The 57671-nt window shown below is 52.2% G+C and carries 54 protein-coding genes, 3 tRNA genes and 1 pseudogene (2 of these 58 only partly in view); 18 read left to right on the top strand and 40 right to left on the bottom strand.

From position 1 onward, the window contains the following. Nucleotides 1-414, bottom strand: partial view of an adenosylcobalamin-dependent ribonucleoside-diphosphate reductase gene (locus NSQ80_RS07915; RefSeq protein WP_036643702.1) — the 5' end (the start) only. The gene continues 2172 nt to the left of window position 1, outside the view; 414 of the gene's 2586 nt are visible here — the first part of the coding sequence; its start codon is at nt 412-414; its stop codon lies off the left edge, out of view. Between the two features lie 482 nt (nt 415-896). Between NSQ80_RS07915 and NSQ80_RS07910 the strand changes: the two genes are divergently transcribed. The 5 genes from NSQ80_RS07910 (at nt 897) to NSQ80_RS07890 (ending at nt 7679) form a co-directional block, all read left to right on the top strand. Then, nucleotides 897-1943 (top strand): 2,3-butanediol dehydrogenase, encoded by a 1047-nt coding sequence (locus NSQ80_RS07910; protein WP_323076302.1) that lies wholly within the window; start codon nt 897-899, stop codon nt 1941-1943. 215 nt (nt 1944-2158) lie between these two features. Beyond that, nucleotides 2159-3937, top strand: coding sequence for an SNF2-related protein (locus NSQ80_RS07905; RefSeq protein WP_339302005.1), 1779 nt, complete (start codon nt 2159-2161; stop codon nt 3935-3937). 9 nt (nt 3938-3946) lie between these two features. After that, the gene (locus NSQ80_RS07900) at nt 3947-4906 is read left to right on the top strand and encodes a YqhG family protein (RefSeq protein ID WP_009222858.1); all 960 of its coding nucleotides are present in this window, start codon (nt 3947-3949) and stop codon (nt 4904-4906) included. Between the two features lie 165 nt (nt 4907-5071). Beyond that, nucleotides 5072-6145, top strand: a complete 1074-nt coding sequence (locus NSQ80_RS07895; protein ID WP_339302004.1) for a hypothetical protein — start codon at nt 5072-5074, stop codon at nt 6143-6145. 334 nt (nt 6146-6479) lie between these two features. Then, nucleotides 6480-7679 carry an IS4 family transposase gene (locus NSQ80_RS07890; RefSeq protein WP_339299006.1) on the top strand — a complete coding sequence of 400 codons (1200 nt, stop codon included), beginning with the start codon at nt 6480-6482 and terminating at the stop codon, nt 7677-7679. 293 nt (nt 7680-7972) lie between these two features. On the opposite strand, the gene NSQ80_RS07885 is transcribed toward NSQ80_RS07890, so the two are convergent. Then, nucleotides 7973-8929, bottom strand: a complete 957-nt coding sequence (locus NSQ80_RS07885; protein WP_009222855.1) for an EamA family transporter — start codon at nt 8927-8929, stop codon at nt 7973-7975. Nucleotides 8930-9062: 133 nt separating this feature from the next. Here NSQ80_RS07885 and NSQ80_RS07880 point away from each other — a divergent pair, with 133 nt between their 5' ends. Then, nucleotides 9063-10559: a PLP-dependent aminotransferase family protein gene (locus NSQ80_RS07880; protein WP_339302003.1), complete on the top strand. Its 1497-nt coding sequence runs from the start codon at nt 9063-9065 to the stop codon at nt 10557-10559. 156 nt (nt 10560-10715) lie between these two features. On the opposite strand, the gene NSQ80_RS07875 is transcribed toward NSQ80_RS07880, so the two are convergent. Continuing rightward, nucleotides 10716-10943 (bottom strand): YqzE family protein, encoded by a 228-nt coding sequence (locus NSQ80_RS07875; RefSeq protein WP_009222853.1) that lies wholly within the window; start codon nt 10941-10943, stop codon nt 10716-10718. 170 nt (nt 10944-11113) lie between these two features. On the opposite strand from NSQ80_RS07875, the gene NSQ80_RS07870 reads away from it, so the two are divergent. After that, nucleotides 11114-11815 (top strand): N-acetylmuramoyl-L-alanine amidase, encoded by a 702-nt coding sequence (locus NSQ80_RS07870; protein ID WP_036643698.1) that lies wholly within the window; start codon nt 11114-11116, stop codon nt 11813-11815. Here the strand turns inward: NSQ80_RS07870 and NSQ80_RS07865 are convergent. The 3 genes and pseudogenes from NSQ80_RS07865 to NSQ80_RS07855 form a co-directional block, all read right to left on the bottom strand. Beyond that, a complete protein-coding gene (locus NSQ80_RS07865; protein ID WP_009222851.1) occupies nt 11802-12725 on the bottom strand; it encodes a divergent polysaccharide deacetylase family protein in 924 nt (307 codons plus the stop codon). The genes NSQ80_RS07870 and NSQ80_RS07865 overlap by 14 nt on opposite strands. A 33-nt stretch (nt 12726-12758) precedes the next feature. Beyond that, a complete protein-coding gene (locus NSQ80_RS07860; protein ID WP_339302002.1) occupies nt 12759-13283 on the bottom strand; it encodes a putative ABC transporter permease in 525 nt (174 codons plus the stop codon). 156 nt (nt 13284-13439) lie between these two features. Then, nucleotides 13440-13919 (bottom strand): annotated as a pseudogene (locus NSQ80_RS07855) (LysR family transcriptional regulator substrate-binding protein); the annotation flags it as partial. 239 nt (nt 13920-14158) lie between these two features. Between NSQ80_RS07855 and NSQ80_RS07850 the strand changes: the two are divergent. Further along, on the top strand, nt 14159-14653 hold the full coding sequence (locus tag NSQ80_RS07850) for a hypothetical protein (RefSeq protein ID WP_036643696.1): 495 nt from the start codon (nt 14159-14161) through the stop codon (nt 14651-14653). Nucleotides 14654-14770: 117 nt separating this feature from the next. Continuing rightward, nucleotides 14771-15439: an NAD(P)-dependent oxidoreductase gene (locus NSQ80_RS07845; RefSeq protein ID WP_339302001.1), complete on the top strand. Its 669-nt coding sequence runs from the start codon at nt 14771-14773 to the stop codon at nt 15437-15439. A 315-nt stretch (nt 15440-15754) separates the two neighbouring features. Here the strand turns inward: NSQ80_RS07845 and NSQ80_RS07840 are convergent, their stop codons facing one another. From NSQ80_RS07840 to NSQ80_RS07800, 9 genes are all read right to left on the bottom strand, one after another. Beyond that, nucleotides 15755-16156, bottom strand: a complete 402-nt coding sequence (locus NSQ80_RS07840; protein WP_036623450.1) for an RrF2 family transcriptional regulator — start codon at nt 16154-16156, stop codon at nt 15755-15757. A 122-nt stretch (nt 16157-16278) separates the two neighbouring features. Then, complete coding sequence (locus tag NSQ80_RS07835; RefSeq protein WP_137669811.1) at nt 16279-17664, bottom strand: DHA2 family efflux MFS transporter permease subunit; 1386 nt, start codon at nt 17662-17664, stop codon at nt 16279-16281. A gap of 78 nt (nt 17665-17742) precedes the next feature. Further along, on the bottom strand, nt 17743-18651 hold the full coding sequence (locus tag NSQ80_RS07830; protein WP_028537997.1) for a class I SAM-dependent methyltransferase: 909 nt from the start codon (nt 18649-18651) through the stop codon (nt 17743-17745). Nucleotides 18652-18762: 111 nt separating this feature from the next. Continuing rightward, nucleotides 18763-19665: an NAD(P)/FAD-dependent oxidoreductase gene (locus tag NSQ80_RS07825; protein WP_085278353.1), complete on the bottom strand. Its 903-nt coding sequence runs from the start codon at nt 19663-19665 to the stop codon at nt 18763-18765. Nucleotides 19666-19689: 24 nt separating this feature from the next. Then, complete coding sequence (trxA, locus tag NSQ80_RS07820; RefSeq protein ID WP_339302000.1) at nt 19690-20004, bottom strand: thioredoxin; 315 nt, start codon at nt 20002-20004, stop codon at nt 19690-19692. A 346-nt stretch (nt 20005-20350) separates the two neighbouring features. Then, nucleotides 20351-21121 (bottom strand): DJ-1/PfpI family protein, encoded by a 771-nt coding sequence (locus NSQ80_RS07815; protein ID WP_068786880.1) that lies wholly within the window; start codon nt 21119-21121, stop codon nt 20351-20353. Between the two features lies 1 nt (nt 21122). Further along, nucleotides 21123-21761: a DUF2306 domain-containing protein gene (locus tag NSQ80_RS07810; protein WP_339301999.1), complete on the bottom strand. Its 639-nt coding sequence runs from the start codon at nt 21759-21761 to the stop codon at nt 21123-21125. Between the two features lie 16 nt (nt 21762-21777). Beyond that, a complete protein-coding gene (locus NSQ80_RS07805) occupies nt 21778-22812 on the bottom strand; it encodes a DJ-1/PfpI family protein (RefSeq protein ID WP_339301998.1) in 1035 nt (344 codons plus the stop codon). Between the two features lie 68 nt (nt 22813-22880). Continuing rightward, entirely contained in the window at nt 22881-23096 is a 216-nt protein-coding gene (locus NSQ80_RS07800; RefSeq protein WP_339301997.1) for a hypothetical protein, read from the bottom strand. A gap of 213 nt (nt 23097-23309) precedes the next feature. On the opposite strand from NSQ80_RS07800, the gene NSQ80_RS07795 reads away from it, so the two are divergent. Next, complete coding sequence (locus tag NSQ80_RS07795; protein WP_339301996.1) at nt 23310-23996, top strand: response regulator transcription factor; 687 nt, start codon at nt 23310-23312, stop codon at nt 23994-23996. A gap of 1 nt (nt 23997) precedes the next feature. Then, nucleotides 23998-25332: a HAMP domain-containing sensor histidine kinase gene (locus tag NSQ80_RS07790; protein ID WP_339301995.1), complete on the top strand. Its 1335-nt coding sequence runs from the start codon at nt 23998-24000 to the stop codon at nt 25330-25332. A 72-nt stretch (nt 25333-25404) separates the two neighbouring features. Here NSQ80_RS07790 and NSQ80_RS07785 read toward each other — a convergent pair. Beyond that, a tRNA-Leu gene (locus NSQ80_RS07785) sits at nt 25405-25489 on the bottom strand. A gap of 200 nt (nt 25490-25689) precedes the next feature. Here NSQ80_RS07785 and NSQ80_RS07780 point away from each other — a divergent pair. Further along, nucleotides 25690-26880, top strand: coding sequence for an ROK family protein (locus tag NSQ80_RS07780; RefSeq protein WP_339301994.1), 1191 nt, complete (start codon nt 25690-25692; stop codon nt 26878-26880). Between the two features lie 52 nt (nt 26881-26932). Here the strand turns inward: NSQ80_RS07780 and NSQ80_RS07775 are convergent, their stop codons facing one another. Beyond that, a complete protein-coding gene (locus tag NSQ80_RS07775; RefSeq protein ID WP_339301993.1) occupies nt 26933-27802 on the bottom strand; it encodes an AraC family transcriptional regulator in 870 nt (289 codons plus the stop codon). A 155-nt stretch (nt 27803-27957) separates the two neighbouring features. Here NSQ80_RS07775 and NSQ80_RS07770 point away from each other — a divergent pair, with 155 nt between their 5' ends. Continuing rightward, on the top strand, nt 27958-29256 hold the full coding sequence (locus tag NSQ80_RS07770) for an alpha-glucosidase/alpha-galactosidase (RefSeq protein WP_323076288.1): 1299 nt from the start codon (nt 27958-27960) through the stop codon (nt 29254-29256). A 14-nt stretch (nt 29257-29270) separates the two neighbouring features. Here NSQ80_RS07770 and NSQ80_RS07765 read toward each other — a convergent pair whose 3' ends face one another. The 6 genes from NSQ80_RS07765 to NSQ80_RS07740 all read right to left on the bottom strand — a co-directional run bounded on the left by NSQ80_RS07765 (nt 29271) and on the right by NSQ80_RS07740 (nt 36353). Next, nucleotides 29271-30098: a carbohydrate ABC transporter permease gene (locus NSQ80_RS07765; RefSeq protein ID WP_009222843.1), complete on the bottom strand. Its 828-nt coding sequence runs from the start codon at nt 30096-30098 to the stop codon at nt 29271-29273. Further along, complete coding sequence (locus tag NSQ80_RS07760; protein ID WP_339301992.1) at nt 30091-30987, bottom strand: sugar ABC transporter permease; 897 nt, start codon at nt 30985-30987, stop codon at nt 30091-30093. The genes NSQ80_RS07765 and NSQ80_RS07760 overlap by 8 nt, the downstream gene beginning before the upstream one ends. A gap of 103 nt (nt 30988-31090) precedes the next feature. Continuing rightward, on the bottom strand, nt 31091-32443 hold the full coding sequence (locus NSQ80_RS07755) for an extracellular solute-binding protein (protein ID WP_339301991.1): 1353 nt from the start codon (nt 32441-32443) through the stop codon (nt 31091-31093). A 199-nt stretch (nt 32444-32642) separates the two neighbouring features. Then, the gene (locus NSQ80_RS07750) at nt 32643-34463 is read right to left on the bottom strand and encodes a sensor histidine kinase (RefSeq protein WP_339301990.1); all 1821 of its coding nucleotides are present in this window, start codon (nt 34461-34463) and stop codon (nt 32643-32645) included. A gap of 3 nt (nt 34464-34466) precedes the next feature. Further along, a complete protein-coding gene (locus NSQ80_RS07745; RefSeq protein ID WP_339301989.1) occupies nt 34467-36026 on the bottom strand; it encodes a response regulator transcription factor in 1560 nt (519 codons plus the stop codon). Nucleotides 36027-36155: 129 nt separating this feature from the next. Further along, nucleotides 36156-36353 carry a hypothetical protein gene (locus NSQ80_RS07740; RefSeq protein ID WP_009222837.1) on the bottom strand — a complete coding sequence of 66 codons (198 nt, stop codon included), beginning with the start codon at nt 36351-36353 and terminating at the stop codon, nt 36156-36158. Nucleotides 36354-36483: 130 nt separating this feature from the next. On the opposite strand from NSQ80_RS07740, the gene NSQ80_RS07735 reads away from it, so the two are divergent. Next, complete coding sequence (locus NSQ80_RS07735; RefSeq protein ID WP_009222836.1) at nt 36484-37269, top strand: lipase family protein; 786 nt, start codon at nt 36484-36486, stop codon at nt 37267-37269. Between the two features lie 63 nt (nt 37270-37332). Here the strand turns inward: NSQ80_RS07735 and NSQ80_RS07730 are convergent, their stop codons facing one another. The 4 genes from NSQ80_RS07730 to NSQ80_RS07715 all read right to left on the bottom strand — a co-directional run bounded on the left by NSQ80_RS07730 (nt 37333) and on the right by NSQ80_RS07715 (nt 39653). Further along, the gene (locus NSQ80_RS07730) at nt 37333-37536 is read right to left on the bottom strand and encodes a hypothetical protein (protein WP_009222835.1); all 204 of its coding nucleotides are present in this window, start codon (nt 37534-37536) and stop codon (nt 37333-37335) included. Next, on the bottom strand, nt 37481-37630 hold the full coding sequence (locus NSQ80_RS07725) for a hypothetical protein (RefSeq protein WP_339301988.1): 150 nt from the start codon (nt 37628-37630) through the stop codon (nt 37481-37483). The genes NSQ80_RS07730 and NSQ80_RS07725 overlap by 56 nt, the downstream gene beginning before the upstream one ends. A 223-nt stretch (nt 37631-37853) precedes the next feature. Continuing rightward, nucleotides 37854-37938, bottom strand: a tRNA-Leu gene (locus NSQ80_RS07720). Nucleotides 37939-38036: 98 nt separating this feature from the next. Continuing rightward, entirely contained in the window at nt 38037-39653 is a 1617-nt protein-coding gene (locus NSQ80_RS07715) for a cellulase family glycosylhydrolase (protein ID WP_339301987.1), read from the bottom strand. Nucleotides 39654-39856: 203 nt separating this feature from the next. Between NSQ80_RS07715 and NSQ80_RS07710 the strand changes: the two genes are divergently transcribed. Next, nucleotides 39857-40639, top strand: coding sequence for a glycosyltransferase (locus tag NSQ80_RS07710; RefSeq protein ID WP_339301986.1), 783 nt, complete (start codon nt 39857-39859; stop codon nt 40637-40639). On the opposite strand, the gene NSQ80_RS07705 is transcribed toward NSQ80_RS07710, so the two are convergent. The 6 genes from NSQ80_RS07705 to NSQ80_RS07680 form a co-directional block, all read right to left on the bottom strand. Then, nucleotides 40636-41964 carry a glycoside hydrolase family 28 protein gene (locus tag NSQ80_RS07705; protein WP_339301985.1) on the bottom strand — a complete coding sequence of 443 codons (1329 nt, stop codon included), beginning with the start codon at nt 41962-41964 and terminating at the stop codon, nt 40636-40638. The two genes, NSQ80_RS07710 and NSQ80_RS07705, sit on opposite strands and share 4 nt — an antisense overlap. Further along, nucleotides 41951-43075 (bottom strand): glycoside hydrolase family 88 protein, encoded by a 1125-nt coding sequence (locus NSQ80_RS07700; RefSeq protein ID WP_339301984.1) that lies wholly within the window; start codon nt 43073-43075, stop codon nt 41951-41953. The genes NSQ80_RS07705 and NSQ80_RS07700 overlap by 14 nt, the downstream gene beginning before the upstream one ends. Before the next feature lie 45 nt (nt 43076-43120). Beyond that, nucleotides 43121-43996, bottom strand: coding sequence for a carbohydrate ABC transporter permease (locus NSQ80_RS07695; RefSeq protein ID WP_260071342.1), 876 nt, complete (start codon nt 43994-43996; stop codon nt 43121-43123). Continuing rightward, the gene (locus NSQ80_RS07690; protein WP_009222828.1) at nt 43996-44967 is read right to left on the bottom strand and encodes a sugar ABC transporter permease; all 972 of its coding nucleotides are present in this window, start codon (nt 44965-44967) and stop codon (nt 43996-43998) included. Before NSQ80_RS07690 ends, NSQ80_RS07695 begins: the two co-directional genes overlap by 1 nt. Before the next feature lie 15 nt (nt 44968-44982). Beyond that, entirely contained in the window at nt 44983-46536 is a 1554-nt protein-coding gene (locus NSQ80_RS07685; RefSeq protein WP_260071341.1) for an extracellular solute-binding protein, read from the bottom strand. Nucleotides 46537-46656: 120 nt separating this feature from the next. After that, nucleotides 46657-48177, bottom strand: a complete 1521-nt coding sequence (locus NSQ80_RS07680) for an extracellular solute-binding protein (protein ID WP_339301983.1) — start codon at nt 48175-48177, stop codon at nt 46657-46659. A 134-nt stretch (nt 48178-48311) separates the two neighbouring features. Between NSQ80_RS07680 and NSQ80_RS07675 the strand changes: the two genes are divergently transcribed. Continuing rightward, nucleotides 48312-50657 carry a helix-turn-helix domain-containing protein gene (locus NSQ80_RS07675; protein WP_339301982.1) on the top strand — a complete coding sequence of 782 codons (2346 nt, stop codon included), beginning with the start codon at nt 48312-48314 and terminating at the stop codon, nt 50655-50657. Nucleotides 50658-50743: 86 nt separating this feature from the next. Here NSQ80_RS07675 and NSQ80_RS07670 read toward each other — a convergent pair whose 3' ends face one another. The 3 genes from NSQ80_RS07670 to NSQ80_RS07660 form a co-directional block, all read right to left on the bottom strand. Then, a complete protein-coding gene (locus NSQ80_RS07670) occupies nt 50744-51712 on the bottom strand; it encodes a LacI family DNA-binding transcriptional regulator (protein ID WP_339301981.1) in 969 nt (322 codons plus the stop codon). Between the two features lie 87 nt (nt 51713-51799). After that, complete coding sequence (locus NSQ80_RS07665; protein WP_339301980.1) at nt 51800-53143, bottom strand: alpha/beta hydrolase-fold protein; 1344 nt, start codon at nt 53141-53143, stop codon at nt 51800-51802. Nucleotides 53144-53330: 187 nt separating this feature from the next. Continuing rightward, nucleotides 53331-53415 (bottom strand) — tRNA-Leu (locus NSQ80_RS07660). Nucleotides 53416-53577: 162 nt separating this feature from the next. On the opposite strand from NSQ80_RS07660, the gene NSQ80_RS07655 reads away from it, so the two are divergent. Then, nucleotides 53578-54009, top strand: a complete 432-nt coding sequence (locus NSQ80_RS07655; RefSeq protein ID WP_009222822.1) for a hypothetical protein — start codon at nt 53578-53580, stop codon at nt 54007-54009. Between the two features lie 21 nt (nt 54010-54030). Here NSQ80_RS07655 and NSQ80_RS07650 read toward each other — a convergent pair whose 3' ends face one another. The 3 genes from NSQ80_RS07650 to NSQ80_RS07640 all read right to left on the bottom strand — a co-directional run bounded on the left by NSQ80_RS07650 (nt 54031) and on the right by NSQ80_RS07640 (nt 55436). Beyond that, nucleotides 54031-54246, bottom strand: a complete 216-nt coding sequence (locus tag NSQ80_RS07650; RefSeq protein ID WP_009222821.1) for a hypothetical protein — start codon at nt 54244-54246, stop codon at nt 54031-54033. Between the two features lie 182 nt (nt 54247-54428). After that, the gene (locus NSQ80_RS07645; protein ID WP_009222820.1) at nt 54429-54761 is read right to left on the bottom strand and encodes a hypothetical protein; all 333 of its coding nucleotides are present in this window, start codon (nt 54759-54761) and stop codon (nt 54429-54431) included. 102 nt (nt 54762-54863) lie between these two features. Then, the gene (locus tag NSQ80_RS07640) at nt 54864-55436 is read right to left on the bottom strand and encodes a xanthine phosphoribosyltransferase (protein WP_009222819.1); all 573 of its coding nucleotides are present in this window, start codon (nt 55434-55436) and stop codon (nt 54864-54866) included. Nucleotides 55437-55833: 397 nt separating this feature from the next. Between NSQ80_RS07640 and NSQ80_RS07635 the strand changes: the two genes are divergently transcribed. Then, on the top strand, nt 55834-56880 hold the full coding sequence (locus NSQ80_RS07635; RefSeq protein ID WP_339301979.1) for a hypothetical protein: 1047 nt from the start codon (nt 55834-55836) through the stop codon (nt 56878-56880). 47 nt (nt 56881-56927) lie between these two features. On the opposite strand, the gene NSQ80_RS07630 is transcribed toward NSQ80_RS07635, so the two are convergent. Then, a protein-coding gene (locus NSQ80_RS07630; RefSeq protein WP_339302204.1) for a hypothetical protein crosses the window boundary here: on the bottom strand, nt 56928-57671 show its 3' end. It continues 1479 nt past the right edge of the window; 744 of the gene's 2223 nt are visible here — the last part of the coding sequence; the start codon falls outside the window, past its right edge; its stop codon occupies nt 56928-56930.

The raw sequence follows: 57671 nt of genomic DNA, 5'->3' as shown, positions 1-57671 counted from the left end.
ACTGGCACCGGCACCAGCCGCAATCCGTCCGCCCGGAACAAGCTTCCAATCATCCAGAATATAACGGAATTTCTCTTCCCATTCCTTCTGCTTCTCCGGCGTTTCCTCAACCGAAGCCATCGCTTTGGCCAGACGGTCCCACATTTCTTCAGGCGTTTTCTCGATATTGAGGGTCAGCTTCTCGACGTCGGTCTCCACCAGATCGCCCCGGCGGGTCTTCACCGTAACCTTACGGCCGTCACGGGCAACAACCTCCCCTACTTCCTTCGTCGGGAATTTTGGGTCGTCCTTCGTCAGAACGAGTACGACATCGCCCACTTTGGCGTGGCTAGGATCCGCGTCCTTCCAGGCGTACCGGTCCAAGAAGATTTTCTCACTTAGCCCCTCAAGGCGCTGTTTTTGCACAGTTTTCAAAGAAAACACCCTCCTAAAAATTGATTCAGAGTATCCTTTAATTAATCAGTCATTCGCCTCGATTCCTAAAGTCGAAATTAGGCAAAAAAACGAAAAAAACGCTGTATCAAGCCGGAAATCGCCCGCTTGATCACCGCGGCACACACCCTGTAAACGGTAATATCATATGTATGAATCACAATATATTGTGTGCGAATACCATTATACTATACAATATCTCGTTGTCATAGCAGTTCAGGGTGAAATTTTAGGCTTTAATCCGAATACATCTCGCCCAACCCCCTGTTTCCTTCAATTCTCTCTATTTTTCAGACTCAAAACTATAAAACCGCTTTGTAACCATTTCCAAGAAACCAGGGAAGCATCTCCTAAGTTTTATTAGATTTGAATTAACACAATTTTAACAAATCAATGGGAATCCTGCCCCCAAAAAGGAGTAAACTAGAAATTGAGGTTCATAACTTACGAGGAGATGAGTTCAAGTGAAAGCTTTAAGATGGCATGGCGTCAAGGACCTAAGACTGGAGAACATCGAGGAGCCAAAAGCGGAACCGGGCAAAGCGAAAATCAAGGTGGAATGGTGCGGGATTTGCGGCAGTGATCTGCACGAATATGTAGCCGGCCCGATTTTTATCCCTCTGGAAACCCACCCGTTAAGCGGAGATAAAGCGCCGATCGTCATGGGACATGAATTTTCCGGACAAGTGGTTGAAGTTGGCGAAGGCGTCACCCGCGTGGCCGTCGGCGATCGCGTCGTGGTTGAACCGATCTATGCCTGCGGAACCTGCGAGGCTTGTAAGCAAGGGAAATACAATCTTTGCGATAAAATGGGCTTCTTCGGCCTGGCGGGCGGAGGCGGCGGATTCTCCGAATATGCCAACGTACCGGAACAAATGCTACATAAAATCCCGGATTCGGTATCCTTCGAGCAAGGCGCCCTGGTTGAGCCATCCGCTGTAGCACTTCATGCAGTCCGCTCCAGTAAATTTAAAGTGGGCGACAAAGCAGCTGTCTTTGGAACCGGACCGATCGGTCTGCTGGTGATCGAAGCACTGAAGGCTTCAGGGGCTTCGGAAATCTATGCGGTCGAGCTGTCTGAGGAACGGAAGCAGAAGGCTGCCGAGCTCGGCGCCATCGTCATCGATCCGAAAGAATACGATGCCGTCGAAGAAATTCACAAGCGCACGCAAGGCGGTGTGGACGTAGCCTATGAAGTGACAGGGGTTTCTCCCGTGCTAACCCAGGCGATCCTATCCACCAAAATCGGCGGTGAAACGATGATCGTCAGCATTTTCGAGAAGGAAGCCTCCCTCCATCCGCAAAACATCGTCATGAAGGAACGTACCGTAAGCGGCATTATCGGCTACCGCGACGTCTTCCCGGCGGTGATCAGCTTGATGGCTCAAGGCTACTTCTCGGCGGACAAGCTGGTGACGAAGCGCATTAAGCTGGATCAAGCCATCGATGAAGGCTTTGAAGGACTCCTCAAAGAGCGGAATCAAATCAAAATCTTGGTGAAAGCGGAGTAAAATAGATCAAGCAATCGCCGGTCAGGGAGATGATCCCCGGCCGGCTTTTTTTTAATGAGATAAACCACCCTCTTGCTCTTACAAGGTTATGAACTCCTTCCTTTTCGTCCATACTACACCTACGTCTGCAATTTAAGCACAAGATCTGCCAGATTCGGATCTTTTCTCTCCGTAATCGAGCCGACAAATACGTACCGAAAGGGAGGTTTTACACTATGAATCCACATCCCTCCGGCCCTTCCCCCCACCCGGCCGCGTCGCCAGACTTGCTCGCCCCGATTCCCATCGACTTCGACCGGAGCTGGTTCAACGAACTGGAGACCCGGCATCAAAAGGGCGGTCCCTGGGACGATTGGAAGCTGTTTAACCTTGCCCTTGAGGCCGAATCCGCTTCGCTTGTCACAAGCTTTGAGGAGATGCAGTGCCTAAAGCATCTCAATAACGTCACCCCGCTGCCCCATCAAACCGAAACCGCTCGCAAAGTCCTGTTCGAGATGCGCGGACGGGCTATTTTAGCCGACGAGGTGGGGCTTGGGAAGACGATCGAAGCGGGCTTAATTTTAAAGGAATATATCGTGCGCGGATTAGTGAAAAAAGCGTTGATCTTGGTGCCGGCCTCCTTGGTGCTGCAATGGGTACGGGAGCTGAACCAAAAGTTCGGCATTCCGGCCGTAGCCCAGAAGAAGGAGCATTCTTGGCACAACGACGTGGTGGTTGCATCCATGGACACGGCAAAGCGCGACCCGCATAAGAACATTTTGCTGAACAACGAATATGACCTGGTGATCGTGGACGAAGCCCATAAGCTGAAGAATAAGAAAACGTCGAATTATCAGTTCATGCTGCAGCTGCGGAAAAAATATTGCCTGCTCCTCACCGCCACCCCGGTGCAAAACGACCTCGGCGAGCTGTTTAACCTGATCACGCTGCTGAAGCCGGGTCAACTGGGCGGGCAAAGCGAGTTTGCTGCGAATTTCGTCGTCGATAAGCGGCTGCCGAAGAATGAGGAGCAGCTCAAGGATGAGCTGGCCAAGGTGATGATCCGCAACCGGCGCGGCGACGGTGATCTGGAGTTCACCAAGCGGATCGTACGCAACATCGACGTGGAGTTATCCCCGGAGGAGAAGAACCTGTACAACGGGGTAACTTCCTTTGTCAAAGACCAATATCATGCCAACGGCGGAGACCTCAACAGCATGCTGTCCCTCGTCACCTTGCAGCGCGAGGTGTGCAGCAGCCGCGACGCTGTGTTTGTCACGCTGGTGAACTTGTCGAAGAAGCTGGCTCCGGACTCCCCGATTCGCGACCGGATTTGGGATCTCGTCGATCTGATCCGCCAGATCAAAGCCAACAGCAAAGCGGAGAAAGCGATGGAGCTGATCCGCGAAATGAACGACAAGGTGATCGTGTTTACCGAATATCGGGCGACGCAGGAGTATTTGCTGAAATATTTTCGCGAGCGCGGTATGACGGCGGTGCCGTATCGGGGCGGAATGAATCGCGGCAAGAAAGACTGGATGATGGACCTGTTCCGCGGCCGCGCCCAGGTCATGATCGCCACCGAAGCCGGCGGCGAAGGGATCAACCTGCAGTTTTGCCACCAGATGATCAACTTCGACTTGCCGTGGAACCCGATGCGCGTAGAGCAGCGGATCGGCCGCGTCCACCGCTTGGGGCAAACCAATGACGTCCATATATATAACCTGTCCACCAAGGGCACGATCGAAGAGCATATCCTTCACTTGCTGCATGAGAAGATCAATATGTTCGAAATGGTCATCGGCCATCTGGATGTGATTTTGGAACGGTTCGAGAAGCAGCATTCCCTGGAAAAAAGCCTCTACCAAATCATTCTGGAATCCGGCAGCGACGAGGAAATCGCCAGCCGTGTCGACTCGCTGGGACGCGAATTCGATACGATTAAATCCGAGCTGGATGCGGAAGCCGAAGAACGTGGGAACAACGGCGGTCTGCAGCAGCTCTTGGGAGGTTGAGTTGCGGTTATGTCCATGACCCGAGAGCAGATTCGCGATTTTGTGATGACTTATTTGGAAGCGACGGAATGCCAGTTTCTCGAAAAATCGCCCCATCACGTCACGGTGAAGCTCTCTCCCCGCGCCGACCGCGATTTGACGAACCGCCCTTATTATTGGGGGTTCATCGATCGGACCGGGGCGGAGCCAGAAACGATGTCGTTTTCGTTTATTTTTGACCCGGAGGCGCACCAAGCGGTCGAGAAGGCGAAAGCCGCTCAGGAGCAGGCGGACGCCGGGCAGCAGATGGAAAACGCCCAGGAGGACACCTTGCTGGGACGTTATTTTGGGGCGGTCCGGCCGTTGCCGGTGCTTGGCCCCGGCCGGATTCAACGCGAGGAGCTGGCGTTTGGCAGCTCGCGGCTCAAGCAGATCTTTGAGGCGGCGCGGAAAGGCGGCCGCTATGTGTACTTGTTCGAGGAGCCGGGGCAGCGGCAGCGGACGGCCTTGCTGCCCGCCGCTTACGAGCCGTGGCTGGGCGTCTGCTTTAAGGTGGAGTTCTGCTGCGATATGAAGCGGGAGGAGCTGCATTTTTACGGCGTATCCTTACTGTCGGGCGAGGTCGATGAATCATTTCAGTCCCGGATCGTGGGCAAGCCGCTGGTCCCCCGATTGCCGGAGAATATCCATATCGAGCCTACCCGGCTGTCCTTGGATGCCGGTCGCTTGGCACTCGAGCAGCGTCTGACCGAACAGATCCAGGCCTACGATGACACCTGGGCACAGGAAGCCCGCGAACGGCTGAGCGATGAGCTGGCGCTGATCGACGCCTATTACAAGGATCTGATCAAGGATCCCGAACCCGAGCGGGCGCAAGGCGCAACCGAGCAATACGAAGCGAGACGGGAGGAAATCCGCTGGCAATACGAGCCGAGAATTGTCGTATCCGCCTTGGGCTGCGGCATCTTTCATCTGCGTTCGCCGAGGTGACGAGAAATAGACGGATCTCGCTAAAAGACCGCAAAAATAGAAGCCGATGGCGGCCAAACCGCGCGACAGGTTGCAACATCCTTTTTGGACCGGCTTCGGTACAATGGACAAGCAATCGAAATCAACAGGCCAAGGTACCATACGAATTGCCAGGGAGGCGATGTCATGCGACAACCGCGTTATCTCCGAACCAACCTGAAAAAACGATCGATCACTTGCAAAATTCTCTTATGCGCCAGCATCTTATATAGCGCAGCCAGCGCAGGTTTGCCGCTGGCGGGCGGCCCCGGCGGCCTGAGTACGGCGGCCGCCGAAGGCGTAGGCAGCGCAGCCGGCGCGTGGACCGGGCCGGCTGCGCTGGCGGCGCCCCGGGCCACGGCGGATGCGCCAGCGCCTGAGGCGCTGCGGCGCTTTGCCGCCGAGGCCATCGACAAGCTGGCCCAGGCCGAGCCGTTTACAGCCTGGGCCAGCGCCGCCGCCACCATCGAGCCGCTGGGACCGGGCACGCACAGCTGGCTCGTCACCTTAGCCGGCGGCGGCGGTGCGCCTGCGCCGCGCGGCTATCTCATCATCTCCGCGACGGAGAGCGGAGATTACAAGCTGGTCGAATACGGAATGGGCGCTTATTCCGTATTCGACCCAGCGCTGCTCGAGGCCGCGCTGCGGCAGAGCGGCCTCGGCGCAGCCGCTGCGGGACGCGTGACCGCCGTCCCGCTCTACGCCGGCCCGGCATTGGCCGCGTGGAGGGTTCACCTGCCGGAGAGCGGTGAACCCGGCTACGTCAATGCCGCCGACGGCGAATGGCTGCCCGAAACGACGGGCAGCTGGGACAAGCAGGCGGGCGGCTATGCGCCGCCGCGGCTGGCCGCCGGCAGCCGCGATTCCCTATCGCCCGCCCCTATGGTCTATACGTCATCCCGCTTCGATCCTTACGACAATCTGCGATGGATGACGGCCAAGCCTTTGACGCTGAAGCCCGACGCCTTCACCGGTAAATTAACAGCGAGCCAGAAGCTCGTCTATGCGGCTTCCGGAGCCGAACGCACTTATTCCTTTCCTTTGCCGGTCTACGGCTATCAAATTTGGAAGAGCGACAGCTTGTCCGAGGCACCAACCGCAGCATCGGCAGAAGCCGGGGCCGAAACCGAGGCCGTCTACGTTGTCACCGGCACCGACACCACCCTCCGGCTGATCGCGCTGGATGCCTTGATGGCCAGCGGTAAATTCGTCACTTTCTAGCTGCTGAACCTATAGAGAAGAGCACTGCCCTTAGCTGGCAGTGCTCTTTTTGGCTTAATCACGCATACCCTTTCAGGCGATTCCTGCAAAAATACAGTTTTTTGAGACGGAATCGCCGTTTTATCTAAAATAACTGCAAAAGTGCAGGCTTTTTGCCCCCAAATCCTCCATTTGCCCACTAGCGTTGCATTAACTTTTCAAACGATATTTCAAATCAACAATTTACTAAATTTGCAAATTATAGGCTGGTTTTCATGTACAAAAATAAAGAAATCCCCTAATGTTGAGTTGATCCAAAGGTTATCCATCAACCTCTCAACAAAAGGAGATTTCTATGGATAACAGTACAAATTTAAGTGTCATATGTCAATGTCTACAAATGTTAAATATTAATTCTTCCCGAGATAGCGTTTTGGATTATCGTGCTCGCAAGCTTTTTGTCGGTTCTTCCCTACTGCTGTTCATTGAAGCCCAGTTACAGCAACGAGAGTCTTATGCTGAAATGTCCGAGCATCTTGAAGCCAATGAAGATTTTCAAGCGATACTTGGTGGACTTGAAAGCATAAGCCCATCCCAACTCTCGCGGAAAATGAAGAAGCTTCCCCTAGAGAACCTTCACCTGCTTTTCATGCAAGTAACGAGACAAATCCAACAACTAACGGAGAGTAAGCCAGGAATCACGACTAAGATCGGAAAGCTCGCGATCATGGATTCTACTCAAATCACCTTGCCAGCGATTCTTTCCAAATGGGCTTACTGCTCTGCATCCAATCACGGCGTGAAAATGCACACTTCACTTCTAGTCGTCGACGCGAAGACGATGGTTCCAGATAAAATCATCGCCTCAACCAAAGATGTCGCAGACCACGAAGTTGCCCCAAACTTTACGGTCGATAAAGAAGTGACCTATGTGATGGACCGAGGCTATCAGGTGCACAAGCATTTTCAAGCCTGGGTGGACCAAGGGATGAAGTTTGTGGCTCGGGTTAAGGATAATACCCGATTGACGATCCTCAAGGAACGGGCTCTTCCCAAGCGGGGAGATTTCATTCGGGATGCGGATGTAACTCTGCCAGGGCAGCAAATGAAGTTGCGACTCATTGAGTTTCAGGATCAGCAAGGTCGTTTATATCGCCTTGTGACAAGTCGCATGGATTTGTCCGTGCACCAAATTGCAGATGTATATCGGCATCGTTGGCAAATCGAGCTATTCTTTAAATGGATTAAGCAACACCTCCGTTTAGTGAAGCCTCATGGGTACACCGCAGAAGCCATCTGGAACCAGATGTATATCGCGTTGATATCCTATGCTCTGTGCCTGTTGCTACGCCTGAAGCTAGAGTGCAAGCAAACCGTTTGGCAGTTACTTCGATTGATTCGACTCTATGCCGATCGGTCATGGACTAGGCTGCATGAAGCCTTATTCAAAAAGCCCACACGGAGCTCAAAAGGACGAACGAAGCGAAACGGTCGGCCCCCCAAGCAGGCGAACAAATCGATGAAGCCACGAATCATTGTAGAAGTATTGAACTAAATACTTAAATTTTAAAAAATGGGTAACGTGCGGGTCTAATCCCCTCTAAACTTTTTCAAATTTAAGCAAAGTGCGTCTGTAAAATATATACTAATCCGGTTTGTATATACTATATCGTTGTTCTGTATTTGTCTGAATCAAAGCAGAAAGAAGTCTTAATGCAACGCTAGTGCCATTTGCCCCAATTCGCGAAAAATAACTGCAGTTTTGCAGGCTTTCGCTGAAAAATCAGGATTTCCCCGAAAAAAACTGCACTTTTGCAGCTTTCTCCGGGCAAATACCTCCGGCGGACCCTATGAACCCGCCGCCGAACCCGTACCTCCCTCTGCGGCGGCCTGCGCCGTCAATCGTGCCGGTCGGCTGAGCAGCTGGCGCAAGCTGTCCAGATTGGTCAACACCGTGCCGGCGATAATCGCGACCCCGCCCAACACCGCAAACCATCCGGCCGTTTCTCCGTAAAACAATACGCCAATCGTCATCGCAATCAGCGGCGATACGTACAGCCAAGTTGACGGAAACACCGGGTTGGTCTTGGCCACCAGCCAGTAAAACAAGCTGTGCCCCACCATCGAACCCACCACGGTTAAATATAACAGCGAGCCTAAGGCAGTCGGCTCTAGCAGGTCCCCCGCCGTCACCCGCTCGGTGAAGCCCGACAGGAGGAACAGCAGCAAGCCGCCGTAAATCATTTGTGCGGCGTTCAGCGCAATCGGCGACACCGCTGCAAAATTCTCAGTGACTCGTTTGGTATACAGAGCGCCGATCGAATACATTACTTCCCCGGTCAAAATCGCCGCGCAACCGATTACCCAGCGGGGTCCGGCCTGTACCGACACCATGTTGGGCAGCACCAGCAGCATGACCCCGGCCAAACCGATCATGATGCCCAGGACGGCGCGTCCCGTCGCTTTTTGCCGCAGCACCATCATCTGCAGCAGCAGGATCATCAGCGGCCCTGTAGCCGATAATACCGCAGCGACGCCGGACGTGACGTATTGCTCCGCCCAATAAAGTAACGCAAACGTCCCGAAGGTCAGCAAAGCTCCCGTCACCAGCATTTCCTTGCGCAGCAGCAGGGTCCACTCCGCTTTTTTTCTCCAAACCATCCACAGAAACAGAATCGCCCCGGCCGCGAAGAAGCGGATCCCCGCGGAGAAAAACGGAGGCGCCGCATGATCTACCCCGATTTTTATCGCTAAAAACGTCGTGCCAAATACGAGACATACGATCAAATAGTTGACCACAATCATGGAAATCTTCCCCTTTCAGCTGTTGAAATGTATCATACAGGAAAGAGGACAGAACAGATGACTCATCATAGAACAGATACTTGGTTTTTATGTATAAAATAGACTCACGCCACAAAGCGAAGGAGAGATGGCGATGAACATAAGGCCAAAGCCGGCAGAGCCTGGGAGGATTCGGTATACGCAAGTGTATAAGTATATCCTGGACCGGATTCATCGGGGGGATTGGAAGGCGCACGATAAGCTGCCCTCCGTGCGTGAGTTAGCGGGCGAGCTGCAGCTTCACCGGTTAACCGTCTTCCGGGCCTACGGGCTGCTGAAGGAGCAAGGATACATTTACGTCAAGGAAAAATCCGGTTATTACGTGTCCGGAGGCCGACCGTATACTGATCCCGCCGAACCCGAGGATGCGAGCAACACCCGTTCCAACCTGACCACCGGCGGAGCAGGCGGAACAACGTTTAACGCTCTAGCTCGGCACGGGACCGGTCATCTGCAGAATACCTTAAGCGAGATTCACCAGATCCCAGCGGTCTACTCTTTCTCCCAAGCACTCATCGACCCGAACCTGCTGCCGAATCTGTTCCTGTCAGACCACGTGAAGCAGGTGTTCGACCGTTATCCTAAGCTGCTGGGCACCTATTCCTCCGTCCAGGGGGACGAGGAGCTGCGGGAACTGCTCTGTGCGGATATGCAGCGAAAAGATAAGCTTCAAGTCTCCTGCGACGAGCTGCTGATCACGACCGGCGGCCAGCAAGCGATCGACCTGCTGGCTGGCGTTTTTCTTCGTCCGATGGATTATGTGTTGGTGGAACGCCCAACCTACAGCTCGGCGCTCGATTGCTTCCGTCAGCGGGGCGCGCGTCTCCTCCCTGTGGAGATTCATCGGGACGGATATGACCTCGACCTTGTTGAGGGTTATATGAAGCGCCATAAACCCCGGATGTTTTATATGAATCCTACATTTCATAATCCGACGGGATTTATCGTGCCGGCCAGCCAACGCAAGCGGCTGGTGGAGCTGGCCGAGCGCTACGGCTGCCTGATCGTCGAGGATGACGCGGTTCATGACGTTTATTTCGATGCGCCGCCTCCCCCACCGCTCTATTCCTACGATACGGAAGGCTGGGTTGTATACCTGCGCACCTTCAGCAAATACCTGGCGCCGGGGCTGCGTATATGCGCCGTTGCCGCTCGCGCGGCGGTAATGGCCCCGCTGCTGACGGCCAAATCGCTGGCCGACAACGGCACGCCGCTGGTCAACCAGAAGCTGTTCCAGCACTGCTTCGAGTCCGAGCGGCTCCAGCAGCACCTGGAGAAGCTTCGGACGGCGCTGCAGATTCGCCGGGACGTGATGGAGCAAGCGCTTGCCGCCGGCACCGGATGGCAGTGGTACCGTCCGCAAGGCGGATTAAACTTGTGGGTCCGCCTTCCTGAAGGCTTAAGCTCCAATCAACTGCTCACCGAGGGCGTCCGCCGCGGGTTGACGTTCGTCCCCGGAACGATTTGTGATCCCTTGGGGGAAATGGATGACCGGATCCGACTCAGCTTTTCGTTTAAGAATGAGGCACAAATTCGTGAAGGCGTTCACCTGTTGGTCCAGTTAGCGGATGAGTTGGCGCGAGGGGGATGAGTTGGTGCAGGGCAAATGGGCACGAAGGCGAAGATGACGATGGCAATGACAAAGAAAGAATATCCCCGGCTCCCAAGCGCATCTAAAAACAGCCGCCATCTCCCTTTCGGGACAGAAGGCGGCTGTCATCAATAACCGGGTTCAGCTTCGGCTTACTCAAACTTTCCGTGAGTGAGAAGCCTGTTCTTTTCTCTGGGCTTCTTTCTTCTTTGGCTTGGGAAGCTGCCCGGCCCACAGGGAGATGGAGGACGGGATCATGCCGAACCAGCGCCGGCTCCACGGTTCCTTCGCCTTCGACCGCTCGCGGCGGATTTCCCGCGGGGTTTCCACGTAATCTACTACCCGTTCGGTGATATATTTGACCAATTCGTCACCTTTGGCCATGGAGATAAGCTCCTTTCTCGCATTGTCGTTCTTCGTTAGCCCTAGTTTGCGCCGATTCCCTCCACCTTAAACCCGCAAATCCCCAGACGTATGACCGCAGCCGCGGAATGCATGATTTGCCCGCCGCAGGTTCACTCTATAGAGGAAGTATCTCCTGAAAGGTGAGACAAATGGGAAAAATGATACGATGCCTGTTAACGCTAACGTTGACGGTCTCCATTGCCTTGGGAAGCGGCATCGCTCCGGCCGCGGCGGATGAAGGCAACGACCTCAGGCATGCCTTCCCCGAGCCGGTGATTCTGATCGATGCCGGCCACGGCGGAATCGACGGCGGCACGTCTTATAAACAATATCTCGAAAAGGACATCAATCTCGAAATCGGGCGTCGGCTTTACGTCGTCCTCCGAAGCCACGGCTACCGCGCGATTCTCAACCGGACTGGTGATTACGCCTTAAGCGACGACAACCGCTGGCTTCCAAGCCGCTCGCGGCACCTGCGGGATTTGGCGCAGCGCAAGGAACTTAGCGAACAGTTGCCCGCTTCGATCGTCGTCAGCCTGCATGTCAACTGGGGACGGAATCCGGCCAAACGCGGACCGCTTGTGCTCCATCAGAATGAAGGACGCAGCGCCATACTGGCCGCTTCGATTCAACGGTCGCTGGAGCGGTTTTACCAGCTGGACGTTTCCCGAACCCCGGAGCTTGGCAAGCCGTTTTATTTATTGAACCATATCGATTGTCCGGCTGTAATTGTAGAGATGGGCTTCCTCAGCAACGAGGAAGACCGCGCTATCCTCACGAACAGACGCGGTCAACAGAAGATTGCCGAAGCATTGTATCGCGGCATCGCCGAATACTTTACGGTAATGTAAACCCCGGTCCCAGCTGAAGGCTAGGACTAATTTGTTCCCAGACCAGCTCACTCGTCCCGATGAATTGGACACCTACAGCCTGTAAAATTGGGATGTTCTTTTGCAAGGCGGCCGCGGTTTTCTTACCCTGTACCCCTACATGCCCGATCGTTACGCAGCTATTGCGCTTACCTTTATTTAGGATGTTCAGGACCTGCCGCAGTTGTTTCGTAACATGCGCTTCGCTGCCTACATCGTCCAGAAAAATATCGTTTTCCAGCCGGGGCAGCCCCATCTTCTCGCTTAAGCGGGGAACAACGGACCGAGAGTTCGTTTTGCTGTCAATGAAAAATAACCCCCGCTCGCGGCATACCTCCAAAATCACCGACATCACCCGCTCGTCCTCAGTCACCTTCGAGCCCATATGATTGTTCATCCCGATGGCATAGGGAACTTGGTCAATCGCGGCTTCAACCCTTTGCCGGATCTCCTCGTCTGTCATGCTGGAGAGGATCGCCCCAGGTCCCAACCATTCCGCCTTCCCTTGCTTGGGCTCCATCGGCATATGAATGATCACGTCGTGCCCGTACTCATGCGCCCGCCGGGCATCCTCCTGCGTCGTTTCCAGGAATGGCATGACCGCCACGGTTAATTTGATCGGCAGGTTGAGGATTTCCTCTGTACCGGCCATCCCGTTCCCTAAATCGTCGATAATCACCGCCACCTTGTGGGAAGCGGATCGCGGTTTGAGGGCGGCCTTATGATCTTGTGTTTCTGACTTCAGTTCACTTGATTCCGTGCCCGGGTTCTCTGCTAAATTATTTGCTGTCGGCGCGGCTTGTCCGCTAATCGAGGCCGTTAGCAACAGCGCGGCAAGACCACCGGCAGCCAGTATTGGGATCCGTCGAACCAGTTTTTTGAAATAGGACATGAGGCTTCCTCCTTTCTCTTAAGCAACGATGGGCTAGATCAAGCTCCCGCGATATTCTCTTCGCCGCGTAAGACAGGTCCACGCCAGATCAATGGCAAATAACAATAGCAGCGCCGGACCAACCACCGGCCAAACAGGAGAAACGCTTCGATAGGCCTGTTCCGCCAGCGGGTGCACCACTTTCAGCGTGAATACCGACAGAACGCCCCAATACAACGAAAACTTCAGACAAATATGGCCGCCAAGCTGGAAGCACAACCCCGAATAATCCCACCATCTCCGACCAAACAACATCAGCAGCAAGCAGCCGCTAACTCCTTCCACTACGGTGGGGATGATTAAGCACAGCAATCCGGTAAGCAGTAGCCGGTGTCCTCCACCCACCTGGACAAGCCACAGCAACAGAACTGGGGCAACGCCGTACATCGGCTTAAACGGTCCTTTCATAAAACCTTCCTTCCAGAACTCGCCTTGCGTAAAAAGGTTGTACACATTTTCGAGCAGCCAGCCAAATAACGCATACAGCAGAAAGTAAAAAGCGATTTCTCCCGCCGTCAATCCACACCAGCCTCCTTTCTGCTAGTATGACTGTCCCTGTCCGGAAACATGCGCTACGCCGCCCTTACCTGAGCTTGATCCAACCTATAAAAAAAGCCCCCCGGAGAGTGAAGCCTTAAATCAGACTTCTCTCCCCAGGGGTCGGCTCTCTTCCCATCAGCCCTGCACCTGGATCTTCTTCAACGTCTGGACCCGTTCTTGAATTAGCGTAATAAATTCCCGTGCCGCCGCACCAAGGTATTTATCCTTCAGGTACACGATCCCTACCTTCCGGGTCAAAGAAGGATTCCGCAGCGGAAGGAGGCATAATTTTTCCAAATCGTACATTTCCAACAGCGTCTTGGACAGGATCGTTACGCCTGCGCCGGAACGGACTAGCTGCAGCAAGGAATCGATGGTGGTTGTTTCGATGTGGGGGTGCAGCGTAAACCCCTTGATTGCACAAGCCGCATCAACCAGTTGGCGGCAGCGATGCGTCTCGGGAAACATCACCACCGGCTCTTGATAGAGAGGAATGACCGCAAACCGTTCGTCTTCCTCCTGCAGGATCGTCACGGCAAAGTCCGCCTCCCCCGATACCAAGTATTCGACGACGTCTTCGACCCCCAGCAGTTTGAGGTGCAAGCGGGGATGCCGCGGGTAAAATTCACTTTAAACGGACTAACTTCTGCGACTGCATCCATCATTCGCCTTGGAAGGAATAAGCCCTTTCGCAGCAGCTTGACGGAACAACCCTTTTTCCGCACTTATTTAGCCGCCTCCATCGTTCACTTCACCCTTCTCTTTTTTCCGCCAATAAAGGGTTGACCTGAAATGCATTTCATCGATTAAAGTATCTTCAGATAATGAATCGGAACAATCGAGGTGAAGAACCGATGTATGGTTACGAGGAGACGATCGCTGAAATGGAACAGCGCCACGCCGCATGGCTCCAGCTCTTGGACCAATCAGCCGATCGGTTGGAGGAGGCGCTGCTGGAGCTGCCGGTGCCGCAGAACGTAAAGGCGTATGCCTACTTGCAGGGATTAACCCGGTTTCATAACTCGCTGCTTGCCTTGCGTTTGCTTGTCGTTTCCGGTTTCAGCGAGGAGGCAGCCGGTCTGTTGCGTCACATGACAGAAGCGGCGGCGATGGTAAGATACATCTCGATGAGCGGGGATTCGCAAGTATGGCCCCTCGTCGAGGAAGCGGGGTCTGTTCCTTGGGATCCAGCTGACGCCGCCAAACCGGATGGCGTTCCAAACCCGCGAACGCTTGCGGAGCAAGAAGACTGGTTTCCGCCGATTGGCCCCTCCCCGTTTGATGCAACCGACCTGCTTTCCAAGGGGTGCCGACTGGCTGAACTACTGCTGGAAACCCTCCCGGAATAAGGTCCTTATGGCGTTTCTACTGGAGGGTTCAGCGAGAAACCGTCACTTCGTGATATAGTAGAAAACAAGCATGTGACGTGCGTAAGCTGCTGGATCAGGGAGGTTTTAGTAGAAATCATGTTTAACCAAATTGTATGCGCGGACAACGTTGGGCTCGAAGCCTGGGCCTTCGAGGAATTGCAAAAGCACTCGAAACAGCCCATCCTTCGGTTTGACCACGATCCGCAAAGCAAAGACGAGTTAATGGAAAGGATCCAAGGAGCGGATTGTGTCTTGGTATCCTGGAGAACGAGAATCGATGATGAGGTGATCGCAAAGAGCCCTGCGATTCGATATATCGGAATGTGCTGCAGCCTGTATGATGAGCGGTCGGCCAACGTCGATATCCCTGCGGCAAGGGCCCGCGGCATCGAGGTTCGTGGCGTCCGGGATTACGGCGATGAAGGGGTTGCCGAATTCACTTTGAGCGAGCTCATCCGTTTGCTCAAAGGCTTGGGCCCGCACCAATGGCAAAGTGAACCGATTGAGCTGCAGCAGCGCAAGCTGGGGATCATCGGGATGGGCGCGACCGGCAAAATTTTAGCGCATCGGGCTTCCGCCTTCGGCATGCAAGTCCAATATTTCAGCCGGAGCCGCAAACCGGATTGCGAGCAGGCAGGGTATGCATATGCTCCGCTTCACGATCTGCTGCAAACCTCAGAAATCATCTCCATGCATTTGCCTAGAAACACCCAGCTCCTTGGGCCCGAAGATTCGCCGCTTTGGGGCATGGTAAAATTTTGGTGAATACCTCTCTGGGTGCACCATTTGATGCCGCTGCCTTTCGGGAATGGGTCCAAGCGAGCGGAAACTATGCGATTTTTGACGCGGACGGTGCCGGGGAGTTCAAAGCTGAGCTTCACCGCTACCCCCAAATCATCTATACCGCGAAAGTATCGGGTTTCAACCCGGGAAGCAAGGGGACGGTTATCCTATAAAGTACTGGACAATCTACTAGGATTTCTTCGCACGAACGAATGAAAAAAAACAGCCTCGCAACCGCTCCAAAAAACGAGTATGCGAGGCTGTTCTTGTAAAATGGTATCAATCTAATGTTGTTTATCAAAGAACTACCGTCATTTTCTTAGCAATCTCAGATAATTTTTGGTTTTTTAAAAAGTCCTCCATCTTCTCTTCAGCCGATACCATCACCTTCTGAACTAAACACTCTGATCCATGATTCATTTCGCAGTCGAATAAGGAGGCGGAGCCTTCAATGGCATGAATCACGTCGAGAAACGAGATTTCTTCCCAATTCCGTTTTAAGCGATATCCACCATTGGCTCCTGAAGTCGATTCAATCATTCCTGCCTTGACCAGCTTGGTAAGGATTTTGGATAAATACGTTGGAGAAACCTCTTGTCTCTCCGCCAATTGCTGTACGCCGATAAGTTTGTTCGGCGGGAATGCGGCAAGAAAGAGCATAGTATGAAGAGCATAGTTTGTCGCTTTAGAAAATTTCATAACGTGATGTTCACCTCAATTATGGACTTTATGTGCCCATAATAACTTTTTATATTGGCTTATGTCAAATATCGCCTCCCTTATTACTCCTTTATTCGTTGTAACTGGCAACACTCCAAGACCTACGATTCCACTGAACCTTTACCATATGGAACAAAGAAGGTAAGAAGAAAACCACTCGCTGCAACGAGGGCTAGTGACCAAAATGCGGCTTGAATTCCTTGATGCATATTGATCGGAAAAGATAATGAGCTGTAATCTGCGGTAATTGTCACCAAGGTGATGAGCAGAGCCCCGCCCATTGACATGCCCAATGTACGTATGGCCGTGGTCATCGGCGAAGCGTAATTCATCATCGAATTCGGCAAGCTTGCCATGGCAAAAGCAGTAATTGGGGTCATCATAAAACCGACCCCGGTCATAAGCAACGCATATAACCCTACCAACAGACCATACGGAGCGTGAATCGATAGCGCTATCGTTAATAGGGCCGTTACGGCGGCTATCCCGAAGAAGCCAATCCGAATCAAATAGCGACCGCCATAACGGTCGTAGATTTTACCCGAAACCACTCCGGACACCCCCATCAGCAATGCACCTGGGAGCAACATTAGCCCCGATTCTCTAGGCAGTAGTCCCCTGACATTTTGTGCATATATCGGGAGCAGCAGTTCCACCCCGGCCATCACAATGAACAGGACTACGCCTATAATCGATGCATAAGTAAATCTCGGGTAACGAAATACGTTGAAATCAAGCAAAGGGACGGCCAGTTTGAATTGGCGCTTCACAAACAGAAACGACACTGCGAATCCCACGATAAGGAAGGTCAGCGCAAGCTGAATCCCTTTTCCCTGATCGCTAAGGATGCTAAATCCATACAACAGACAACCGAAGCCCAAACTCGAATAGAGAATAGATCTCCAGTCCAATTTCGCTTTATGCGTATCCCAAACGTTTTCCAAGCAATAATATGCGACAAACAGGTTCGCGATCGCTATGGGCGCCACCCCATAGAATAAGATTCTCCAAGAATGATTTTGAATCACGAAGCCGGAAATCGTCGGCCCCAGTGCAGGGGCGAGTCCCACAATGAGACTGGCCAGCCCCATCGCTGCCCCGAGTTTTTCCTTTGGGAACACTAGGATAATCGTATTCAGGAACACCGGTACCAGCAATCCGGCGCCAATCCCCTGAATAATTCGTCCGCATAGGATCAATGTGAAGTCGACGGAGAAGCCGGCAATTAGCGTCCCTGTCGTAAAGGCCCCAGCGGATGCGAAAAACAGGGTTCTCGTCGAGTATTTTCCGATCAGGAATCCCGTCACAGGGATGACAATTCCAGAAACCAGAAGATAGACGGTGATCAGCCATTGCGCCCGATTAACCTGGATTCCAAGGTCAAGCATCATTTGTGGCAAAGCCGTGTTCAGCATGGTTTGCATGAGTTGTGCCAAAAAATTCGCGACGATTAGAGATGCGACAATGATTACAGGTTTTCTTTTCATAACGTTCCTCAATTTACTACGGACACTCCAGTTTATAGATATTACAGATATTTTTTATCCATTATACAGTTAAAGAAATTACTTATGGGGAAATTCTTGGACACCGGTGTACATGCTCTGATCCTTCAATTGAATAAGCACCTTGCCAAAACGCCCACCCTGCTGGATGACAACCTTATCCGTCGGATAGGTCCGTTCCAAATAATTGGCTATGATTTTCCTATTCTGGTCGTCCGCAGTCAAACCGAAAATTCTCAGCCATTCCATAACCTCCTGGAGCGCCGTGTCTCTAGATACTTCTGTAGATTTCATTTCCCGGGTTACGAGCGACTGATAGGAATACCCTTTGAGATACAGTAAATGGAGCAAATAAGCCATTTCCAAATGTTCCGTTTTCATGGGCTGATCAGTGACCAAAGGCCAAATCTCTTTTACCAGACTGTGCTCCCTGGAGCCGACAGACAGGCTGATATAGCAATACTGTCGTGCGCAGCTCAGCACTTTCTCCACACTGTCCCAATCGACAATAACCGGGCACATGGAGACAAATACGAAATCAAAGGCTTTTTCCCACCCCTTTGCTTGAATATCAATGTCTTCAAAAGGCTCAGCCACAATCTCTACATTCCCGTTCTTTAATCCCGTTATATTACTTTTCAATAGCTCAACTAATGGAAGACTAGGCTCCACAGAAGTAACACTAGCCCCTCTCTCCGCAAATGGCACTGTAAATCCGCCTGAGGCCGCTCCAATGTCTAATATGGAGATATCTTTAAATGTCACACCCTGACTTTCCAGCCAATTCATAATCCGTTTTGTTCTTCGCCTGCCTTCTTCGCTAAACGCCTGCTCGTTAAATGACTTTGCCCTATGGTCAAAAGTATGTGCTGGATCAATTCCAGCTTTTTTCATTTTGCTAACCGCTGTATCTGGATCATTCTTCCAAGCTGCTTCCCAAACGGCATCATTAAAAAAATCGTTCGTCATCATCCTCTTCATCCCTTTCTGTTATATGTAGCCATTACACTTATGACTTTTGAAAAAAGTCCTTCTCTCTAAGAAACTTTTTCCCCAAGAGAAGGACATGTCCACTTAGAGCTAAACGAAATCTTCTTCTGTCAGCTCCATGTTGATGCCAATCGCCGCTTTGCTTCCGCCTGCTGCAGCAAAAATCAACTGGGAAGGCATTACGTAAGCTGCATCCCCGGCGGCATACACACCTGGAACCGAGCTTTTGCCCCACTCATTTGTGGCGATACCGCCAAACTCATTTACCTCGTAACCAAGCGAACCCTGAAAAGACGCCTTCGGTTTCCATTCCGGTGTAATGAATCCTCCCGTTCTCTCGATTCGCGTGCCATCCGCAAATTCCACCTGCCGCAATTTCCCCTCATGACCGATAAACATCGTTACTGCTTGTTCAACCACTTCGATGTTTCTGGATTTCAACAATTGTTTTTGATCGTTGTCCAGAACCGCATGCCCATTTGTACAAATCACAAGATCTTTACTCCAGGTATAGAGCAGCTTGGCCATATGAAACACTCCAGAGTTCTCGGAAACAACAATTAGCGGCTGATCTCGAAGCTCCCAACCATCGCAGTAGGGACAACTGAACAAACTTGTTCCATAACAATCACGTAAACCTGGAATATCCGGGAAAATCTCCCTAAGTCCCGTGGTGATCAGTAATTTGCGTGCTTCAATCTGTTTTCCGGTTGACGTCACGACGACGAACCTGTGATCATTCCGGTGAATCTTGGTTACCTCCCAAGGTAAAAGTTCAACGGAGGGATACCCCAGAACCTCCTCATATGCAATACGCCTAAACTCAGCTGGTGTCACACCGTCTCTTGTTATAAATCCATGAGAAGCATGTGTAACCGCATTTCGGGGCTGGCTGTTATCAAATAACGCAACACTGCGTCTGGCTCGTCCAAGTACCAGAGCCGCATTGAGTCCTGCCGGGCCTCCGCCGATAATAGCACAATCATAAGTCAAAAGAATCTCCCCTTTTTTGTTGATTTATTTGGAGGCAACAAGCTGCTGCAGTTCACCTTTCGACAATATGCCTATTTCTTTATATAGAGGCTGTCCATCTTTGAATATAATGGTTGTCGGTATGCTCATAATCTGAAATTGTGAAGAGATTACCGGATTTTCGTCTACATTAACTTTAACGACTTTAATGGAATCATTTGCTTCCTTTTCAAACTCCTCTAATACAGGTGCAAACATTCTGCATGGACCGCACCAAGCAGCCCAAAAATTCACTACTGTTATACCTTCCGTTTGCACCATCTCTTTAAAAGTAGAATCTTTCGCATGTTGAATAGCCATCGTGATCTTCCTTTCAATTAAATATACTATGGATATATAATATCTTTAATTTGTCATAAGATGGGTCTTGTAATCTTGTCCGGCGTTGTTGCCACTAAAAAATAGAACATCACCTCAAACGCATAATCAGTTGCTTGTGAATTTTCATAGCACTCCTCCATTTCAAATTAAAGACTTTATGTATCTATGATAACTTTGTTTTGGATAAGATGCAAGTCAGTCTCATGAAAATTTAGCCAAACCAAGGCCAGTTGCATTCTTTTGGCCTGTGATCGAGCCAACAACAGCGGACAGGCTAGGGTCTTTTGCATCCTAGTCTGCCGCTGTTGCTCTTATCGGATCGGTATTAGTTTTCGTTAAAATTGATCGGCGCAATGCCTTCCGCTCGCCACACCGTGCCTCTTTTCTCGTACTCGAATAACTTTTCTACAGCATTTGCGATTTGGGGACCTAACTCACGATCAACCAAATACAAGGCCACATCAAGACCCGAAGTCACGCCTCCCCCGCTTACGAAGCGAGGACCATCTTCAACGACTCTTGCTTCAATCGGAATTGCACCGAGAGATCCTAACGCTTCCATGCCTATTTGATTGGTAACCGCATGTCTATCTTTCAACAAACCTCCCATCGCAGGCAGTAGTGTACCACCGCATACTGTAGCTACAATAACATCCTCATTGTTAAAAGCTTGTTTCAATTTTTCCGACAAGCCTGTCTTCATGGCCTTCTTTAATATATTTGGAATGGCATCTTCCGAATTTCCCGCTGGCTTGCCCGAAGCCCCAGGCACCAAAATGATTCCCGGACGCTTTGGGTCTAATGCAGCTTGCGCTTCGAGAGCGGGCCCGTTCAGACCGCTCGGGACAGAACGCTTGCCTTCTGCGGAAACCAATTCCACAGTAACTGCTCCTTTTGAGTACATTCCCGCAGCAGCGAATACTTCGTATGGTGCTAATGCGTCCAGCAGATCGAAACCATCGAACAAGACGATTTGAACATGCATCCTTTTGTCTTTGAATGGATCATTATTTTCTTTTGAATTCGCACTTGCTGTAGAGGTAACTAGACATAGAACTAGTACAAACGACATGAGTACTCCTATAATTTTTTTCATCCTACACTGCCTTTCTGGATCGATTGATATTTCTGATAATGATGTTAGGAATGATCAACAGCAGCACAATAGAGCCGTAAACGCCAATTGTATAGCTGGTAGCGTAAATGAGACCAAATCCCTGATAAAAAAGGGAGGTGATGAGATGAATTGTCATGTTCGTAAAACAAAAGGCGTAACTTCGGATCATCCAGTTCCGGTGCCGAATGATACGTTTCTTTTTGATTTGTACAAGCGCCATAATGGTGATAAACAGCCATATTATATTAAGAGCATTGAACCCCATACTGCTTATTTTTCCTCCAGTAGCATAAGGAGCCATATATCCGGAAGTAATCACGACAAGAAGGACGGATACTAAATAAACGTAGCCGTTTATACGGTGGAGCTTGCGGCTTTTTTCAAAGACGCGGTTGGAGAAGTTCAGCAACCCCGTCGCCATGGCGATGCAGGCAAACGCAACATGAACGTGCATAACGTTGATCCAGACTGGAAGATTTAGTTCGCGCTTCAGGCCGATTTTATGGCTTAAAAACGCCTTGGCTCCAGGATCGATAATAAAATTGGCCACCAAAGCGTAAAGGATAAATAGAATACTGATGCAGGCCAAAAGTCCGTATGATATTTTCCATTCCTTCATGCGATCCATCCCCTCATTAGGTAACACGCTTGCCTGTTAATTTGGATGCAGGCAGTATGCCGGCCCTGGCGAATCCAATCATGTCATCTCCACGCACGATAACTTCGAATTTTAGATTTAACCGCATAGGTTTCGTGACGCGCAGCGACCAGGTAAGCTTATTGTCCTGAAGTAAGGGGTTTATAAACTCGACCGTCTCATCCCCTTGTGTGGCCTGGCCTTGGATCAACCCATTCCTTATGGAAATGGAGAGCTTGACCTCCAGTTTCCCAACAGGCGTAGCAATTGTCGTATCCCAATCCCCGTCGAACTCAGATTCTCCGGGTAATTTGATTTCCGAGGTATCATAAATCATCCCCGTATTGTTCGTCGCGATGTTCGTTTCTTCGTCGGTCTCTGCCTTGTGAGAGCTAGGCGCCCTTCCTTCTTCCCGCCAGACCGTTCCTCTCCGTTCATATTCGAACAGCTGCTCTACCGCGTGCGCGATACGCGGTCCAAGCTCGCGTTCCACCAGATACAGCGCTACATCGAGTCCCGAAGTAACGCCGCCGCTAGTAACCAGATTGCCGCTATCCACTACGCGTGCCGGGACGGGAATGGCTCCGGTTGCTCCAAGTACATTCATGCCCAGATGATGCGTTACCGCCGGTCTGCCCTCCAAGAGCCCTCCCATGGCCAGTAACAGGGAACCGCCGCAAACCGTGGCAACGACGATGTCTTTTTGCCCGAGTGCTCGCTCAATCAATCCAGCCAATTCCGTATTCAATGCCCGAGACAGAATGGCTGGGGGCGAATTCGGCCCATCTCCTTCGACGTCACCCGACGCACCAGGTACGAGAATGATGCCCGTACGTTCCGGGTTCAGTCTGCCGCTCGCTTCAATTTTTAACCCGTTGATGCCGCTGGTGACGGATCTCGGCCCTTCAGCGGTAACGAATTCTACGCTTAACGCGTTTTCAGCATACATTGCCGCGGCACAAAAAACCTCGTAAGGCGCAATGGCATCCAGAAGGTCAAAGCCATCAAAAAGCACGACTTGAACCGTTAACATCCATAAACCTCCTCATATTCAAAGTCAATAGATTGATCCTCGAACCTGCGGATCGTATCAGGGAAAAATTATTTTATCAGAAGATCCTTCAGCCTGTGATATTCCTTCTCGTCGATTTCACCACTCGCCATCCGACCTTTTAGAATCAATGCGATGTCACGGTCTTTTGGATTGGAATCTCTGTAGCGATGACGAATCAGATAAATTCGAATTGCGACAAAAGAAAAAAGCGTAAGACAAAATAGAGCACCGAATGGAAAAAATGAGAAACTTCCGTATTCCAAGTTTATGTCAACCTCCTTCATCCGTTTTTGCGTAGAACGGGCCCTAACTCGCGATATTTGCTGTCCGACTCGGCAAGAAGTATCGTAACAAACGAGTATCTCAAATGAAGTTGTATAAAGGTCACAAAACAATAAACAAATCATCACAAATTAGGTGGTTCTGTTAGTTTCATGGGGAAAAATGATAAACTAGTTTTCAAAGGTGGGATATTCATGAGTGAAATCAGTACCATACTGGTTGTAGACGATGATCAAAGCATTGTCGAACTATTGAGCGACTTTTTAGAGTATGAAAATTTTCGCGTTATAACCGCTTGCGATTCTGTTCAAGCTTGGACATTGTTTGAGCAGAATTCCATTCATTGTATTGTTCTTGACATCATGATGCCGGGTCAAAACGGGTTTGAGTTATGCCGTCGGATTCGGGAGAAGAGTAACGTTCCGATCCTTTTCTTGAGCGCACGCAGCGACGATGTGGACAAGATTCGCGGCCTGACGCTCGGCGGCGATGATTATATTGTCAAAACCGCTTCACCTGGTGAAATTGTAGCCAGGATAAAAGCTGTACTACGACGTTCTGTTTCCCAACTGCAAATGAGTGAGAGAATCTTGGATTTTGGCCGCATCAAGCTAAATCTATCCACAAGAGAAGTATTCGTGGATGGGAAGAGTGTAGTGCTCACCCCGAGGGAATATGAATTATTGCGATTATTTGCCGAACACCCCAGGCATGTTTTTTCATATGAACAGATACTTTCGAAATTTTGGAATGGGGTAGGTGACAGGCATACGATTCGGGTGCACATCGGTCGACTTCGCGAGAAAATTGAATCCGATCCGAACCATCCTCAATACCTAGTCAACGTATGGGGAATAGGGTATCGCTTCGAGGGAGGTTAAGATGAGAACACTTCGTATTCGTTCGTTTACTATACTGCTTTTCTTCTTCTTAATGTTAGTGCCGTGGATCTTTTATGTGACAACACACTTCATAGAGACAAAAACGCTCAGCTTCGCAAAAAACAGAGCTCAAGCCGAGATTCTGCAAGGACAATGGATCGAGAAGATCGTAAAGCTGATCGAAACCAATTCGAACAAATGGAGGGATCCGAATTGGCAAAACCAATTGAATCATGAGTTGCAACAAGCGAAAATGGAAGCGACTATTCTATCTGCATCAGATCAAGAAATTTACCGTTCTAATCCGCAGAGCCATGGCGTATTGCCTTCTACCGAACGGTTCTCCATTATAGAGGACGGGCATTTGCTTGGAAAGGTCATTATTTATCTTCCGAAGTCAAATGCGGCTAAGTTCATTTCGATATTTACCGGGCTATTGTTAGCTTTTTTTATTGTCGGTGTTGAAATGCGAAGGTTTCTTCTAAAGCCTCTCGAAAAGATGAGCTTTGCAGCTAGAAAAATCGCTGCAGGAGATTGGGACGTAGAGTTGCCTAGATCCTATATCACCGAAATCTCTGAGGTACGCGATGCATTCGAAGTGATGGTGATAGGGATGCAAAAAGCTTTTCAAAAACAAGCGGAATTGGAAGAAGAACGCCGATTCGTCATTACAGCTGTCGCTCATGATTTGCGTACCCCGTTGTTCGCTTTACGAGGTTACTTGGATGGTTTGGAACAAGGCATTGCCCAATCCCCGGATAAAATAACCAAATATTTGGCCGTTTGTAAGGAAAAATCGGCGCAATTGGACCGGTTGGTAGAGGACCTTTTCACATTTACAAAGATGGAGCATGTGCAGATGGATCTTCATAATCAGAAGATTGATTTTAAATTCATCATCCTGAAATCGGTTGAAAGTTTAAGTCCGCTAGCTCACCAAAAGAACCTCTCGATCTCGACCCATGCTGCAGACGACTGCTTCATTAACGGTGATGTGCATTTATTGGAACGAGCGATGAACAATTTGTTGGATAATGCCGTCAGACACACACCCTCGTATGGTGAAATTGTTGTTCAATGTTATAAAGAAGGTAACAAAATAAAGTTTATGATACGTGATACAGGCCCGGGCTTCTCCTCGGAAGAACTACATCGAGTTTTTGAACCTCTATATCGTGGTGAAGCATCTAGAAATCGTTCAACTGGAGGTAGCGGATTAGGGTTGACCATTTCACAAAGAATTGTAAGGCTTCACGGAGGTGAGCTCTCCGCAGGTAACCATTCGGAAGGCGGAGCGCTGCTAACTGGTTGGATACCTGTAGCTACGCCTGATTAAGATATTGAGTAATCAAAAAGGCTCCTGCTCTGCTAGAAACAGCAGATCAGGAGCCTGTCATTGATGAAATGATGCGGTCGAGAGGACTCGAACCTCCACGGGGGGTTAGCCCACACGGACCTGAACCGTGCGCGTCTGCCAATTCCGCCACGACCGCATAAATAGTTGATGCAATCATTTGCAGCAACAAAAAATATATTATCATTTCTTTTTCAGAGAGTCAACAGGAAAATACTTAATCTAACGTGCAGAACAAGGTTGAGAAGGACTGGTATTACACTCCAACTCCCTTTATACTTTATACTTGATACCTGAAAATATCCTGCTGTATGAACTTGGAAATGGAGACCTTTATCGATGTTGACTCATTCCAATCCTTCAATTAAGAAGCAGATTTATGATCGAATTTCATTTCTCGGCACCGTCTCCAAAGCCGATTTAATGAACGAATTTCCGCTCACCCCCAGCAGCATGACGCGGTTCCTGGAGGAGATGACCTCCCGGGGGCTGCTCGTCATCTCCGGGCTGGGGAACTCGACCGGCGGCCGCAAGCCGATCCTGTTCCAGACCAATCCGAAGTATCGGTATATCTTGGGGCTGGAGATTTCCCGAATTTACTCGGTCCTCGGATTGTATGACATGCATTTGACCCCGTTGTCGCGGGCCCGCTGGAAAATGGACGAACACATGACGCCGGAGGTGCTGTCTGACCTTGTTGCCGACACCGCCAAGACGTTTCTTCAAGAGCACGGCATCACATCCGCCGACGTTCTGGGTCTCGGCATCGGGGCGGTGGGCCCGCTGGATCACCAAAACGGCATCATCCTCGAACCGGAGTGGTTCCCCGCACCTTACTGGAGCCATGTCCCGATCTGTGCCATGCTTGAAGAGAGGCTGGACATCCCTGCTCAGCTTGACAACGGCGCCAACACCGCGCTGATCGGTGAACACTGGGCGCTGCGCTCGGATACGATCCGTCATGCCCTTTACGTGCATGTTGGCGTGAATATCCGCTCCGCCGCCATGTCGGAAGGCCGGATTCTTCGAGGTGCCGCCGATACCGAGGGAGCCATTGGGCAAATGATCATTCAGATGAACGGGCCCAAGCTCCGTAATCAAGGCAACTCCGGCGCGTTGGAGGCTTTTGTATCCGTGCCTGCGCTGGAGGACCGAGTTCGTGCTGAACTGAAGGCTGGCCGCAGCAGCGTATTGTCCGGCCTGGCCCCGGAGCAGATCAACTTCGCTTCGCTGGTGGACGCCTTATCGCAGGATGATCCGCTGGTCACAGAACAGTTTCAGGAAACGGCCGTCTGCCTCGGCACCGGACTGGCCAATCTGATTAATGCGTTGCATCCTGAATACGTGGTCTTGGGCGGCCCTTTGATCAGCGCACACCCGCTTGTCTTTGATACCGCGGTGGAGGTCGCCAAGCAAAATGCTTACCATTATCCCGAGTATAATCCGCTGTTCACCCAAGGGCAGCTGACCGAATCCGCCGTGGCCACAGGAGCCGCCTTGATGGTGTTGCAGCGCTGGTCAGGCGAATAGAATATCCCCCAAAGGCGTTGTATGCACAACGTCTTTGGTGTTTTTTAAGCGGCTACCTCTTATCTCCCCTCCCGTTCCCGCTGCGATATTCACTAGGGGACATACCCGTGGATTTCTTAAACTGCCGCGAGAAGTACAAGGCATCGTTAAAACCAACAGAGGAAGCGATTTGGTCGATGGTTAACGGGCCGGCGAGCAGCTCCTTCGCTTTTTCGATCCGTACCTTCGTTAAATACTGCTTCGGCGACAGTCCTGTCCGGGCCTTGAAGGCGCTGAACAGATGGGCCCGATGGTACCCTAAATTGCGCGCCAGCTCTTCAATGCCGATTTGCTGCGGATATTGCAGCTGGAACCAACGGATCGCCTGCTCCACCTGCCGGTCGATCATTGCCGGCTCCTTCGCAGCGGAACGAGGCAGGTGTTCCCGGTTCGCAACCCCAAAATGATGAAGCAGCAGCGTCACCCAGCCTGCCGCCTCGAGGCTTTCCAAATGCGGGTGATCGCTTTGGCGGAACGATGATCGCAGGCGAGCGTAAAGCTCCCGTAATTCCTCCGGCTCCCCGGAGCTAACCACCGGTTTATCCGGCGTAATGCCGACATCCGCCAGCTGCCGAAGGACCCCCGGTCCTCTTAACGCAACCCATGCGTAATGCCACGGATCTAGGGAATCCGCCTCGTAAGTGAACAATCCCTCTGGAAAAATGACAAAGGTATCCCCCGTCCGGCAAGAATATTCCTGTCCTCCCCAGGTATACGTCCCCTTCCCTTCAAACACCGTATGCAGCAAAAAATAGTCATGCACGGACGGCCCGATGCGATGGTTCGGGTGCGGCCGCCCTTGTCCGCTAAACAAGACCGTGATGTCCCGCTCCCGGTCATCAGGGTTCATATGGACTTCAAACAAGTCGTGCTCGGGAATCAATCACCACAACCTCCTGAAAGCATAATGGCCTGCTCTCCCTAGCGTAAGGGATGGCAGGCCAAAATACAACATTCCTCCATACTTCCCTTTCATTCCTCCATACCTTTCTTTCAGGTGGAGAGCTATATTGAGGAGGAAAAAGGAGGAGATCTAACATGTCCAAAATTACATTTATCGGGGCTGGAAGTACGGTATTCGCCAAAAACGTGTTAGGCGATTGCATGTTGACTCCCGCGTTGCAGGGCTTCGAGCTGGCTTTGTACGATATCGACCTGCAGCGCCTCAAAGATTCGGAGAACATGCTAAACAATCTGAAGCACAGCAGCGGCAGCACATGCGTCGTGAAAGCCTACACCGACCGGAAGGAAGCGCTGCGAGGGGCGAAATACGTGATCAACGCCATCCAGGTCGGCGGATACGATCCGTGTACGATTACGGATTTTGAGATTCCGAAGAAATACGGGCTGCGCCAAACGATCGCCGATACAGTGGGGATCGGCGGCATTTTCCGCAACCTGCGGACGATTCCTGTCATGCTGGACTTTGCCGCGGATATCCGTGAAGTTTGCCCGGACGCCTTATTCCTCAACTACACGAACCCGATGGCTGTGCTAACCAACGTCATGAATACGTATGGACAGGTCCGTACCGTTGGTCTCTGCCACAGCGTGCAGGTTTGCGTGCCAGGATTGTTCAGCAGCCTGGGGCTGGACGCTACAGGTGTTCAGGCGAAAATCGCGGGCATCAACCATATGGCTTGGCTGCTCGAAGTTACCCGGGACGGCGTTGACCTCTATCCCGAAATCAAACGCCTTGCGGCAGAGAAGCAAAAACAGCCGCATCATGATATGGTTCGGTTCGAATTGATGCTGAAATTTGGATACTACGTTACGGAATCATCCGAGCATAACGCCGAATATCATCCTTACTTCATCAAACGGAACTATCCTGAACTAATCGAACGTTTTCAAATTCCGCTGGATGAATACCCGCGCCGTTGCGTCGAGCAAATCTCGAATTGGGAGCGCATGCGCGAGGAGCTCGTCGGCAACCGGGAACTGACGCATGAGCGCACACACGAATATGCTTCGTACATCATGGAAGCCATTGAAACCAATGTCCCGTTCAAAATCGGCGGCAACGTCATGAATACGGGGCTGATTCCGAACCTCCCGGCCGAAGCCTGCGTGGAAGTTCCCTGCCTCGTGGATGCCAGCGGCGTAACTCCTACCTATGTTGGAAATCTGCCGCCGCAATGCGCTGCCTTAAACCGGACGAACATCAATACCCAGCTCTTGACGATCGAGGCGGCGATCACCCGCAAGAAGGAGCATATCTACCATGCCGCCATGCTGGATCCCCACACGTCCGCTGAGCTGTCCATCGACGATATTATCGCGATGTGTGATGACTTGATCGAAGCGCATGGGGATTGGCTGCCAACTTATCATTAATGGCGAGCCCCTCATTATTTCACCGACCCGATCATCCCGGCCACAAAATGCTTCTGCATCACGAAGAAAACAATGGCCGTCGGGAGCGTCGAAATGACAATCGCCAGCATGATCAGCCCGTAATCCGGTGAATAGCTGGAACCCAGCGTGGAGATCAGCAGCGGCACCGTCTGCTTCTGAGGTGTTTGCAGCACGATCAGCGGCCACATATAGTTGTTCCAGCTGCTCATAAACGTGATAATCGCCGCTGCCGCATACGTTGTCTTCATCGTAGGCACATAAACGCGGAAGAACATCCCCAGCTCGGATAAACCGTCGATCCGGCCCGCTTCCAGCAGCTCCTTCGGGAACATCTTGGTGCTCTGGCGGAAGAAGAAGATCAGAAACGCTGTCGTCATCGTCGGCAGCACAACCGCGGCCAGCGTGTCGATACCGATCAAGGGCAATAGATTGGTAATTCGGCCGAACATGCGGTAGAGCGGCACCATCAAAGCCGCAAAAGGCAGCATCATCGACAGCAGCAGCACGTTAAATACCATGTCCTTCGCTTTGCTGCGGTAAATCTCGAAGCCATAACCCGCCAGTGAAGCGATCAGCAGGGCGAGCAGCGTCGTGGAGACGGAGACGGCCAGCGAATTCTTAAGCGCATTTAGGATATCAACGGAATCCAGCAGGTTGCGCAGGTTTGCCCCAAAATGGGAGCCCGGCAGCAGCTTGCCCCGGGTGACGTCCACCGACGGGTTTGTCGAGCTCACAATAATCCATAGAAACGGAAAAATCGAGACAAACGCCGCTACGGCAAGGAATACGTACATGGAAATTCGTTTGGCCGCCCTAAGCATCGCGATCACCTGCCACTTTAAACTGGATGATGGATAAGAGAACGATCATCACTACGATGGAATACGACACCGTTGCCGCATACCCGAAATTCGCCGAGTATTTAAACGATAGATTGTAAATGTATTGCGAGATCGTAGAACTGGCATTCCCGGGTCCGCCCTGCGTAATGTTCATCACTTCGTCGAACAGCTGCAGCGTGCCGATCGTCGAGGTGATCGAGGTAAATAAAATAATCGGCTTCAGGAGCGGAATCGTAATTCGGAAAAACTGTGTAACCGCCGACGCCCCGTCGATTTTGGCCGCTTCGTAAATCGTTGGCTCGATATTTTGAATCCCCGACAGGTAAAAAATCATGTTGTATCCGGTCCACCGCCAAGTAATAGCGATAATGATCGTCACCTTCGCCCAGAACGGGTCAGTGATCCAGGGGATCGGTTCGGATATGATGTGCAAATGCAGCACCATCAGGTTAACCAGTCCGTCGCCTGCAAACAGGTATTTGAAAATCACCGAATAAGCGACCAACGACGTAATGCAGGGCAGGAAAATCGCCGTGCGGAAGAAGCCTTTCCACTTCAAATTCCGGTCGTTTAACACGACAGACAGTACCAACGCCAGCAATACCATGATGGGCACCTGTACGATCAGGTAGATCAACGTATTTTTGACCGCTGTCAGGAACATGGAGTCCGTGAACAACCGCCGGTAATTCCCCAGCCCGTGATAGGTCAGGTTCGAACCGGTGCCGGTTTGCAGCGACAGGAGAAAGGCTTGGATCATCGGATAAAAATAAAACCAAGCAATCATCAGCACAGCTACAATGACAAATGACCAACCGACAATCGAAGTTTTCCAGCGTAAGCGCAGCGCAGGCCCGGATGCTCTCATTGATTTCATCTCCTTCTCTTTGTAGTCCATAAGGCCGTCAGGAACCAACGAAACCTTGAACTGGGAACAGCCCAAGGTTGTCGTCGGTTCCTTCAAGCTTCGCTTATTGCAGCTGGGATTCGGCCTGGGCCTGGGCGTCGCGCATGACGCTGTCCACGTCTTTGCCGTTTAAGTAATTTTGGACTTCGATCACCAGAATGTCCTCAATCGCATAGGTGTGCAGGCCGTAATTGACCTTTGGCACTTCTTCCGTCCATTTGGCGAAATCGGCGTAAATCTTCTGGCCGCCAAAGAATTCGTCGGATCTATCATAAGCTGCACCGCTGGACGCTGCCTTCAGCGAACCAATCGCGCCGATCTTCTCCAGAAGCAGGGAGTAGAACTCGCTGTCCGAACCAAACGTTTCCACCAGGAAATTCGCTGCCACGTCCTTACCATCCAGGTTCATTACGTACCAGGAGCTGCCGCCAAGGCTGGAGGCGTTCACCGATGCGGCGCTTCCCGCCAGCTTCGGCGTTGGGACAACCGCCCATTTACCGGATTGGGAAGCCTCGGCTTTGACGGACGGCGTAATCCAGTTACCGGTAGGCACTGTCGCCACATCCCCGTTGTTAAAGGCTGCCAGGAACTGGCTCCAGTCCGAATTCATCTTGACGATATTCGCATCAAACATCGCTTTGTACGTCTCCAGCGCTTCCTTGATCACCGGATTGTCTGCCAAATTTGGCGTTTTGCCGTCCTCCTTCAGATACCACTCTCCCGCCGACTGCGCCATCACCCGGATCAACCCGAGGTCGTTAGGGTCTTGGGTCAGCATGTCTTTGCCGGTGACTTCCTTGATCTTCTTGCCGATTTCGATGTATTGATTCCAATCGATATTCGTCACATCGTCCAAGGTATATCCCGCTTGCTCCAGGTAATCCGTCCGCACGTACAGCCCCGTCGCCCCGGAGTCAAACGGAACGCCGTATTGCTTGCCGTTATAGCTGGTCGGCCCGATTTTGTACTCGGCGAAATCCTCTGCTTTGATCACGTCGGACATATCGCGGAACGCATCAGGGTAAGCCTGCAGGAAGTTTTGCGCCCGGTAGTCTTCAATCAGCACGATGTTCGGCAGCCCTTTGGTCGTTCCCGAATTGAGCCCGGTGTTCAGCTTCTGAACGATATCGTCCTGCGCATATTCCACGATGTTCACCTTCACGTCCGGATGCTTCGCTTCGTAACGTTCTTTAGCCAGGTTCAATGCCGCAATGTTAAAGTTGGGATCCCAAGCCCAAACCGTAATTTCTTGGCTGCCTTGCGACTCCCCACCGCCGCTTCCTGCACCCGGATCGGCCGAATTGCCCGTATTCGCCGCATTCCCAGCGTTGCCGGAATTTCCGGAGCCTCCGGAACAAGCGGACACCACCAGCGTCAGCAGCAAGCTGGCAAGCAACACAATCAAGCTTTTTCTCATTTCGGTTCATCCCCCTCGTGTTTAATGATGGGCAGCGCTTTCAACCTTGAAGTAAGCGCTTCCTTTTATTCGCTTTTAGGATAGCATTGCGGTTGAACCGGCCGTTAGGAATATCTTTGTGTGGTTTGGTGATTTTCTTGTCCATGTTGGGAAGGCGCTTTAGCGACAGTAGTCTTTTCTTTGGAAAATGGGAAAATCTTTAGACCGCATCCCCGGTGACCTCCGCTTCCTCTATCAACGGGAGCACAATGCGAATTTGGGTCCCTTCTCCTTTGACACTGGAGATCTGCACACCGTAGGACTCTCCGTACAACAGCTTGATCCGGTGATTGACGTTCTGAATGCCGATGCCCGCAAGTTTCCGTCTCCGCCCCTTGGAAGTGTCCGGAACCGATTCCTCAAAGGTTCGTTGCTCCAGCATCAGCTCCTGCCCGCCATGATCCATCCCGTCCCCGTTGTCCGCCACTTCACAAACAAGCGAGTGCTCCGTTTTCGAGATCAGAATGTAGATCGTGCCTTCGGTTTTCACGTTAAACGCATGGAAAAAGGCGTTTTCGATAAACGGCTGAAGCATGAGCTTAGGGACCTTGCAATGCATGCAGTCAGGCGATACGAAATAGCTCACCTTGATTCGGTCACCGTACCGGACTTGTTTGATGAATACGTAGTTTTTCAAGTTCTCCAGTTCCTGCTCGATCGTGATCGTTTCGTTGGCATTGCTGATCGTATTTTGCAGCAAGGATATCAGCGCATTAATCGTCTCGGCGGCGGTCTCCTTATTGCCCTTCTGGACCAGCAGCTTGATCGAAGCCAGTGTATTGTACAAAAAATGCGGGTTGATCTGCCGCTGCAATGCGGCGAGTTCGGCGTTCCGCTGCTCCTTCTGCGTCTCCAACAGCCGCTGCACATAATCGTTCAGTTCGTCCAGCATATAGTTAAACGCCTTGCTGAGCTCTCTCACCTCATAGCTGCCGCTGACGGAGATATAATTGCGGAAATCCTTCTTCGTGATCGTCGACATCAGCCGAACCAAACGGGTTAACGACAGCGTCAACCGGCGTGATATGACGAACAGAACTAACAGCGCAACGCCAATGATGGTCAAGCAGATCAGCGCCACTTGGCGGATGTTGATAATCTGCCCGGCGGTGTACTGCCGGTCGATCAGATTTACCAGATAGAAGCGATAGGGCGGAAGCTCATTCGCCAGAATGATGGCATCTTGACCAAACGCTGTACCGTTTAAATAATCCAGCCGGTCGCGCTTCAGCGTCTCAACATCGTGCAGCAGCTCCGGCGACTTGCCGCCGATCAGCTCCGCGCGGTTGCTGGAGACAATGACGCCTGTCGGGTCGAGTACCAGGACATCGTTGCCGTTGCTGGTAAAGTTGGCAAAAAAACGCCGAAACTCTGATTCCCGAATCGCGATATAGAGCATCCCGTAACTAAGACCGCCGGTTCGGTCGACCAACGCTTTCGTAGCCACGATAAACCGTTCCTTGCCCGCTTTCCCGTCCCGTTCATCGTATTGGTACAGTACCCGCAGCGGCTCGGCCGCGGCTTGGCGGGTTAACGGATCATCGGCAAGATCCTGCGGAGACACCGGCCAATAGTTCGGATCGGTGGAATAGCTGCGCCCATTTACCCCGATAATGGTGACAGCCACGTCATATGCCCCCAGATTGGACGAGATTTGCTCCATCTGCTCCGCCATGCGGTAGTAGACCTTCGACATCGCCACCGAATTCGTATCCCCGCCGGTGAGATACGTCTTGACCGAGCCGCTTTGCGAGGCAAAAGTGACGGCGTTAACGACAGAGTCGTTAAATGATTCCAGTCCGGTATTGATCTGATTCAGCACCTTTCCATTGGTGATACTGAACGTCTCAGCGAACAGCCGCTCCGCCATACGGATGGTAATCAACGAGGTGAGCAGGCACACGGCAACAATACTGACCGTCATTACGACGAACAGCTTGGATATCAGGCGGCTGCGGCGAAATTTTTCGATCAGCTTCATCCGTCATCCCCTCTTGGCGAGCTGTTGCCGGCGGTATTCCCGCGGCGACAACCCCATTTGTTTTTTGAACACTTTGGTGAAATAACTCGGGTCCGAATAGCCGACGCGGCTGCCGATTTCCGAGATCGGCAAACCGTCCGAACGCAGCAGTTCCTTCGCCTTGGCAATCCGAACTCGGTTCAAATATTCGCTGAACCCCTCATCGTTGTGGGCGGAGAAATAGCTCGATAAATACGACGGATTAAAGTGAAAATGCCGGCTAAGCGAGCTTAAGGTGAGCGGTTCGCCATAGTGCTCCTCGATATAGTCGAGCAGCAGCTTCATGTTGCCGTCGCTGGGGAGCGGAACGCGGGCGGCTACCAGCGGTTCCACTTCGCTTAGGAACGCGTTAAACGCCTGTAAAGCACCGGCGGCATCCCGGGCTTCATCGATCGCTTTGAAATAAGCGTATTTTAATCCGTCCAGTTCCTTCGCTTCACGGTGAAGCTCCAAGGTGGCAATGGTGACATGGAAGACAGCGTTCCCCAGGAACGATTTGAATTCAAAAGGCGTTTGCAAGTAACTGCCGGCCGCTTCGGCGGCGAGCTCCCGCAATCTCGCGAATACTTCCTCCGCCTGCCCCCGCTTCAGTCCGGACAGCAGTTCCTTCATGTCGAACGCAGGAAGCGCGCGAGCCGGGGGCAGCTCATCCGCCTGTAGGACGGTTTTCCCCGGAAAATAAAACCGAAAGCCCAGCAGCTTCTGCCAATCATCCCGATACACTTTCCCCAAGTCGCTCAGCTCTGTAAATTCGCCGCCGATAACCCACGTTGTCTCCGGCATTGCCTCCGCCTTGTTCCGCGCGTACTCGCGAATCGCCTCGATCACTTCCTGGCTGTACGCACCGGAAAAATTCAGCAGCATCAGCAACCTTTTGTCCCCGGTAAAAATACTTTGGAACCGCACCGGAACTGACAGTTCGCATAATCGGCTTTCCAGCCCTGTCGCAAGCCCCTCCAGATACCCTTCCGGCTCCCCAGCAATCGGCCCGGCATCCGTGCCGGTCAGCAGGAACCGATCGTAGGGGAAAGCCGCCGCCAGCCGTTTATCCGGCTCCTCCGGCTCGTATCCGTCAATCAGCCGGTCAAGCAGACGGTCAAGCGGCAGCTCTCCGCGCGCTGCTTCCTGGAGCGTAAGCCCGGGGATTTTGCGGGCGGTTCTTTGCAGCACCTGCAAGAGCTCCTCCGTCTCCAGCTTGGGCTTGAGAATGTAATCCGCCACGCCGCTTTGGAACGTCGAACGCACATATTCGAATTCCCCGAAGCTGCTAAGCACGATCACCTCGACCTGCGGGTAGCGGGCTTTCAGCACGCGGGTAAATTCCTCCCCGTCCATCACCGGCATGACAATGTCCGTAATGACGATATGAGGGGACAGCTGCTCCACCAGCTTTAACGCCTCTTTGCCGTTGGCCGCCTCGCCGACAATTTGAAATCCTAGCTGCTCCCAATCCAAATGGTGCTTAATGCCCTGTCGCACCAACAGTTCGTCATCAACGATCAGAACCCGGCAAAGCTCTCTCATTTCGATCCCCCCAGCAACCATAAATGTTCACTTCTGATGACAGCGGTTACATAAAAAGTTGAAACGGCGAAATCCCGCCGCTTCAACGTCACCGCAGGTTCAGCCGATAATTCACGGCGTATTCCGCCTCTAAATAAACAGGATTAAGACCAGCACAACCGCCAGCACGCCGATGGCGTACATCACGCCCAGCCGGAGCCAATTTCGGCCCGTTTGTTGGGTATAACGCGGATTTTCCTCCTGGTTGCTTTGCGATTGCCCGATCCTTATCGTCGCGATCAAACCAAATGCCAAGATTAGAATAATGACTAGAATTAACCACACCATACTGCCACCCTTACCTTCCTATAGGAGTCGTCGTCCCTATTATATAAGACCGGGTCAATGGCGTACTATAGCATCTTCCTTCCTTGCGCTTAATATATTTGAAATCAGGAAGACGCAGGGAGGGTGGAATATGGAACTTAACCAGAATCAAGTCCAGCGCGCGATGTTCTTAGCCGCAGTGTGCAGCCAGACCTATGCGCAATTCAAAAATCCGGACGGTTCATTTGTCCTTCCGCCTCCCTATGCGCTGTACGATACGCTTGAAGCGAAATCTTTGATCGGAGTATGGGAACGCTTCGGATTTATTTGGCATTCGCCGGATGAGATCATCATCGCTTTCCGGGGAACAAGCTCGGCCTCCAATTGGATCGCCGATGCCATCGCAACCCAGCAGAAATTCAAATGGGCCAAGGATGCCGGCAGCACGCACCGGGGATTTACCGGGATTTATGCATCGGCCCGCCGCCAGATTCACTCGGCGCTGCGCCGGCTGCCAGAGGACAAAACGTTATATCTCACCGGTCACAGCCTCGGGGCCGCTTTAGCTACGCTATGTGCCATGGATATCGCCGCCAATACGAACCGGGTTCCCATCCTGTTTACGTTTGGTTCTCCCCGCGTTGGAGACCCGGATTTCGTTCAAGCTTTTACTCAGTACGTCCCGAACAGTTACCGAATTCATAACGAATTTGATGCGGTGACCCACATCCCTCCGACTGTGTTCAAGCTGCCCAAACAAGCGAAAACCTACTACTACCGACATGTCCCCGCCTCTTACCCCTTGTACTTCGCCGATACTTCATTATCTACCAATCATGGGATCGGCAGCTATTTTGCCGAATTGGCTAGGCTTGATCCGGGTTACGCACAATATTTATCCACCGTAAACCCTGCCTTCTGCCCGGAACCCTCCTAAGCGCTGAAAAAAGCCGCTGCCCGGCAACATATGCCCGGCTAGCGGCTTTTGAGTTCAATAAGGTTATTTCCCGCCGGCCGGCAGTTTCATGGAAGGCTGCTTACTAATGATCGACGAGTGAACCATCAACCCTTGTTCGTCATATACGATGAAGCCGCCGCTTCCTTCCGTGTTCACGGTAATCGTCCGCCCGGCCAAGGAAGGCTGAATGTTAAACCATCTTGCCTGGCCGCTCGGTTGAATGGTGATCTTCGATGATTTGCTCATCCAGATGCTGAAGCTCCCGGATTAACGTAAGCAACATTTGCTTGATCTGCTCACGCTGCCGCTCTTCATCATCGCAAACCGCCACTCGGAACAATTCGGCCTCACCTCGCTTGGATCGTTGGTCTCCTGCCCGCACTTCTTGAATGATTATCCCTTTCGATCAGAATGCTCACCTTGGTTCTTCTTCCCCTCTGATCCAACGGGATCATGCTGCAAAAGAACGGACCGAAAGGGGCAGATCCGCTGTTCATGCCTAGTATGCAAAAAAGCTCTTAAATTCTACAGGAGAATTCAAGAGCTTCTTACAGTTGAACGAATGCGGTCGAGAGGACTCGAACCTCCACGGGGGGTTAGCCCACACGGACCTGAACCGTGCGCGTCTGCCAATTCCGCCACGACCGCTTAGTGTTACCTCTCCGCGAAAGCCGTTAAACCATTTTTCGCGGCGACAAGATATAAAATATCATGCGCCGCGAAAAGAGTCAAGCCTTTTTTTCATTTTATTCCACTGTTATGGCATGTAATTCGATTCGGCCCGCCTCCACACTGACGGTCAGCGTGGTATCCGCTGCCTCGCCAAGCACGGCGCTGAAGCGGCCGACATCACGGCTTGGAGAAAGCGTCATACGCCCTCGCTCAACCCCATCTTGCTTTAGAGTGATCACCGCATCTTCCCGGCAAATCAACTCCAGCGTCGCCGTGTTGCCCGCTTCGATGCCGCAGAACGAATAGGCGGCAAACTCGCTGTCCGTAAGCTCCAGAGCGAGATTTTGCCAGCCACAGTCAAACCCAAATTTCTTAGGTTGTGGCTCATCCGAGATCGGCACAATTTTCATGCCCGTTTTGGCCCGGTACTTATAAATGTTCCCTTCCGTGCGGCGTCCGCTGAACGAGATGCCTCTGCCCGGCAGCTCATCAAAATCCGTGCCGCGAACCCGGCAGCCCGGCTTGCGGAATACCGACGCTGTCACCTCTGGATGGGGAGTGCAGTTCTCAACCTTGATGTTTTCCAAATAAGCATCAAGAATCTGCCGTGCACGCTCATAACTTGGCCGTGCTCCACCTTCGACATAAGCAAGCAGTTCGTCCCAGCCCTCGGGTTTGTTGACCGAATACGGCGAGTTCGCTCGCTCCATCTTCTTCCACGGCCATAAGTTATAACCGATCCCCAGCGACAAGGATAGCGGATACATCGCCGCAAACCACTCCAGTTCGTTCTCCCCGGTCTCGCCGAGCCATAGCGGCTGGTCCAACGCCTCGGACAGCGCCAGAAACTCCTCGTACGCTTCTTTGCCGGGTTTGCAGGCGTACCGATGGAAATGGATCACCATATTGGGATCGTAACGTTTATAAAAAACAGCCGTATTCGTCGCCCAATGATGCCCTTCCACCGAGAGCAGGTGCCGGTCGTCAATCTCCCGAATCGCCGCGATCACTTCCTCATAAAAATCCGCCAGCCGCCGCACGAGAAAATCCTCGTGTTTCCCTTCCATCAAACCGGGGCGAACCGGCTCATTTAACAGGTCGTACCCGCCGACGATCCAGCGGTCCCGATACCGCCGGGCCAGCTCTTTCCACAGCTCGATCGCTTTGTTCCAGTTGTCTTCATCGGTGAACAGGCGAGGGAAGTCGTCAACCGAGTCGTCGATATTGGCTCCGGTCTGTCCGCCCGGCGCACCATGCAAATCAAAGAAGGCGTAGAGGCCAAACTCCTCGCACCAATCCAAACAACGGTCGATCAATGCAAATCCGTCCTCTTTCCAGCGAATGCCCGGTTCATCCTCCATCAGCACTCTCCAATTCAAAGGAATGCGGACCGAGTTATACCCCTGCTCCGCCATCCGCCGAATATCCTCTCGGGTCACATAGTTCTCTCGGAAACGCTTCCATAACTGCTCAGCATAATCCCTTCCGGCCAATTCCTGAATGACGGCCTCAATCCGCCGCGGGCGATCGAACCGGGAGTGATGGGATAACCACATATAACCTTCGCACAAGAGCCAATTGCCCAGTCCCCAGCCCGTCAGCAGGATCTCTTCTCCATCCCCGTTGACGATTTTTGTTCCCTCTGCGCGGAGAAAGCCTTTCACCCGCGAGCGATCCGTTTGTTCGAGCATCGTTCATGTCCTCCCCCTGTAGATCGGTTTGTACGCCAATCATTATAGCACCCTATTCCTGCTTGGGAGGGGAATCCCGATATTTGCGCCATCGACCCGAAAAGTGCACACCTCCTGTCCATACCAAAATCAGATTCTCGCATAAGATGCTAGAAGATTGAAATAAATCTTCGCGGCGTGAAATTGAAGGAGGCTGAACCGTTATGCCAGAGAATGGGGGCAAACAGAAGAAACTAATCATTGAGATTCATTTTAACGATTGGGGAGGAACGCCGGAACGGACAACTCGAAACTGGATTGAGAAAAGGCTGGCTCTGTTCATGACCTGCACGCGAAAAAGCTTGCAGCTGCAAACCTCGCAAGATTTTTCCTGCTATGTCATCTACGATCCCGCCTCCGAGCGAATAATCCGGGAAATCCTCGACCGGTACGTACCTCTGCCTAGAAATATTCAGTTTGTGACGCCAAGGGGTTATTATGCCCATGTTGCCGAAGATATCGCAGGCTATGACTGCTACTACCGGGTGTATCTATCGAGCGACGATATGTACCACAAAGATTTCATCCGCAGACTGCACGCTTATACGCCGAAAAAAAATACAGCCGCATTGGTCCCCCAATACGGCTACATTTACGATTCGGTGCAACACCGGCTGGGCAAATTTTTCTTCTGGCTGCCGAGCTACGGCGCGACAATCCATGATGTCGGGAAGTTTCTGCAAGGTCAGCGGCCGAATTTCAGCTGGCGTGACGCGCTAAAGGTGCCCCATGAGTTTATCCATGTCAAAGAACCGATTTGGATCAATCATATCCATGCTTTAAACACAGGAATGTCCTTTGAAAGAGTAAAAACCTGGAAGACTCCCGGCATCAAAGATGCCATGACGATCGAGCCCTGGTCGGACAGCCAGCGTGCCAAAACCTTCTTTGGCCCGGAAATCGTCAGCCCAAGCGAAATCAAACGGGTGTTGTCCAACTTTTTCTAGTGCCGCTCCACTAAGGGTTCCGGCTTGGCGGTCCGCTTCGAGCGGCACGCCGTCAGTTCAACGTCTTCCCCGTTTTCGATATAAAAAGCCGGACCCTCGTGGTTTTCAATCGACACTTGGTTAAATCGTACGTCCCGCACATTTCCCAGGTAGAACCCGCGCCGTGCCGTCTCCTCGATTCCATCCATCATGGCGGGGCGGCCGGGAACCGCGTCCTTCGCCATGGAAATCTCGATTTGGTCGAAGGTGACTTCGGAAATGTACTGCTCCGCCAACCCGTACAAGAAGCCGGCAGCGGCGTGCACCTCGCGCGCCGTGATGTCGGAGAAATGAATCCGCCGGAACTGCGGAGTTTCCTCCGTAACGGGATAAGGATTTTTGTCCCACACGTATTTCTCCTTGCCGCGTGGACCGCAGAAATAATACAGATTCATAATAAACGGACAGATCACGTTTTCCATGACGAGGTTGCTGACGCGGATATCCTCGACGATGCCTCCTCGGCCGCGTCGGGACTTGAGCCGGATGCCGCGGTCCGTGTGCTGGAAGACGCAGTTCGAAATCGTCACGTTCCGGATATTTCCGCTCATCTCGCTCCCGATCACCACCCCGCCGTGACCATGAATCATCGTGCAGTTTGTGATCGTAATGTTCTCACAGGGAACCCGCTCCGCCGTTTCTTCGGTGCCTGCCTTGATCGCGATACAATCGTCCCCGACATCGATATGGCAGTTGCTGATTCGCACATTCGAACACGATTCCGGGTTAATTCCATCCGTATTGGGGGAATCCGCCGGGTTCAGAATCGATACGTTGTCGATCGTCACGTTGTGGCAGCGAATCGGGTTGACCGTCCAGCTGGGCGAGTCGACCAGCGAAACGTCCCTGATCGTCACCCGCCGGCAGCGGTCGAAGCTGATCAGCTTCGGACGCGGATAGTGCAGCTCCTCCGGACGGTTGCGGTGCTTCTCCCACCAGGGCTGGCCGTTCCCGTTGATGCAGCCGCTCCCCGTGACGCTCACATTCTCGAGATCTTCCCCGTAGATACAGGAGGCATGAACCTCCCGTTGCACCCCTTCCCATCTTGACTTTACGACCGGATAATCATCCGGGTTGGTGCTGAAGGACAACACCGCCCCGGGACTTAACCTAAGCTCGATATGGCTCTTCAGGAAAATCGCTCCGGTCACGAACGTCCCGGCCGGCACGACCACCGTGCCTCCTCCGGCTTCGCTTGCCGCCGTAATCGCGGCCGCGATGGCCGCGGTTGCCGGAACCCCGCTGTCCTTCACCGCACCATAATCAACGATATTATATGTGCACATCCGCGGGATCCTCCATTCTGCTGAGGAACATTTCCATTTGGGTGCAGGCCATCACAAACGCGCCAACCCCGTGCAGATCGTTTTTCACTTTCGGGCGCGCAGCGTAATGGTCATAATCCCCGGCCGATGTGCCGATACAGATATCCGGCAGCACCAAACGGCCTTTATCGTCCCATTCCACCACCCGGGTCAGCCCTTCATATCCCCTCAATGCGGCTTGCCCGGCGTCTTCACCGGCAAGGCCCTGCTGCACCGCCTTCGCCAGGGTGTATACGAACAGGCAGGAGCCTGACGTTTCCAGCCAGTTATCCGGCCGATCGCCTTTGTCGACCACCTGATACCAAAGCCCACTCTCCTTGTCCTGATAACGGATCAGCGCATCCACGAAACTCGATAACGCCCCCGCGAGCTCCTCCCGCCCGGGCTCATCTGCCGGCAGCAAATCGAGGAATTGAGACAACGCCAAACCATACCAGCCCAGCGAGCGGCTCCAAAATTCCGGGGAACAGCCGGTTTCCGGATCCGCCCAAAGCATCCGCCGGCTCTCATCCCAGGCATGGTACAGCAAACCCGTCTTCGCATCGCGCATATGTTTGCGCATCAGCTTCTCCTGGTGCAGCACCTCTGCCCGAAGCCCTGCTTCCCCAAACGCATTCGCATATTTCAGCGAAAATACACCGGCCATATAGAGACCATCCAACCACATCTGATAAGGATACTTATCCTTGTGCCAATAACCGCCCTCGCTCGTGCGGTTCAGCGTCAGCAACAGGTAGCGCAGTTTATCGGCTGCTATCCGGTATTTGGCCTTCCCGGTCCGTTCGTATAACGTGAACAGCAGCAATCCGGCCTGCACGGCATCCAGCTCATCGCGAGCGAACATCAAATTGCCCTGCTCATCCACCCGATCATCCACGTATTGTTGAATGTACTTGATGTACTTCTCATCCTGAACGACCTCCCACAGTTGCTCCATGCCGCACAGAAAGACGCCTTGATGATAATGCCAGCGATGGGCGGGAGGGAGAGTTCCCGCATCCGTGTAAATGTCCATCATCGAATCGCATGCCTTCTTCGCCCATTCCAAGGGAGTGTCTGGACGTTGCCTCATCTTTTCCCAGCTCCTTCCGCTTCGTATTTCATCGCCATGGATCACTCAACCTTTCATCGACCCCAGCAAAGCCCCTTTGGCAAAATGCTTCTGCAGATACGGATACACCAGCAGAATCGGCAGAGTGGCAACCACGATGACCGCCATCTTGATCGTCTGATCCGGCGGCGGTACGGTTCCATCCAGCTCAGCGCTGTGGTCCAGCCCGCTCGCGAGCACGACGATTTGCCGCAGCAGCACCTGGATCGGCCATTTGGCGCTGTCGTTCAGATACAAAATCGCCGACATGTACGTATTCCAATACGTAACCGCATAGAAGAGCGAGATCGTAGCGATCGCCGGCATCGACAGCGGCAGCACGATTTTGAACAAGATGCCAAAGTCGTTGCAGCCATCGATCCGCGCGGACTCCTCCAAGCCCTCCGGAATGTTCTGAAAGAAGTTCTTCAGAATGATCATATTAAACGCGCTGATCGAGGAAGGAATGATCAGTGCGGCGTACGTATCGATCATCCCCAGCTCCTTCACAACCAGAAACGTCGGTATCAACCCACCGTTAAACAGCATCGTAAAGACAACCAGAAAATTGATCGTTCTCCGGCCGTCGAGGTCTTTACGGGCCAACCCGTAAGCCATCAGCGCCGTCAGCAGCATGCTGAACAACGTACCGATCAGCGTGACGCCAATCGAGACGCCCATCGCCTTAAAGATCGTATTCGTTGAAAAAATAAACCGATAAGCCTCCAGACTCCACACTTTGGGAATCAGCACGAATTTGTTCGCCGCCAGCTCTGCGTTTGTCGTAAATGAACCGGCCACGACATGCACGAAGGGCAGCACCGTTATCAACGCAATGATGGCCAGCAGCGTAAAATTGATTGCCGCGTAAATACGGCCGCTGACCGATCGGTCCTCTACCATCAGTAAACGCCCTCCTCCCCGAACTTCTTGGATAGTTTATTGACCAGCATGACCAGGATCAGGCCGATGACGGATTTGAAGAACCCAATCGCCGTGCTGTAGCTGTATTGCCCCTGCCGCAGCCCCGCGGTGTACACATACGTGTCGATAATTTCCGCAACCTGCCGGTTCATCGAATTCAGCAGCAGATAGACATGCTCGAAGCCCAAATCCAGCACATGCCCGATTTTTAAAATAAACAGCGTAATGATCACGCCCCGAATCGACGGAAGCGTAATATGCCACACCTGACGCATCCGGCCGGCTCCGTCCATCCGTGCCGCCTCATACAATCCGGGATCGATGGCCGCCATGCCGGCCAGGTAAATGATCGTCCCCCAGCCGGCCTCCCGCCAAATCACCTGAAGGATGTACATCGGTCGGAACCAGTCGGGATTCAACAGGAAGTTGATCTTTTCAAAGCCGAAGTACACCAGCAGCTCGTTAATAATCCCGCCATCCATCGTCACCATCACGTAGGTAATCGACACGATGATGACCCAGGACATAAAATGCGGCAAGTAAACGAATGTCTGGAACAGCCTTTTGAAGAAGTTCCCTCTCAGTTCGTTTAGCATCAACGCCAGGATGATCGGCACCGGGAAATAGATAAACAAGTTGAGCGCAAACAAAATCACCGTGTTTTTCAAAATGACCATAAAGTCCGGTTCCGTAAACAGCCGCTGAAAATGCTCCAATCCTACCCATTCGCTGCCCCGGATGCCGTTATACGGCTTGTAGTTCTGAAAGGAAATGATCAGCCCGTACATCGGCAAATATTTGAAGATGATGAAATACAGCACGCCGGGCAGCAGCATCACATACAGCCATTTATTTCTCCACAGCCGCTTGCGGAGCTGTGCGGCCTTCGCACGTCTTTCGGGCGGTGGAAGCTTTGGCGCGAGTGAACTAGGAGCTGTTGCGTCTCTCATACGAATCTTCCTCTCTTATCTCGCTGCGTTATATTCCTCGATAATCTTCGAGCCGCCCCGGCTCTTCCATTGCTCGATCGCTTTCTCGAAGCCCGCCTTGTCGATTTGACCGTAAATATATTGATATGTGGCGTCCGTAATCAACTGCTGCAGCTCCACGCCCTTCTCCGCGTAGGTTTGCGAATCCAGCGCCGCCGTAGGGTCAGGCACGCCCACCTTGACGTTCTCCTTGATTAATTCTTCCGCATGGATCCGGCCTGGCAGCGTATTGTAGCTTTCGTACATGCCGTTGGTTTCGGGTTCCCCGATGACGCTGTCCTTAAACGGCTTCACTTCGCGCTCGATCAATTCTTTGTTATCCGCAGCCTTGGCTTTGCCTTCTACGACCGTATAGTGCGTGCCTTCAATGCCCCAGTACATCAAATTGGCTACTTCCGGCGTCATCATCTTGTCAAAGAACGCCAAAATCTTCTTGAGCTCCGCTTCATCCTTCACCGCCGATTTCGGGAACAGAATGATATTGTTGTAGCCCGGAATCATCCACTGGGCGAACTTCCCGTCGGGACCGGCTACCATGCTATGCGTGTCGAGTACGGCGTCCGGCACATTTTTGATCAGATCCTTGTTCAGCGAATCGATGTCCTGCATGGACCCGCCGATATAGAGCCCGGCCTTGCCGCTTGTGAACATATTGACGGCATCGGTTTTGCTGGTCGCTGCAAAGTCCTGGTTAATGTAGCCGTTATCCCGCAGCTTCTTAAAGAAATCCATCGTATCGATATATTGCGGGAACATAAACTCCGGCAGCAGCTGGCCGTCCTTCTCGCCCCAGTTGTTTGGCGTGCCGAACCAAGCGGATACCGTCTTGAACGCTCCGTAGACCAGCTCGTTCCGGTCAGCGATTCCGATCGTATCCTTTTGGCCATTTCCGTCCGGGTCTTGTTCCGTAAACGCCTTGGCCATTTCAAACAATTCGTCCACATTGGCCGGTGCGGACAAGCCTAACTTATCGGCCCAATCTTTGCGGTAAATGATCCCTTGGCGTGCCAGCGGTCTGCCGATATAGAGGGAGTACAGCTTGCCTTCCACCTTCGTATTGTTCAGAATTTCCGGCTTTAATTTGTTCAGGTTCGGGAATTCGCTTAAGTACGGGCCGATTTCCCAAAACTGTCCGTCCTTAATCGCTTCTTTCATTTGAATAAACGTGGTTTGGTTTTTGAGGTAGGTGACTTGAGGCAAGGAGCCCGTGGCAAACGCGGTGTTCAGCTTTTCTTCATAGGTGTCCGCCGGGAAAAACTGATAGTTCAGCTTCGTGTTCGTCAGCTTCTCCAGCTCAGCTTTGATCGTATCCGGCGGCGTCTCCGACGTATTTAACGGCAGCATAATCGTAATTTCCGTTGGTTTCTCCGCCTCTGCGGTTGTGTTCCCGCCGTTGTCAGAAGTAGACGCGGCAGGCTCTGTCGCAGCTGAACTGCCGCCCCCCTTATTGTTAGCGCTTCCACAACCGGCCAGCACAACGCTTAACGATAACAGTGCGGTCAGAATGAGGATGAAGGATCGTTTCTTCATAACCTTTGGACCTCCCATGGTTTGGATTGCTTACTCTTCCACGGTATCGTCATGGCGGCAGTACGGAAACAATCATTTCCTCATAACGGCAGCTGCTAAGCGTTGAACCTGAACTAATGATTATCGGCGTGATAGCGCTTCCTCAAATTCGCGGATTACGGCTTGACCGCCGCTTTGCTTCCACCGCTCAACCTCTTGGCGGAAGCCGTGGGCGTCGATGCGCCCCAGGATATAATTGTAGGTGGCATCGCTAATGATCGTGGACAGCTCCGCACTCTTCTCATCATAAGTCGGCGAGCTGAGCCGAACCGTCGGATCGTCCACCAGGAACGCTTCGTTGTCTTTGCTAAGCTGTTCGGCGATTTGAGTCAAATGCTCTTTTTGCGCGACCTCCATCAAATTGGGGTTACTGATATCGGCGATCATCAGCGAATATAACGGATTCACCTCGTTCACCCGCAGCTGCGACGTTTCTTCCGGCAGTATGACCATCCCGTTCTCCGTCCGGTAGTGTCTGCCTTCGAAGCCATATTTCATTAAATTGGCCACATCCCGATCCATGGTCCGGTCGAAAAACCGCAGCGCATCTCTCAGATCCTCCTCCGTTGGAATCATCTTCTTAGAAAATAGATACAGGCCGTTAAAATTCGGAATCGACCATACTTTATAACCGTACGGACCTTTGATCCGGTTCACCAGCGTAAAATCCGCATCCGGGTTGATGGCCCGCGCTTCAATGGCAAGGCGCTGAACGTCGGTCATACTTCCGATCAAAACGCCCGCCTCGCCGCGGATGAACCGATCCCGTTGCACCTCTTTGCTTGTCAGCGGAAAATCCGAGTTAATCAGCTTCTCGTCATACAGCTTTTTCATAAAATTCATCGTATTCAGATATTCATCCGTCATAAATTCCGGAATGACCCGGCCATCCTCGATCTTCCAGTTGTTTGGGGTACCGAAATAAGAGCTGAGCGTCTTAAAAATACCGTACACCAGATCGTTCCGATCCACGACGCCAAGCGTGTCCTGCTTCCCATTGCCATCCGGATCCCCATATGTAAACTGCCGCAGCACTTCATAAAGCTCATCCAGCGTTTTGGGCTCCTCCAAATCAAGTCGCTCCAGCCAATCCTTGCGTAAAATGATCCCTTGCCGTGAGGAAGGTCGTTCGGTATAAAGCCCATATATCTTTCCGTCTACAGCCGCCTGATCTAATATGTCCGGATCCAGTTTGCTCAGGTTCGGAAACTCCGCCAAATACGGCCCAATTTCCCAAAAGACGTCGGAGCGGATCGCATTCTTTACCAGATGATAATCAGAAAATTTCACAAAGCTGACCTTGGCAAGGGAGTTTGTGGTTAACCCCGTCATCATTTTGTCGGTATAGACGCCCTCCGGCACCCATCTAAGATCCAGCCGAACGTCGGTTAACTCCTCGATCTTGGCTACAATCTCCTTTGATGGCGGCTGAGGAAAATGAAGCGGCACCAAAACGGACAAATAAGGCCGATCAGGATCGGATGCCTGGAGTTGCGTGTTCCGGTTCATACACCCGCTTAGCAAGGAAACCAAGAGTACGAGCACGAGTAAGAGTAGCGCAATCGCGGATAATCCGCGGCCCCCGTCTTTTGTTCTAATCATTGGTCAAAGCCCCCCAAACCGAAGAATAATACAAAATGATTATTGCCTCACGAGATGATTATTGCTATTATTTGACAGACGTCATACACTTGGAAATAACGACTTTTTAACGATAAGGTCAGGTGCTGAGATTGGTGAAACCTTTAAGCTTCTTAAGCAAACTGATGATTTTTACAATCGCCGTAAGTACGCTGCCCGTCCTGTTCATCGGTACGTTCTCCTATCTGACTTCAACCCGGGAAATCCAAAAAAATGTAAACCGAAGCAAAATTGAGCTAATTTCGCAAATTAACTCCAATGTAGAACGGAAGTTAACAACTGTCAACCAAACGTTAAATCAAGTCGTGAACTCGACCGTACTCAAAAGGGCTCTTCAAAACCCGTTAACTGAAAGCGATTTCAAATTATATAACGACCTGCGTAATGAAATCCGAAACATGCAATCCTTCGACACGAGGCTGGAGGACGTCGTTCTGATTAACCTGCAGCAAGACTGGATGGTGAAGAACTCCGGCTTGTACCGGATGAGCGAATATAAGGACCGTGAAGGCCTTGAACGGTTGATGGACACGCCTAATGACACCACCTGGATGTTAACGCCGTCCTCCTGGTTTTACAGCGAGGAGAATGCGGATTCCGCACCTTGCCATTATAGCATTAGCCTGATCAAGAAGCTGCCGGTCTCCAGCTTGCACAAATACGGGCTGGCGTTGGCTAATTTTCCCGCCTGCAGCCTGCAGGACGTTGTGGCGACGGACATCCAGACGGAGGACATCGTCATTGTCGTAGACGAGCGCGGGCAAATCCTGATGCATCCCGATCCGTCGCAGATCGGGCAGCAGCTGGAGGAGACCGGATGGGAAGATACCTCCCTGCTAGCGGACGAGGCCCAGCCCTCCGGGCAGTTTCAGACAAACATCGGCAAGAAGGCCTATGCCGTCACCTACTTGCGCTCCCAGCTGAACGGATGGATGTATCTCTCGGTAACCTCCATCGGCAGCCTGACCCGGGAAGCAGGAAAAATCGGGCTGTTCACCTTCTATGTCTGCCTATTCATGCTGGTGCTGTCGATCGGGCTGGCTTGGTTTGGTTCGCGTCGGATGTACTCGCCGATTGAACGCCTTCTGCATCTGATCGGCCGGCGCAAAACTGATGTCCGCCGGGGGCATGCCGATGAATTTGAGCTAATTGGCGAAGAGTATCATCGTTTGTTCCAGTCCAAATCGCAGCTCGAAACGGAAGTTCGTCAGCATATCCGACAAGTGCGGGCTTTTTCCTTGATTGAAGCGTACCAAGGGCATTACACCAAAAGCCAATTACTGGAGAAGCTTGAACAATACGGCTACCAGGAGCAGATCCACGCTTGGCGAACGATGGCGGTATTCACCTTAGCCCTGGATTTTACGGAGGATTCGGCCTATGCCAAAAAGGATCTCAACCTGCTTCTGTTCGCCGCGCAAAATATCATCGAGGAACTGCTGGATCCCCAAAGCCGGTTCACTCCCGTGATTATGGATCAGACGATCGTGACGTTGATCGGAAGTCCTGAAGAGGGGCCCGATTCGTTTCGCCAAGCCGTTTATGCCTGGACGGAGAAGCTGCAGCACGAAATCCATCAATGCCTGAAGGTCCATGTCAGCATTGGCTTAAGCCTGCCATTCCAGTCTATCGCGAAGCTGCCCATCGCTTACCGCGAAGGGATGGAAGCATTGAAATATCGAATGAAGCTGGGGACCGGGGTCATTATTCAATACGAGAACCTCAACTCCGGCAAGCATGTCCTGAACGTCAATTACCCGACGCATAAGGAAAGCAAGCTGCTAGACGCCATCAAGCTGGCGGAAACGGAGAAAGCCAAGGAAGTGAACGCGCGGTTGTTTAACTCCTTGTTTAGCCAGGAGCTGTCGCCGCAGGAATATCAAATTCCGCTGACCCGCCTGCTGAACAATCTGCTGGTGATGATGCAGGAAGCGGGGATCGCCTTGCACCAGATCCGGCCTGCAGGCAGCGGCTCATTATTTGAAGAGATGCTGGTGCTGCACACCAAAGCGGAAATCGAGGATTGGTTCTGGACGACGGTCATTCAACCGATGATCCGCATCTTTAATAACCGGCAAAACGCCCAATACCAGAACATTTCGGAGAAGATTATCGATTTGATTCACCACGAGTACGACACGGATCTGACCTTGGAGGCTTGCGCCGCCCGTCTTCATTACAACGCGAACTACATCAGCAGCATTTTCCGGAAAGAAACGGGCTACTCCTTCAGCGAATACCTCACGATGTACCGCTTCAAGATGGCCAAAGAATGGCTGCGCAACACGGAAATGCCCGTCAAGGAGATCGCAGCCAAGCTGAGATACAACAACTCGCAGAACTTTATCCGTTCCTTCCGAAAGGTAGAGGGTATGACGCCGGGGCAGTATCGGGAAGCTGAGTCTGCGCATTCGCCGGGGAACATTCGGAAATCGATTTAAAGCCGCGTGTGCAGTGTTCGTTGGCTGGGGGCTTTTGCAGGATTATCCCGTATGATAGAGGGGCGTGCCCCTGAATGGAAACACACTCACTGCAGCGGGATCAAAACATACTCTTCATATCCCGCTTCGGTTTTGGAGCTCACTTTTTGGGAGGCCTTATCCTTCGATTCGATATAAAACTGCATGATCTCAAAAGCAACTTCAACCTGTCCCCGATTTCTTTCCGAAGTTAACTTGCGGACCGCGGGAGACAGCAGTTCAGGACATCCGCTCGTACAGAGGACGGTCAACTCAAGCTCCATTCCATGTGAGGCATTCGCAACGATCATGCCAACAAACTCATTTACCACGATCCCGCTGCCCCCTTGAAACCGCGCCAAAAAATCGGGCAGCTTGTCCACGTTATCGGCTGTCAGCACGAAAACCGCTTTCGGTTCGAGCTGAGCCGCATCCATGATCGTCTTCATCGTGTTCTCGTTCGTGAAGTCGTCCAGCACCAAAAAGCGCCGTTCGCTAGTGGCCGATCGCTCTCTCCATAAGGTGAACGCCTTCCGGTAATCAATCACAACTTTATGAAACAGCGGATCGTCTATAGGGGTGTCGAGCAGCACGATCGGCACCCCAAAGCTAAAGTGGATGGAGATGTCCCGGAATACTTCCTGCTTCACTCCGGCCAACAGTACCCCATCCACCTCCCGCTGCCGGATGATCTCTGGATTGGGTCGCTCACCGTCCATCCCCAGCACGAGCAGGTGATAACCTGCCTGCTTGCAGAGCGCTTCCATCCGTTCGGCCAACCTGCCGTAATACAGCTGCTTCCATACCCCGTCCCGCTCGCCGCGGCTAAAGAGCAAGGCTACCATGCCGGATTTACCCCGGACAAGCGAACGTGCCGCAAGACTTGGGATATAATTCAGCTTATTCGCGGCTTCCAACACTCGGCAACGCGTTTCTTCCGTAATTTTCTGGTTGTCTACGTTATTTAAAATGTAGCTGACCGTCGCCACCGAAACCTTCGCTTCACGGGCGATGTCTTTCATCGTTGCTTTTTTCACATCTAACACCTCATCGATTCACTAGCACTCTGGTAGGATGACAGCATATCCCTGAAGGCAACTGCTACTGACTTGTCCCGCATAGAATCAGGAAGTTGAATCATCCTCCCATTCCTCCACATTGAAATGCAGACGAACCGGCTCGGAGGTGTCGAAGCGTCGACTCGTTTTTCTGCGCTCATGGCAACCAAAGCCCCGGGATACCTTCACATCAAACGCCAGATCTCTGGGCAGCAAAAAGCTTCCCTGGTAGAAACCGTCCCGAACTTTCGGGATTTCGAACCCCGCATGGATTTGAGCATCCGCCGGGGTAGACGGAGGAACGGTCACGCTGATTTCGACCTGCACGTGATCGGATAATTCCGGAATCACCTCTATGTTTGCCGTTCCTGTAAGGCCGCCGAATTGAACCGCTACGTCGGCCTTCCCTGAGGCTAGCGGAACAATCAAGCCGTTGGATCCCACCGTCAACACTTCCGGACAGTCCACCTTATATTCCGCCGTGAGTAAACTCATTTCGAAGCCCGTGTCATAGGTCACCTTCGGATACAGCCGAACCCGGTATCCTTCTAGCCCGACTTGCCTTCTCCCGGCCAGCCTCAGGCTGCAAGGGCGTCCAATCTCGCCAAACAGATACATTAGCGGACGATGCAACCGTCTTGCCCAATCGGCTTGGGAGTGGCCTGCCGTCTCGTCGAGCAAAAACATCAAATCCTCGCCCGGCGTAAAGCCGCTTTCGATCATTTCATCCACAAACGCCCGTACGTGACGAGGCATGATAAGCCCTTCCGCTCCTCCGATATCGACCCAAACACGCAACGACGGCGGTTTCACCGGGAAGGAATGGTATACTTTTTGTTCGATCAGCGGCTCCTGTTTGTTCGTACCGTCCCCTTGCTTATTCACCACCGCATGCACCAGAAATGGCGACAGGATCGCCACCTGCCCGAATACGTCCGGCCGGCGAAACGCGATATGATACGAGACAAGTCCCCCCGCGGACGAACCGATGATCGCCGTATGCTCCCGATCCGTCAAAGTACGAAACCTAGCATCGATCATCGGCTTCAGCTCCTCGATGAGAAACCTTTCGTACAACTCCCCCTTACAGGCCGTATGGAAAGCTTCCCGAACTCCCGGATGATTGTGAAAATACTCCGAGCCCCGTTGATCCGAAATGGACGAGACGGCTACGATAATCACTTCTTCCATCCGGCCTTCCCGCCTTAACCGCTCCGCCGTCTGATGCATTTCCCACGAATCTCCCTTCGCGTCGGACGCAAACATATGCTGTCCATCCTGCGCATAAAGCACCGGGTACCGACGATTCTTCGACTCCGCATAAGAAGGGGGCAAATAGACGTAAACCTCCCGCGAATTCCCCAAAAGCTTGGAGTGCACGTTGGCAAGTGTGACGATTTTCGCTCCCATTCCTAGTCACCCCTTCGATAGACAATTTCAACTTAAACGATTAAGGTCTATAACTTATACGTTTAAGTTAAATCGATATTAGGCTAGCTTTTTCGATTTGTCAACGCGATTCCCCACAAAATGAAACAAAAAAAAGCTCCTGATTCACCCTAAAGGCAAATCAAAAGCTCTTCTTCGTTAAAATCAATGCGGTCGAGAGGACTCGAACCTCCACGGGGGGTTAGCCCACACGGACCTGAACCGTGCGCGTCTGCCAATTCCGCCACGACCGCATAATCGGTATCGTACAAAATCATATTTTGCAGCGACAAGATAGATCATACCACGTCCAACCCAAAAAAGTCAATGCCCAACTTTCGGATAAGCCCCCTTGATTAAAAATAATCTATTGGGTTATGATAAGAACATAAGTTCGCATAAAGAGGTGTTGACCTATGGCCGTTCCCGGCATTAAGGAAGAGGAACTCGCGCTGATCAAGAGCGCGTTGCTGCTTGGTTTTTTGCAAAAAGTATTTCAAAGGGACGCCCGAATTCTCGAGCAAAGCGGGCTGCTGAAGAGCCCCGAAGCTTACGTTGAACTCATCCGCAACGGCGAGCGGCGAGCGGCGCTGGTTCTCTCGGAAATCCACGGCAATCTCCGCGAGCGGAACATCGCTATCGAACGCATTCACCAGGATGAGAACGGCATTCAGGCGGAATACCGTTGCCGGGGCTATCGCGGAAAGATGAGGATTTTGTGGGCCGGCCTGCAACAGGAGGTATCCTCCCGGATGCGCGCTTATTTGAACGGAACCGCCCAGGCGGCAGGTTCGTCCCGGAGAGAACGCATGGAAAAAGGGAACCTCAAGGCACATCTCCTTCCTTAAGTTCCCCTTTTCCCTCATATCTTAATCCACCGGCGAAATTCTAGGCTCTTTCGCAGGCTGATAAATGTAATTGCGGTCCAGCTTCACCACGTTGCGGTTCGGTTTGCGGATTAACACATGCGTGTCGTCCCAAGCTACGACGATTCCCCGCACGTCGTTTTCCGGAAGGCCGTCGCGTACGACGCGTATTTTTTCTCCGGACAGCCGGTATTGGTCCAATAATTCATCCGAGATCATCGGATACCCCACCTCCTGGGAATCATTATACAACAGTTGCAGGTCCCGTCCATCCTTCGCCTTAGGGAAATGCAAGAAAAAGCCCCGCCGGCGAACCAGCGGGACTTCGATCATTTTGAATGCTTTAAGCAGCCGGTGCAGCACCGGACAGTATCAGGTCGCTTTGGACCTTGCGCAGGGGATTATCGCGAAGCGTGCTCCCTGCTGTCATTCGTTTCAAACCAGAAATCAAGCACTTTGGCCGACATGACTCTTTGCTCCAAATACCCTACTTGTTGCGGGCTGAACTGTTCCTTCCAAGGCACATCGAGCTCTTGGCACAGCCCGGCTATCGTTAACAATTGCGACCATGCTACATAGCGTTTGTACCAGAAAAACTGGGGATGTTCAAGCATATAGGGATAAAGGTCATCAAACTCGGTATGTTTGCAATCCAGGGCACGTTCAAAAGTTACCTTCGCTTCGGACAATTTCGAAAGAAAAAACTCCGCGTCTACTGCCAATTCTTTCCCCATTCTTTTAGCCTCCTCTCCCTAGTAATCCTCATTATAGCGAAAAAACGGAGGCCTGCAAAGGATTAACCGTAATTTGGCTGCATTTTCTTCGCCCGTTTGTCCTCAGTCAGCGAACGTGATTTGTCCGCCCTCCAACGATGCGATGCGGGCCAGCGTCTCCAGACGGATCCCCTGCTCCCGAATCGCCTGGGCTCCGGGCTGGAAGCATTTCTCGATGACGATTCCCGCTCCAACCAGTTCCGCCCCGGATCTTTCAATAATTCGGATCAATCCCCGGGCTGCGTCGCCATTCGCGATAATATCGTCAATGAACAGCACCCGGTCGTTCTCCCCAAGAAAATCGCGTGACACCAGAATGTCCGTCACGATTCCTTTCGTAAACGAAGGGACACGCTCGCACAGCATGTCCGGCTCGGCCAGCAGCGTTTTCTTCCGCCGCGCAAATACAAGCGGGACGCCTAACTCATAAGCGGTCGCAAACGCCACCGCGATCCCCGACGACTCCACCGTAATGACGCGGGTAACCCCTTGGTCGCGAAACCGTCTGGCAAATTCCTTGCCCATCTCCATCGTCAGTTGCGGATCCACCTGATGGTTCAGCAGCCCGTCCAACTTCAGCACTTGGTCCGAGACGATGACCCCTTGCTCGACGATCTTTTGTTTTAACAATTCCATATCATTTCCTCCAAAGATCATGATCTATAGCTTCGTCCAACAAGTCAGATTTCGAGTTCATGCGGGAGCGGTGTGCGGCTGGGCGTAACGGAACGTACGGCCCTTATTTGCCCATTTCCCGGCTATTTCCCGCGCTAACGGAACCTAGAGGCCTTATTGGACCATTTTGACGGTCAATCAGCTGAATTTGTCCCAAATAAGGTCAGCTCGTTCCGTTAGAATCTGAATAGTCCCATTCTCCGGCGAATAACGTCTCTCAGTTCCGTTATATTGACGGCGAGCAAACCTGCCGCGCTCGAAAGATGACTTTTTGGACGACCTATAGGTTTTAAGTCATGTCCAGTTCTTGGACAACATACCTTGTACTATATATAGCACAAGAACCGGGGGGAAAACCATGAAAAATGCCGTAAAAGTTCTGCAGATCGCCTTCACCTACATCGGCACCGTCGTTGGCGCCGGTTTCGCGACGGGACAGGAAATTCTCCAGTTTTTCACCCGGTACGGCAAATGGGGCGTATTGACGATCCTGTTGTCCACGCTGCTGTTCGTTTGGCTTGGCACCAAAATGATGCTGCTCGCTCGAAGCATTAAAGCAGCTTCCTATGAAGACCTAAACCGCCGCTTGTTTGGCGAACGGATCGGCAGTGCGCTCAGCATATTTACGTTGATCGTGCTCATCGGCGTCAACAGCGTGATGCTGGCGGGAGCCGGCTCCGTCTTTATGGAACACTTGGGCTTGCATTATCAGACAGGCCTATGGATCACTTTGATTGCTACCTATTTGCTGCTAGGCCGGGGAATCAACGGAGTGCTGCAGTTAAACTCCATCGTGGTGCCGATGATGCTGATCCTCTCGCTCGCGATCATTATAAATACCGCGGGCTCGCCGGGGGCGGCCCGTTTCCTGACGTTGGAGACGGATACTCCGCTGATCGCAGCTTGGGCGTCGCCGCTGATGTATGCAGCCTTTAACCTGTCCATGGCTCAGGCGGTGCTCGTGCCGATCGGCAGCCATACCGAAAGCCGCCGGGTCATTGTCCTGGGCGGCGTTCTCGGCGGGCTGGGCGTTGGCTTTATGTTAATGGCCGGTCATTTTGCCCTGTCGGCTTACATGCCGGGGATCGTGCAATACGAAATCCCGATGGGCAGCATTGCCCAGCAGTTGGGGACAACCATCCAACTGATCTATGTCCTGCTCATTTTCATGGAAATCTTCAGCACCTTTGTCGCCGACGTGTATGGGGTGACCCTCCAACTGCAGCAGCGGGTTCAAGTGCCGCCGATGCTGATTTCGGTTACGATTTTGTGTATCTGTTATATCACCAGCCAATTTGGTTTTAGCTCCCTGCTATCGGTGCTATATCCCGTGTTTGGCTTGTTCAGTTTGATCTGGGCGCTGATACTCGGGTTGTATCGGCAAAAAGAAACCCCCCGGGGTTAACCCCGGGGGCTCCAGGCAGCTTTCGCTGCCTAACTTATGTGATGGGTCTACATGTGCACGACCTTCGCTTCCGGCAACAGGTTTTGGACATGCCGAACCACATGCTCATGGCAAGTCATCATAATGAGTTGCTGGCGTTCCGCAACCTTCCGCAGCACCGATATCGCCCCGACTAAGCGGCCTTCGTCAAAGTTAACGAACAGGTCGTCCAGCAGCAACGGCAGCGGCGTTTGACCCGATACCGCTTCGGATAATGCCAGCCGCATCGACAAGTACAGCTGCTCCGCTGTCCCTCGGCTGAGCAGCGCGCTTTCGAGCGGACCCAGCTCCGAATGCTCGGCCATCAGCTCCTGCGTGCCGATTTTCATGACGATGCGGCGATAGGTGCCGCCGGTCATTTCCGCAAAGTATCCCGAGGCGGCTTGCAGCACTGCTGGTTGACGCTCTTCCTCATAAACCCGCCGTGCGCGGCCGATCAGTTCATGGCAAACCGCCATCACCGCATACTGATCGAGACGATCGCGCAAGGCCGCCCGCTGCTCCTCTAACTGCTGCATCAGATCGTCCTGCAAGCAGCGGGCGGCTAAGCTTTCCTGCTCCTGCAGCAAGCGTCCGCGTTGTTCCTGGAGCTGTCCAAGCCAGGCTTCCGCTTGCGCCAACTCCTGCTCCACCGTTTCCAAGCGCTGGCGGAGCTCCGATTCCTCCGTCGTCCGCAGAAGCTGCTCCAACTCCTCCTGCTTGGCGTCGTCAAGTCCCGCGAACAACATCAGCTCCAGTTGCCGAAGCTCCCG

This window comes from Paenibacillus sp. FSL K6-2441 (assembly GCF_037964765.1).
Taxonomy (GTDB): Bacteria; Bacillota; Bacilli; order Paenibacillales; family Paenibacillaceae; genus Fontibacillus; species Fontibacillus phoenicis.
This window is presented reverse-complemented; position numbering and strand designations above follow the sequence as displayed.

What these genes read in the sequence shown, in the direction of transcription:
- NSQ80_RS07905 (WP_339302005.1), top strand. Translation starts at nt 2,159, where the DNA reads ATGAATCCACATCCCTCCGGCCCTTCCCCCCACCCGGCCGCGTCGCCA.
- NSQ80_RS07900 (WP_009222858.1), top strand. Translation starts at nt 3,947, where the DNA reads ATGTCCATGACCCGAGAGCAGATTCGCGATTTTGTGATGACTTATTTG.
- NSQ80_RS07895 (WP_339302004.1), top strand. Translation starts at nt 5,072, where the DNA reads ATGCGACAACCGCGTTATCTCCGAACCAACCTGAAAAAACGATCGATC.
- NSQ80_RS07890 (WP_339299006.1), top strand. Translation starts at nt 6,480, where the DNA reads ATGGATAACAGTACAAATTTAAGTGTCATATGTCAATGTCTACAAATG.
- NSQ80_RS07885 (WP_009222855.1), bottom strand. Translation starts at nt 8,929, where the DNA reads ATGATTGTGGTCAACTATTTGATCGTATGTCTCGTATTTGGCACGACG.
- NSQ80_RS07880 (WP_339302003.1), top strand. Translation starts at nt 9,063, where the DNA reads ATGAACATAAGGCCAAAGCCGGCAGAGCCTGGGAGGATTCGGTATACG.
- NSQ80_RS07875 (WP_009222853.1), bottom strand. Translation starts at nt 10,943, where the DNA reads ATGGCCAAAGGTGACGAATTGGTCAAATATATCACCGAACGGGTAGTA.
- NSQ80_RS07870 (WP_036643698.1), top strand. Translation starts at nt 11,114, where the DNA reads ATGGGAAAAATGATACGATGCCTGTTAACGCTAACGTTGACGGTCTCC.
- NSQ80_RS07865 (WP_009222851.1), bottom strand. Translation starts at nt 12,725, where the DNA reads ATGTCCTATTTCAAAAAACTGGTTCGACGGATCCCAATACTGGCTGCC.
- NSQ80_RS07850 (WP_036643696.1), top strand. Translation starts at nt 14,159, where the DNA reads ATGTATGGTTACGAGGAGACGATCGCTGAAATGGAACAGCGCCACGCC.
- NSQ80_RS07845 (WP_339302001.1), top strand. Translation starts at nt 14,771, where the DNA reads ATGTTTAACCAAATTGTATGCGCGGACAACGTTGGGCTCGAAGCCTGG.
- NSQ80_RS07840 (WP_036623450.1), bottom strand. Translation starts at nt 16,156, where the DNA reads ATGAAATTTTCTAAAGCGACAAACTATGCTCTTCATACTATGCTCTTT.
- NSQ80_RS07835 (WP_137669811.1), bottom strand. Translation starts at nt 17,664, where the DNA reads ATGAAAAGAAAACCTGTAATCATTGTCGCATCTCTAATCGTCGCGAAT.
- NSQ80_RS07830 (WP_028537997.1), bottom strand. Translation starts at nt 18,651, where the DNA reads ATGACGAACGATTTTTTTAATGATGCCGTTTGGGAAGCAGCTTGGAAG.
- trxA (WP_339302000.1), bottom strand. Translation starts at nt 20,004, where the DNA reads ATGGCTATTCAACATGCGAAAGATTCTACTTTTAAAGAGATGGTGCAA.
- NSQ80_RS07815 (WP_068786880.1), bottom strand. Translation starts at nt 21,121, where the DNA reads ATGAAAAAAATTATAGGAGTACTCATGTCGTTTGTACTAGTTCTATGT.
- NSQ80_RS07810 (WP_339301999.1), bottom strand. Translation starts at nt 21,761, where the DNA reads ATGAAGGAATGGAAAATATCATACGGACTTTTGGCCTGCATCAGTATT.
- NSQ80_RS07805 (WP_339301998.1), bottom strand. Translation starts at nt 22,812, where the DNA reads ATGTTAACGGTTCAAGTCGTGCTTTTTGATGGCTTTGACCTTCTGGAT.
- NSQ80_RS07795 (WP_339301996.1), top strand. Translation starts at nt 23,310, where the DNA reads ATGAGTGAAATCAGTACCATACTGGTTGTAGACGATGATCAAAGCATT.
- NSQ80_RS07790 (WP_339301995.1), top strand. Translation starts at nt 23,998, where the DNA reads ATGAGAACACTTCGTATTCGTTCGTTTACTATACTGCTTTTCTTCTTC.
- NSQ80_RS07780 (WP_339301994.1), top strand. Translation starts at nt 25,690, where the DNA reads ATGTTGACTCATTCCAATCCTTCAATTAAGAAGCAGATTTATGATCGA.
- NSQ80_RS07770 (WP_323076288.1), top strand. Translation starts at nt 27,958, where the DNA reads ATGTCCAAAATTACATTTATCGGGGCTGGAAGTACGGTATTCGCCAAA.
- NSQ80_RS07765 (WP_009222843.1), bottom strand. Translation starts at nt 30,098, where the DNA reads ATGCTTAGGGCGGCCAAACGAATTTCCATGTACGTATTCCTTGCCGTA.
- NSQ80_RS07760 (WP_339301992.1), bottom strand. Translation starts at nt 30,987, where the DNA reads ATGAGAGCATCCGGGCCTGCGCTGCGCTTACGCTGGAAAACTTCGATT.
- NSQ80_RS07755 (WP_339301991.1), bottom strand. Translation starts at nt 32,443, where the DNA reads ATGAGAAAAAGCTTGATTGTGTTGCTTGCCAGCTTGCTGCTGACGCTG.
- NSQ80_RS07750 (WP_339301990.1), bottom strand. Translation starts at nt 34,463, where the DNA reads ATGAAGCTGATCGAAAAATTTCGCCGCAGCCGCCTGATATCCAAGCTG.
- NSQ80_RS07745 (WP_339301989.1), bottom strand. Translation starts at nt 36,026, where the DNA reads ATGAGAGAGCTTTGCCGGGTTCTGATCGTTGATGACGAACTGTTGGTG.
- NSQ80_RS07740 (WP_009222837.1), bottom strand. Translation starts at nt 36,353, where the DNA reads ATGGTGTGGTTAATTCTAGTCATTATTCTAATCTTGGCATTTGGTTTG.
- NSQ80_RS07735 (WP_009222836.1), top strand. Translation starts at nt 36,484, where the DNA reads ATGGAACTTAACCAGAATCAAGTCCAGCGCGCGATGTTCTTAGCCGCA.
- NSQ80_RS07730 (WP_009222835.1), bottom strand. Translation starts at nt 37,536, where the DNA reads ATGAGCAAATCATCGAAGATCACCATTCAACCGAGCGGCCAGGCAAGA.
- NSQ80_RS07715 (WP_339301987.1), bottom strand. Translation starts at nt 39,653, where the DNA reads ATGCTCGAACAAACGGATCGCTCGCGGGTGAAAGGCTTTCTCCGCGCA.
- NSQ80_RS07710 (WP_339301986.1), top strand. Translation starts at nt 39,857, where the DNA reads ATGCCAGAGAATGGGGGCAAACAGAAGAAACTAATCATTGAGATTCAT.
- NSQ80_RS07705 (WP_339301985.1), bottom strand. Translation starts at nt 41,964, where the DNA reads ATGTGCACATATAATATCGTTGATTATGGTGCGGTGAAGGACAGCGGG.
- NSQ80_RS07700 (WP_339301984.1), bottom strand. Translation starts at nt 43,075, where the DNA reads ATGAGGCAACGTCCAGACACTCCCTTGGAATGGGCGAAGAAGGCATGC.
- NSQ80_RS07695 (WP_260071342.1), bottom strand. Translation starts at nt 43,996, where the DNA reads ATGGTAGAGGACCGATCGGTCAGCGGCCGTATTTACGCGGCAATCAAT.
- NSQ80_RS07690 (WP_009222828.1), bottom strand. Translation starts at nt 44,967, where the DNA reads ATGAGAGACGCAACAGCTCCTAGTTCACTCGCGCCAAAGCTTCCACCG.
- NSQ80_RS07685 (WP_260071341.1), bottom strand. Translation starts at nt 46,536, where the DNA reads ATGAAGAAACGATCCTTCATCCTCATTCTGACCGCACTGTTATCGTTA.
- NSQ80_RS07680 (WP_339301983.1), bottom strand. Translation starts at nt 48,177, where the DNA reads ATGATTAGAACAAAAGACGGGGGCCGCGGATTATCCGCGATTGCGCTA.
- NSQ80_RS07665 (WP_339301980.1), bottom strand. Translation starts at nt 53,143, where the DNA reads ATGGGAGCGAAAATCGTCACACTTGCCAACGTGCACTCCAAGCTTTTG.
- NSQ80_RS07655 (WP_009222822.1), top strand. Translation starts at nt 53,578, where the DNA reads ATGGCCGTTCCCGGCATTAAGGAAGAGGAACTCGCGCTGATCAAGAGC.
- NSQ80_RS07650 (WP_009222821.1), bottom strand. Translation starts at nt 54,246, where the DNA reads ATGATCTCGGATGAATTATTGGACCAATACCGGCTGTCCGGAGAAAAA.
- NSQ80_RS07645 (WP_009222820.1), bottom strand. Translation starts at nt 54,761, where the DNA reads ATGGGGAAAGAATTGGCAGTAGACGCGGAGTTTTTTCTTTCGAAATTG.
- NSQ80_RS07640 (WP_009222819.1), bottom strand. Translation starts at nt 55,436, where the DNA reads ATGGAATTGTTAAAACAAAAGATCGTCGAGCAAGGGGTCATCGTCTCG.
- NSQ80_RS07635 (WP_339301979.1), top strand. Translation starts at nt 55,834, where the DNA reads ATGAAAAATGCCGTAAAAGTTCTGCAGATCGCCTTCACCTACATCGGC.